Raw genomic sequence first — 56,575 nt, forward strand, 5'->3', positions numbered from 1 at the left:
CGAGCTCGTGCCGATCCGCTACGGCCGGATGCTCGCCAATCCGTTGACGTTCTTCCGCGGCGCCGCCGTGCTCATGGCCGGCGACCTCGCCGGCACCGCGACGTCGGGCTTCCGCGCGCAGACCTGCGGGGACGCGCACCTGTCGAACTTCGGCATGTTCGCGTCCGCGGAGCGCACCCTGGTGTTCGACATCAACGACTTCGACGAGACCCTCCCGGGGCCCTGGGAGTGGGACGTCAAGCGACTCGTGGCGAGCCTCGCCGTGGCCGGCCGGCAGAACGGGTTCACCCGCAAGCAGCGCGACAAGATCGCGATCGGCGCCGGCGCCGCCTACCGCACGGCCATGCGCGAGTTCGCCGCCCGCACCAACCTCGAGGTCTGGTACGCACAGCTCGACGTGCAGTCCGTGCTCGAGCAGTGGCGCGAGATCCTGCCGCCGACGCAGGTGCGGCGCACGGAGGCGGCGCTGCGCAAGGCCAGGACCCGTGACAGCCTGCACGCCCTCGGCAAGCTCTCGGCGGTGGTCGATGGTCACCGCCGCATCATCGCGACGCCGCCGACGGTGGTGCCGGTCGAGGACCTGATGCCGAGCGCCTCGGCGGACGAGCTCTTCCGCTGGATGCAGGAGGTGGTCCGCGGGTACCGCGAGTCGCTCTCACCCGAGCGCCGGCACCTGCTCGCACAGTTCCAGCTGGTGCACATGGCCCGCAAGGTCGTCGGCGTGGGCAGCGTCGGCACCCGCGCCTGGGTGCTGCTGCTGCTGGGCCGCGACGACTCGGACCCGCTCTTCCTGCAGGCCAAGGAGGCCGGGGCCTCGGTGCTGGAGGAGTACGCGGGCGCGAGCGAGTACGCGCACCACGGCGAGCGGGTGGTCGCCGGCCAGCGCCTGATGCAGGCCAGCGGCGACATCTTCCTCGGCACGCACCGGGTTCACGGCGTCGACGGCCAGGTCCGCGACTTCTACATACGCCAGCTGCGCGACTGGAAGGGATCCGCGGTGGTCGAGGAGATGCCGCCGCGCGGGATGGCCACCTACGCGAGCATCTGCGGCCGGACGCTGGCGCGGGCGCACGCGCGGTCGGGGGACCGGATCGCGATAGCGGAGTACCTCGGTTCGAGCGACCGTTTCGAGAACGCCCTCGCCGCGTTCGGCGAGGCGTACGCCGACGTCAACGAGAAGGACTTCGACCTGTTGCAGGCCGCCGTGCGCGACGGGCGGGTGACGGTCAAGACCGGCGTCTGAGGCGCACGGGGCCGGAACCGGCCGGATCACCCCGGCGGGGTGAGGGCAGTCGGCCGGGCCCCGGCGATGCTGCTTGCCAACCGGATCCACGCGCCCCGAGGGGATCATGTCATGACGTTGCCCGCCCGAACCCCCCGTCCGGTCGATGCCGGAGTCCTCTGGGCCGGCGGGGTCGCCGCCGCCTTCGTCGCCGCGCTCATCGTGATCGTCGGCATCCTCTTCTGCCGGGGAATCCTGGACGTGCCCGTCCTCGCGCCCAAGGGCGAGGGGGTCTGGGGCGACGCGGACACGATCACGTACGCCGTCGGCGCGGCCGTCGCGGCGCTGCTGGCCACCGGCGTGATGCACCTGCTGCTGGTGTCGACGCCCAAGTCCGGCATGTTCTTCGCCTGGATCGTCAGCCTGTCGACGCTCGCGGCCATGCTCGCGCCGTTCGCCGTAAAGGCGTCCCAGGAGAGCCGGATCGCCACGGCCGTGCTCAACCTCGTGCTCGGTATCGCCATCGGCAGCCTGGTCTCCGGGTCGGCGCACAGCGCCGTACGGAAGGCCTCGTTCGGTACCAGGCCGCCGCTGCCGGGCCCCCCGTACCCGACCCGATGAGCCCGCAGGTGCAGGTCCCCGCGGAGCCGGCCACGACCGGCGCGCAGGTCTGGCTGGCCCGGGGCGCGTTCGCGCTGGCGTTCGCCGCGGCCGTCGTCCTGGTGGCGTTCGCCGGGGGTAGGAGCCTGATGATGGTGGCGGTCGTCGCCGGCGGCGTGGTCGTCTTCGTCGCCGCCGGGTACTGGGTCCTGGCCGGGCGCGGCGTGATCCGGGCGCTGGCCGCCGTGCTGGCGATCCTCGCGCCCGTCACCGTGCTCGTGCTCCACATCCGGGCGGGCCTGCTGTGGGTCGCCGTGCTGTCGCTCGCGTTGGTCGCGCTCGCGGTCCTCGCCGCGCGCGCCGCGCTGATGGTCGGCGGCGAGCGGATGACCACGTACGCCGTCGAGCCGGCGCGGCGCCCGTTCCTGATCATGAATCCGCGGTCCGGCGGCGGGAAGGTGACGAAGTTCGGGCTCAAGGAGAAGGCGGAGGCCATGGGTGCCGAGGTGGCCCTGCTGGACGGGCCGGGAACCGTCGACGTCGCCGTGCTCGCCCGCGACGCCGTCGCGCGGGGCGCCGACCTGCTCGGCGTCGCGGGCGGCGACGGCACCCAGGCACTTGTCGCCGGGATCGCGGCGGAACACGACCTGCCCTTCCTGGTCGTGAGCGCGGGCACCCGCAACCACTTCGCGCTGGACCTCGGCCTGGACCGGGAGGACCCCGCCGCCTGCCTCAACGGCCTGACCGACGGGGTGGAGCTGCGCGTCGACCTGGGCCGGATCGGTGACCGCACGTTCGTCAACAACGCCTCCTTCGGCGCGTACGCGGAGATCGTGCAGAGCGCGGAGTACCGCGACGACAAGACGCGCACCACGCTGCGGCTGCTCCCGGACGAGCTCGCCGGCCATCGCGGTGCCCGGCTCACGGCGCACATCGCGGATGTCACGATCGACGGCCCGCAGGCGGTGCTCGTCAGCAACGACCCGTACGGCTCGACCGACCTGGCCGGGCTGGGCCGCCGGGCGCGGCTGGACCTGGGCGTGCTGGGCCTGGTGGCGATCACGGTGTCGAACGCCCGGCAGGCCGTCGGCCTGCTGCGGCGCAGCCACCAGCGTGGGTTGATCAGGCTCACCGGCGCCGAGGTGGTCGTCGACGCCGACGCGCCCGAGATCCCCGTCGGCATCGACGGCGAGGCGATTCTGATGCCGACGCCGGTGCGCTGCACCACCGTGCCGCGGGTGCTGCGGGTGCGGGTACCCCGTGACCGGCCCGGCGTGCCACCGGCCAAGCCGGCCGTCGACTGGATCCGGCTGCGCCGGCTGGCCTTCGCCCGGCAGCCGGCGGATCGGTCGCCGACGCGCTGACCCGGCGCCGCGCCGTACGACCGGCCGTCATCCCGTGCGGGTGATGGCCACGTCGGCGTCGCCGTGCAAGGTGGTAGGGGCTTCGCCCGGCCTGATCCGCGGGCGAGGCTGCCGGGCCCGTCCGGCGCTGAGCAGAGAGGTCGGGTCTTTGGCCGACGTGGAGATCAAGAGGAAGGTCCGGCTCACCCGCAAACAGGCGGGGGAGCGGCTCATCACCCTGGGGAACGCGCTCGTCGCGGCGCCGGTGTCGGAGCTTGACTTCGACGGCGATTCGATCCGGTACACGGTCGCCGACGAGCTGGACTGGGAGTTCGAGCTGGAGGTCGACGGCAACGGGGTCGAGCTCGAGCTGGAGCTGAAGTGGTCGGCCGCCGCACCGGCGCACGCCGCCGCTGCGGCCGGGGCGAAGCGGGCCCGGGGCTCCCGTCGCGGCGGCGACGGCTGACTCCTCACGTCGTGTCTGCGATGTCCTCGTCGGTGATCCGGCGAACCTCCAGCAGTTGCAGTCCGAGATCGTGAATGCGGACCAGCAGCCCGAACAGGGCTGACTGGTCCGGCAGCGTGCCGTAGAGGACGGTCTGTGCCGGCTCGACGGTCATGTTGACGCCTTCGAGGTCGCGAACCAGGTCCGCCGGGATGGACCCGGACACCCTGAGCTGGTACAGCGCTCGCGCCGTCGGAACGGCGGGTCGCTCGGCTGGCGGGTTCATCTCACCACTGTCTTCTTGACCGGATCGCTGGGGATCGTCCTGGGCGGATGGTGTGAGAGATTTCCGGCTACGAGGACTCGAACTCCTGCCGGAACTCGAGGACGATGATGCGCGCCGCGGCCTCGATCAACGCCAGGTGGGAGAAGGCCTGTGGGAAGTTGCCGAGGTGGCGGCCGGTGGCCACGTCGAACTCCTCCGCGTACAGCCCCAGGGGTGAGGCGATCCGCAACAGGCGCTCCATCAGATCGCGTGCCCGCTGCTCCTCACGGACGATCGCCAGCGCGGAGACCAGCCAGAAGGAACAGATCAGGAACGAGCCCTCGCGGCCCGACAGGCCGTCGTCGGTCTCGCCCGTGCGGTACCGCAGCACGAAACCGTTCTCGGTCAGCCCGTCGGCGATCGCGTCGACCGTGGCGCGCAGGCGCGGATCGTCGTGCGGCAGGAATCCGAAGATCGCCGCGAGCAGCGTGGAGGCGTCCAGCGAATCGGTCTCGTAGTGCTGGCGGAGAACGCCGCCCTCGGTGACGCCGTTGGTGAGGATGTCCTTCTTGATCTCGTCGGCCGTCGCGCGCCAGCCGGCCGCCAGGCCGGCGTCCGAACGGATCTCGGCGAGCTTGGCGGCCCGGTCGAGCGCCACCCAGCACATCAGCTTGGAGGACACGTAGTGCTGGGGTGCGCCGCGTGCCTCCCAGATGCCCTGGTCCGGCTCCCGCCAGGCCGCCTCGGCGCAGCGCGCCTGCGTCTCGACGAGGGCCCACAGCCGGCGCGGCAGGCGCTGGCTGCGGCGGCTGTGCAGCAGGATCGAGTCCAGGACCGCACCGAAGACGTCGTTCTGCCGCTGGTCGAAGGCGCCGTTCCCGATCCGCACCGGGCGGGCGCCGGCATAGCCGGACAGGTCGTCACGGGTGGACTCGGTCAGGTCCCGGCGGCCGTCGATGCCGTACATGATCTGCAGGGAGCCGTCCTCGTTGGGCTCGAGGTCGGCGACGAACTGCATGAACTCGTCGGCTTCCCAGTCGAGGTTCAGGTAGTGCAGGGCCTGAAGGGTGAAGGTCGAGTCCCGCATCCACGTGTAGCGGTAATCCCAGTTGCGTTCGCCGCCGGGCGTCTCGGGCAGCGACGTGGTCAGCGCCGCGACCGTGGCGCCGGTCGGCATGTAGGTCAGACCCTTGATGACCAGCGCCGACCGCTGGATCGCCTCGCGCAGGCGATGATCGGGCATGCGGGCCCGGTCCAGCCAGGCGCGCCAGTAGCGGGTGGTGGCGGCGAGCCTGCGGCGGGCGTCGTCGACGTCGGGCACGGCGGACCGGTCCGCCGCCCACGACAGCGAGCAGTAGATCTCCTCGCCGACGGTCAGCGTGTGCCGGGCACGGGCCCGGTCGCCCTCCAGCCCGAGCGAGAGGTCGGTCTGCAGCCCGATCGTGCATCCGGCACCGGTGGCGTCGGCGGTGTGCCGGCGGTGGCCCTCGCCCATGGTCCAGTCGGCCGGCACCCGCCCGTAGTCGAACACCGGTTCGCAGACCAGCTCGACCTCGACGCTGCCCTCGAGGCAGCGGACGGTGCGCACGAGCAGGTGGTCGGCGTCGTCGTCGGCCGGCGGGCGGGTGTGCGGCGTCACCTCGTCCTCGTCGTCGTGCGGCCCCATCGTCAGGGCGTCGCGCACCTCGATCCAGCCGGTGGGCGTCTTCCACGTGGTGACGAGGATGTTCGTGCCGGGTTCGTACGTCCGGGCGGTCGGGTGATGGATGCCGAAGGGCCCGACCCGGAAGTAGCCGGCCTGCCGGTCGAGCAGGGTGCCGAACACGCTCGGTGAGTCGAAGCTCGGTACGCAGAGCCAGCCGACCGAGCCGTCCGGCGCGATCAGGGCACCGGTGTGGCAGTCGGAGAGGAACGCATAGTCGGCGATCGGGGTGAACGGCGAGGGTGCCGCCGCACTCTGCTCCCGTGGTCCGGGGGCGCTCACGAGGCCGCCCCGCTGCTTACCACCAGTTCGCGCACAGCGGCTCCATCTGTCGTGACTGACCTAGGATTGGGGATGACAGCCTCGCGGATCACCTGGCGGCGGCGCCTCATCCCGTACGGGTGGTCTCCCCCGAGGGGTCCGCTGAAGATCCGGCCGCGGATGTCCATCGGGATCATCCGGGCGGGGTGAGGGAGCGTGCTGCGCGTTTGGGGATGCTCACGGGGTCCGTGTGGCGGGAGACCGGCGCCGGACGATCCTGGGGAGGAGTGACGATGACGGGAGCGGGACTTCCACGGCTTGCCACGGACAGCCCGGCGGGGAGCACCGCGGGGAGCCTGTGGGCGCTCGACACGGAACCGGGCCTGCCGCCCGAATCCGACGCCTTCGTCCTGCTCGACGACCGCCTGACGCCGGTCTCTGAGGTGGTCGACGCCTATCACGCCGCCGTGGAGGAGCTCCGGGCGCTCAAGCGCGACCGCAGGAGGGTGGCGCGCAAGCTGCGCGCCGAGGCGGAGCTGCGCCCGTGGCAGGTCGAGCTCCTGAAGCTGCAGCGGCACCTCGAGACGCGCCGGATGCGCATGATCGTGCTGTTCGAGGGCCGGGACGCGGCGGGCAAGGGCGGCACCATCCGCCGGGTCACCCGCTACATGAACGAGAAGCACTACCGCGTGGTCGCGCTGGGCCGGCCGAGCGAGGACCAGCGGTCGCAGTGGTACTTTCAGCGTTACGCGGCGCAGCTTCCCGCCGGCGGCGAGATCGTCCTGTTCGACCGGAGCTGGTACAACCGCGCCATGGTGGAGCCGGTCTGCGGCTTCTGCACGCCGGAGGAGTACCAGCACTTCATGGGCGGCGTGACCGGCTTCGAGAAGGACCTGGTCCGGCAGGGCACGATCCTGGTGAAGCTCTACTTCAGCGTCACCAAGGAGGAGCAGCGGCGGCGTTTCGCCCGCCGCCACACCGACCCCCTGCGGCAGTGGAAGTTCAGCGAGATCGACTCGCAGGCCCAGGACCGCTGGGACGAGTACACCTACCGCAAGTACGAGATGATCAAGAGGACCGGCACCGCGAGCGCGCCCTGGGTGATCATCAGATCCGGCGACAAGCAGCGCGCCCGGCTGAACGCGATGAAGGTCATGCTCAACGCGGTCGACTACGAGGGCCGCAGCACCGAACTCGACTTCGAACCCGACCGCGGGGTCGTGCTCTCCGGCGAGCGGGAGATCGCCCTGATGGAGGCCGAGCGCGCCCGCAGCGGCAGCTTCACCAGCTGACCTGGCTAAGGTGAGATCCACTCACCGTCTGCCAGGGAGACCCATGCAGCATCAGATGTTCGTGGACGGCGCCTGGATTCCCGCGCGCTCCGCAGCAACCACCGTCGCGACCAGCCCGGCGACCGGTGAGCCACTCGGGACGGTCCCGGACGGCGACCGTGCGGACGCCCGCGCGGCGATCGCGGCGGCGCGGCGTGCCGCCGACGGGTGGGCGCGGCTGTCCGCGTTCGACCGGGCGGCGATGCTGCACCGGGTCGCCGACGTGATCGAGACCCGCCGGGACGCCCTGGCCCGGACGCTCACCCTCGACCAGGGCAAGCCGCTGCGCGCGGAGGCCTACGACGAGGTGGACGAGCTGGTCACGTACTGGCGGATGGCCGCGGAGGACGGCAAGCGGCTGGGCGGGCTGCTGCCGAACTCGTCGAGCGCCGGGAAGCGGGCTCTGCTGATCCGCCGCCCGCGTGGCGTCGTCGGCGTCATCACGCCGTGGAACTGGCCGTACACGATGCCCGCGGAGCTGATCGCGCCGGCGCTGGCCGGCGGCAACACGGTGGTCTGGACCCCGGCCCCGTCGACGGCGGTCTCCGCCGTCGCGCTGGCCGGCTGCCTCGCGGAGGCCGACCTGCCGCCGGGCGTGGTCAACCTGGTGACCGGCCCCGGTCCGGTGGTGGGTGACGAGATCGCCCGCAACCCCGGCACGGACGCGGTCGCGTTCATCGGCTCGACGGCCACCGGCCGGCTGGTGGCCGCCGCGGCGGCCGGCAAGGCGACGCTGCTGGAGATGGGCGGCAACGGCCCGATCGTGGTGCTGGCCGACGCCGACCTGGACCGGGCGGTCGAGGGTGCCCTGCTGGCCTGCTTCCTGTGCGCCGGCCAGAGCTGCACCGCCGGCGAGCGGCTGCTGGTGCACGAGGCGGTCCGCGAGGACTTCGCCGGCCGGCTGGCCCGGGCCGTGCGGGAACGGGTCCGGCTGGGCGACCCCCTCGACGACGCCACCACCATGGGCCCGCTGAACAACGCCGCGGTCGCGGCCAAGATGGACGATCACGTCGCCGACGCGGTACGCCGCGGCGCGACGGTGCTGACCGGCGGCGCCCGCGCCACCGGCCTCCCCACCGACCTCTACTGGCCGGCGACCGTCCTCGACGGCGTGCCGGCGGACGCCGCGGCCGCCACCGAGGAGACGTTCGGCCCGATCGCGCCGATCGTCGGCATCGGCTCGCTGGACGAGGCGATCCGGCTGACCAACGCCTCCCGGTACGGGCTGCTCGCCGCCGTCTACACCGCCGACCTGGCCGCCGGGCTCGCCTACGCGGACGCCGTCCGGACCGGCTGGGTCAACATCAACGAGTCCACGAACTACTGGGAGAGCCACCTGCCGTTCGGCGGGCGGTCCGGCTCCGACAGCGGGATCGGCCGGGTCGGCGGCGCACACCCGATGGAGGCCTTCACCGAGCTGCAGACGGTGATCATCGGCTGAACCGTTACTGCTCCCAGACGGCGGCGGGCGACTCGGCCTCCTCGAACACCAGCAGCGTGCGCGTGTTCACGACGCCGGGCATGCCCTGGATCACGTTCAGCACCAGGCGGCCGAGATCGGCGTTGTCCCGGGCCCGGACCAGCAGGATCGCGTCGAACTCGCCGCCGACCCAGGCGATGTGCACGACGCCGGGCAGCGCCCGCAGCCGTTCGCCGACCACCCGCCACTCCGCCTGCTGCAGGTTCACCGTGACGTAGGCCGAGGTGCCGAGGCCCGCCGCGACGGGATCGATGTCGGCGCGGAAGCCCCTGATCACGTTCGCGGCGCGGAGGCGCTCCACCCGGGCGTACGCGTTGGCCCGGGAGATGTGCAGGCGCTCGGCCAGGGTGCGCATCGACATCCGCCCGTCGCGGGTGAGCTCCGCGAGGATCTGCCGGTCGATCTCGTCGAGAGGGCTGGCCACTTGTCTCGTCCTCCTCGCTCGTGCGCCGCTCCGACTGGACGTCTGGTCGGCAATCAGGCGGCTCTTGAATACATCTTCTCGGTTTTTCCGCGCCTATGGCATCCGATTGGTCGGACAATCACCATGGCTCCATGACAGGTGATCTGCACCACCTCTTGCCGTCGGAGCCCGTCATGCTCATCGACGCGCACGGGCGGCCGGCCGAAGCCGCCGGGTACGCCCTCCCGGACGGCGCGGACCTGGTCCGCGCCTTCGACGCCCTGGTGACCGCCCGGCGGTTCAACGACCAGGCGTACGCGCTGGTCCGGCAGGGCCGGCTGGCCGTGTACCCCTCGTCGCACGGGCAGGAGGCCTGCCAGGTCGCCGCCGCGCAGGTGCTGGCCGACGGGGACTGGCTCTTCCCGACCTACCGCGACACGGTCGCCGCGATGGGCCGGGGCGTCGACCCGGTCGAGGCGCTGACGCTGCTCAAGGGCGACTGGCACTGCGGGTACGACCCGACCGAGCACCGGGTGGCCCCGCACGCCACGCCGCTGGCCACCCAGCTTCCGCACGCGGTCGGCGTCGCGCACGCCGCGCGGCTCAAGGGCGAGCCGACCGTCGCCATGGCGATGTGCGGCGACGGCGGCACCAGCGAGGGCGACTTCCACGAGGCGCTCAACTTCGCCGCCGTCTTCCGGGCCCCGGTCGTGTTCTTCGTGCAGAACAACGAGTACGCCATCAGCGTCCCGCTCGCCCGCCAGTCCGCCGCGCCGTCGCTGGCGCACAAGGGCGTCGGCTACGGCGTGCCGGGACGGCGCGTCGACGGCAACGACATGGCCGCGCTGCTCGCCGTCCTCGGCGACGCGGTCGCGCGGGCCCGGGCCGGCGAGGGCCCGCAGCTGGTCGAGGCGCACACCTACCGGATGCAGGCGCACACCAACGCCGACGACGCCACGCGCTACCGCAGCGACGCGGACGTCGCGGCCTGGGTCGAGCGCGACCCCATCACCCGCCTCGAACTGCACCTGCGGGAGCGCGGCCTGCTGACCGACGCGCAGCGGGCGGACTTCGCGGCGCGGGCCGAGCGGGTTGCGGAGCACGTTCGCGACGGCCTCAACCGCGACGTCGAGCCCGACCCGTCGATGCTGTTCGCCCACGTGTACGCAGCACCCACCCAGCAGCTGGCGGAGCAGGCCGCCCTGGTCGCCGACGAGCTGGACCGCGAAGGAGCGCCGCGATGACCGCGACCGGCACCGCCCACGAGAAGCTGACGATGGCGCAGGCGCTCAACCGCGCGCTGCGCGACGCGATGACCGAGGACCCGTCGGTCGTGACCTTCGGCGAGGACGTCGGCCCGCTCGGCGGCGTCTTCCGGATCACCGACGGCCTCACCGCCGACTTCGGCGAGGACCGGTGCTTCGACACGCCCCTCGCCGAGTCCGCCATCGTCGGCGTGGCGATCGGCATGGCGATGAACGGCATGCGCCCGGTCGTGGAGATGCAGTTCGACGCGTTCGCCTACCCGGCGTTCGAGCAGATCTTCAGTCACGTGGCGAAGATGCGTAACCGCACCCGCGGGCGGGTCACGCTGCCCATGGTGATCCGGGTGCCGTACGCGGGCGGCATCGGCGGCGTCGAGCACCACTGCGACTCGTCGGAGGCGTACTACGCGCACACGCCCGGGCTGCACGTGGTCGCCCCGGCGACGCCGGCCGACGCGTACGCGCTGCTGCGGGAGGCCATCGCCTCGCCCGACCCCGTGATCTTCCTCGAGCCGAAGAAGCTCTACTGGAGCAAGGAGGAGGTGGAGCTGCCCGTGCGGGCGCCCGGCATCGGCCGGGCCGTCGTGCGCCGCGAGGGCACCGACGCCACGCTCATCGCGTACGGCCCGTCCGTGCCGGTCGCGCTCGAGGCCGCCGAGGTGGCCGCGCAGGAGGGCCGCAGCCTGCAGGTCGTCGACCTGCGCTCGATCGTGCCGTTCGACGACGAGACCGTGTGCGCCGCCGTGCGCTCCACCGGCCGCGCCGTGGTCGTCGCGGAGGCGTCCGGGTTCGCCAGCGTGTCCTCGGAGATCGTCGCCCGGGTCACCGAGCGGTGTTTCCACTCCCTCGCCGCGCCGATCCGGCGCGTGACCGGATTCGACATCCCGTACCCGCCGCCGAAGCTGGAGCACTTCCAGCTGCCCGGCGTGGACCGCGTCCTCGACGCCGTCGACGACCTGCAGTGGGAGGACCGATGACCGAGCAGATCTTCCTGCTGCCCGACCTCGGCGAGGGGCTCACCGAGGCGGAGGTCGTGCGCTGGCTCGTCGCCGAGGGCGACACCGTCGCCGTCGACCAGGCCGTTGTGGAGGTCGAGACCGCGAAGTCGCTGGTCGAGGTGCCGACGCCGTACGCCGGCCGGGTCGCGACCCGGCACGCCGGCGAGGGCGTCACGCTCGAGGTCGGCCGGCCCCTGCTCACGGTGACCGCGCTCGTACCCGAGGCCGAGGCCTACCGCGAGGAGGAGCAGGCCGGCTCCGGCAACGTCCTGATCGGCTACGGAACCTCGGGTGGCGCGGTCACGACGAGGCGCCGCCGCCCGCGGGCGGGTTCCGGCCCGGCCCCGGCGCGGCCCGCGGCCGCGCCGTCGCGAGCGCCGCTGGTGGTCTCGCCGCTGGTGCGCCGGCTCGCCCGCGAGGGCGGGCTCGACCTGCGGACGGTCGAGGCGACCGGGCCCGGCGGCCTCATCGTCCGGGCCGACGTCGAGCGGGCGCTGTCACGCACCGAACCCGCACAGCCCCGCCACGAGGAGGCGGCGGCGCCGGGGGAGCGGCGGGTACCCCTCAGCGGCTTCCGCAGGGCGGTCTCGGCGGCGCTGACGCGCAGCCGTGCCGAGATCCCCGAGGCGACCGTGTGGGTCGACGTCGACGCCACCCGGCTCTGGCAGCTGCGCGAGAGCACCCCCGGACCCGGGCTGCTGGCGTACATCGCCCGCTTCGTGGTCGCGGGCCTGCGGCAGTACCCGATGCTCAACGCCCGCGTGGACACCGAGCGGCAGGAGATCGTCGAGTACGACGGGATCAACCTCGGCGTCGCCGTGCAGGGCGAGCGCGGGCTGGTCGTGCCCGCGGTCATCGGCGCCGAGGCGATGACGACCGCGCGCCTCGACGAGGAGATCCGGCGGGTGACGGCCGCCGCGCGCGAGGGCCGTGCCACGGCGCGGGAGCTGGCGGCGGGTACGTTCACGCTCAACAACTACGGCGGCTTCCGGGTCGACGGCAGCGCCGCGATCATCAACCACCCGCAGGTGGCGATCCTGGGCTTCGGCCGGATCATGGACCGGCCCTGGGTCGTGGACGGCGAGCTGTGCGTCCGGAAGATCACGCAGATGAGCTTCGTCTTCGACCACCGCGTGTGCGACGGCGGCACGGCGGCCGGCTTCATGCGCAGCGTCGCGGACGCGATCGAGGACCCGGCGTCCGCCATCGCCAGACTCTGACGCCCCGGCCCACCCGGCCGCCGTCCTGATGAGTTCTCGCGCCCGTACCCGTCACACCTACGGCGGGACATGACGAGGGCGGAAGGATGACGTGATGGGTGCGGATACGCGGCTGGAGGAGCTGGGCGTGGGAGGTCTGGGCGCAAGCGGGCTGGGCGAGGTCGACGAGCCGGCGTTCTCGGGGCTGGCACGGCGGCACCGGCGGGAGCTGCACGTGCACTGCTACCGGATGCTCGGGTCGTTCGAGGACGCCGAGGACACCGTGCAGGAGACGTTCCTGCGTGCCTGGCGGCGGCGGGAGACCTTCGAGGGCCGGTCGACGTTCCGGGCCTGGCTGTACCGGATCGCCACCAACGCCTGCCTGGACCTGCTCGCCAAGCGCCGCCCGGAGCCCGCGACCGGCGGCGAGGTGCTGTGGCTGCAGCCGTACCCGGACCGGCTGCTCGACGAGCTGCCCGCGGGCGACGCGGACGCGCCGGAGACCGTCGCCGTCGCGCGGGAGACGATCGAGCTGGCGTACCTGGTCGCGGTCCAGCACCTCGCGCCGCGCCCGCGGGCCGTGCTGATCCTGCGGGACGTGCTCGGCTGGCCGGCGAGGGACGTCGCGGAGCTCCTCGGTGACTCCGTCAACTCCGTGAACAGCGCGCTGCAGCGGGCCCGCGCCGGCATGCGGGAGCACCTGCCCGCCGAGCGTCAGGACTGGACCGGCGGGGAGGGGGACGCCGGGACGCGCGAGCTGGTGCGCCGCTTCACCGACGCCTGCGTGGACAAGGACCTCGACGGGCTCGCCGCCCTGCTGCGGGACGACGTCCGCTGCTCGATGCCGCCCACGCCGGGCCTGCACGTCGGCCGCGACGCGGTGGTGCACGACTGGGTCGGGGACGGCTTCGAGGACCTTGGGCGCCTGCGCGCGGTTCCCACCCGCGTGAACCGGCAGCCCGCCGTCGCCTTCTACCTCTGGCGCGAGCAGGAGGGCGCGTACCTGCCGCTGACGATCGACGTCCTGCGCGTCACCGGCGGGGCGATCGCCGAGATCGTCACGTTCCACGACGACCGGTTCCCCCGCCTCGGGCTGCCGGAGCGCCTGCCGGCGGACGGCACGGAGTAACGACATGAACAGCATGAGTGACACCGGTGTCGCCGCGGGCCCGGCATCGGGCCGCACCGGCTACCCTCACCGGCTCCGCGGGCTCGCCGGCTCCGGCCTCGTCGCCACGCTCGCGGCGATGGTGGCCACCACCCTGGCCGCCGCGCTGGCCCGGGCCGCCGGCGTCGACTTCGAGGTTCCCGACGGCGGCGAGACGATCCCGTTGTCCGGGTTCGCCGTGGTGACCGGCTTCTTCTCGATCGTGGGCGTCGTCATCGCCGCCGCTCTGCTTCGCTGGAGCGCCCGCCCCGCCGGGCGATGGGTGTGGACGGCGGTGTCGCTGACCGTGATCTCGCTGGTGCCGCCCCTGCTCGCCGGGGCGGACACCGCCACCACCACTGCCCTCCTGGTGTTACACCTCGTCCCCGCGACGGTAATGATCCCCACCCTGGCGCGGAGCCTGCGCACCCGGACCGAACGCTGATCCGGCTCCCGCGCGGCGGCTTGAGCCGGGATCCGACCCCTCGGGTCGATGTCCGGCTCAAGCCGCGCCAGGACCCGCTCGCAGCCGGGCCCTGACACCTACCGCATCGTCACCCCGGTGACCGGACGGTTCCGGCCCTCTCCCACATCGCGGTGTACGCCTCGGCGCCGTTCATCAGGTCCCGGCGCAGCAGGGGCGCGTCGGATCCCGCCTGCTGGATCATGTCGGTGACCCAGTCGGCGTAGAGGCCGTACTGCGCGACGCCGTCGGTGTTGAGGTCGAAGGTCCGGCCACCCATGACGTGCCTCGCGACGGTGGTGCCGTTGGGCGCGGTGAACGGGTAACGCAGGGGGTTCGCCCCGGCGTCCGGGCGCGGTGCCGCCTGCTGGCCGAGGCCGTTGACGTCGCTGCCGACGCCGTAGCCGTCGATCCGGTCACCGTTGGCGAGCGCCCGGTTGGCCCGCCACTCGCCGACGAAGCCCGGCACCGGGCCCGCGTAGCCGGCGGCGAAACCGCCGAGGCCCAGGATCCGGTTCACGACCGTCTGGTCGGACCAGCTGTGCACCGAGACCACGGCCGGGTACCCGGCCCGTTCGGCGAGGTCCAGGACGTCTGTCGCGGTCCGTATTCCCATGTGGTCGATGTGGATGACCATGCCGAGGTCCATCATCCGGTTGATCAGGTACGTGCCCAGCGGCGTCAGGCCCCGGGTGTTGCAGATCGGCCCGCTCGGGTAGACGGGTGCGATCGTGCCCGCGGGCAGGTTCAGCCCGCCGAGCGACAGCAGTCTCGCGATGTCGTCGCTGACCAGGGGCTGGGTGTTGTCGGCGGGTCCGGTGCAGGAGGTGGCGGTCCACCAGTGTCCGGTGGAGATGAGGTTGCCGATGTTGACGGCCGCGGCGTTGAGCCCGGAGTCGAAGCGGGTGCCGCCGAACGCGTTGTCGAACTTGTGCACCGGGTAGAGCCCGCTCACCCCCACCGCCCGCAGCTCCTCGAGGCCCGCGTCGATGTCGGCGGTGGTGCACTGCGGCACGCCCCGGACCTCCCGGCAGCCGAACAGTTCCGAGCTCTCCACCCCGATGGTGACGGCGAGCTTGCCCTGCGCCGCGATCTGCCGGACCTCGGCCGGTGTGGCGGCCAGCCGGAACCAGCCGCGGCCCGGCCCGCCGCTCTGCGCGTCCACGTAGTCCTGGATGGACCTGAGGTACTCGACCTGGATCCGGATCTGCGCGGTCTCGTCACAGGGCGTGCTGCGCAGCGGATAGAGCCCGCAGATCACCCGGTTCGCCACCAGCAGCGCGTTGAGCACCCGCTCGCCGGAGCGCCAGGCCCGCTCGATGCTGCGGAAGTACGCCTGCTCGTGCAGCAGGGTGTCGCGCTGCGGCCAGCCGCCGAAGCTCGGCCAGCCGTCCGGAGCCGCGTTGAACGGGTCGGTGCCGCCGACGAACGCCTCGAAGAACGCGCCGACGCCGAAGGCGCCGTGCGAGGGGCACCCCCCGAGCGCGACCTCGACACCACCGGGCGCGACGACCTCGCCGCAGCGCAGTTCGCCGCCGAACGCGGCCGCGGAGGTCGGGTGCGCGTGCGCGTCGATCCAGCCGACGAGCCGCCCGTCGGCGTCGACGCCGGGTGCGGCCGTACCGGTGACCGCGGTCTCGATGTCGCGTACCGCCGAGCAGCCGTCGGCGGGGCCGGCGGCGAGGGTCGCCGAGCCGGCGCCGACGCTGCCCAGGAAGGAACCGAGCTGCTGGCCGGTGGCGGTGGAGACCAGCCGGTACCGGCTGTCGGCGGAGCCCACGGTCCAGTCCGCGCGGCCGCCGTACCTGCTGCCGGCCAGGACGAACCCGATGACGCTCTGGTAGGCGAAGGCGCTGGTGGAGTCGCGCACGGTGTACCGGCCTAGCGCGGTGGCGTCGAACCGGAAGGGCTCGGCCGCGGACCGGTTGCCGGTGAAGCCGTAGCCGAGTCCCGCGCGTTTGAGGTAGCCGAGCGAGCTGGAGCCGTGGAAGGCCTGCAGGGTCACGCAGGCGTCGTCGAGTTCGTAGGCCGGGCTCCACGCCGTGGCGGCCGCCGCGGCGGTGGGGGACGCGGTGACGAGCAGGAGGGAGACGCAGGCGGCGGGGAGCGCCCGCCGGATGAGGGATGGCAGTGGCATGTGGCACCTGTCCTCGGATCGATCTTCATTGATCTACCAGGCGGGCACGGCGGCTGATGCGCTCGCATCGAGCCACGTCCGGCCACCGGCGTTCCGGTCTGAGTGGTGTCAGGCGGTGACGACGGTGCTGGTCAGCGCGGGGCTGGGGCTCGTGAAGCAGCTCGTGGGTACGTCGATCGAGGTGAACAGGACCCTGACGTTCGCGGTGAAGGTCAGGCCCGGATCGGTGTAGGAGGTGCCGGCCAGGGTGGAGACGATCGCGCTCCCGGCCGGCGCGGTGGCCGTCACGGCGAGGTGGATCCGAGGAAGCTGGACGGTGGATCCGCCGGCGAGCGGTCCCGGCACGGTGACGGTCACCATCCCCGCGCTCTCGGACGCCGTCGGGACACCCGTACCGAGGTTCGATCCGCCGGTGAGCGTCACGCCGCGGAAGGCGGCACCGGCCGGTACGGGTGTGCTGACCTTCAGGTTCTTGATGTGCCGAACTGTGTACCCGCCGGTCGACGACGGGATCGTCAGGGGTTGGGGCTCGGCCACGATCTCGAAGTCGGATCCGATCGGGACGCTCTCGGGGGCGGAGCCGGTGATGGGCGTGTCCAGGCTCAGCTGTTGCGGACCGCCGATCGGTGGCCGCGCCTGGCAGTCCCAGGTCACAGGTGTCGGCGCGGCGACGGCGGGAGAACCGAGGCTCAGAACCGCGACCATGCCGAGCACGCCGGCGGCGAGAGGGATACGGAGCGCGTGGGTCATGGCGACCTCCTTGTCGAAGGGCTCGGGGGAGCCCTCCCGGGCATCATCAGCAGCCCTCCAGATCGATACAAGTAAATGAACGAAAATTGTTCATGTTTTGCCACCATGTGAACCTACCGGCATCGGTGACGGCGGCCGCCCGGCCATGACGACGGGGCGCCGGTCGCTCTGTGACGCTTGCGGTGGACCCCGCGGTCGAGGTCGCCGAGTCGTTGCGGAGTGGGGCCCGGGAACGGCGGAGTCCGCCCCGCCGGCGAGGGCGGGGCGGACTCGGTGGAGCCGTCGTTCAGTGTGCGATGACGGGCGCGGCGTCCGGGTCGACGGCGAGCGGGCCGGTGCGGAGCAGCAGCCCGGAGACGACGGCGCAGACGACGAAGAGTCCGGCCGACCACCAGAAGACGGTGTGGTAGCTGTCCATCGCGGCCAGCGCCGCCGTCTGCGGGCCGGGGGTCCGGCCGGCCAGGTAGTCGGCGGCGGCGGTGGCGGCGAACGAGCTGAGCAGCGCGGTGCCGACGGAGCCGCCGATCTGCGACGCGGTGTTGATCATCGCCGAGGCGACGCCGGCGTCCTGGTGCCGCACGCCGGAGGTGGCCGTGTTCTGGGTGGGCGCGAAGATCAGGCCCATGCCCAGGCCCATGAGGATCAGGCCGGGCAGCACGCCGGTGGCGTAGCTGGAGTCCAGGCCGAGGCGGGTCAGGTAGAGCATGGCGGCGGCCGCGGCGAGCGCGCCGATCGGCACCAGCGGGCGCGGGCCGATGCGCGGGGTGAGCGTGGACCCGACGGTGGTCGCCGTCAGCATGACGCCGCCGAGCATGGGCAGGAAGGCGAGCCCGGTCTGCACCGGGGTGAAGCCGAGGGTGTTGGTCAGGTAGAAGGTGAGGAACAGCATCACGCCGAACATGGCGGCGCCGGCGACGGCGAGCGCGGCGTAGGCGCCGCCGCGGTTGCGGTCGAGCACGACCCGCAGCGGCAGCAGCGGGTTGGCGACGCGGCGTTCGATCACGACGAACGCGATGAGCAGGGCGACGCCGGCGCAGATGAAGCCGTAGGTCGCCGGGTCGCTCCAGCCGTCGGTCTCGGCGTTGCCGAGTCCGTAGACCAGCGCGACCAGGCCGCCGACGGAGGTGAGGACGCCGGGCAGGTCGAGGCGGGCGCGGGCCCGGACGGGCTCGTCGTGCAGCTTCAGCGTCGCGCCGACCACCGCCGCCGCGGCGATGATCAGGTTGACGTACAGGCACCAGCGCCAGGAGGCGTACTCGGTGAGTACGCCGCCGAGCAGCAGGCCGACGGCGCCGCCGGCGCCGGAGATGGCGCCGAAGATGCCGAAGGCCTTGCCGCGTTCGGCCGGATCGGTGAACGTCGTCGACAGCAGGGACAGCGCCGCCGGCGCGAGCGCGGCACCGAACGCGCCCTGCAGGACCCGGGCGGCGATCAGCAGTTCGATGCCCTGCGCGGCGCCGCCCAGCGCCGACGCGACGGCGAAGCCGACGAGGCCGATGACGAACATCTTCTTGCGGCCGAGCGAGTCCGACAGGCGTCCGCCGAGCAGCAGCAGGCTGCCGAAGGCCAGCGCGTAGCCGGTGACCACCCACTGCCGGCCGGAGTCGGAGAAGCCGAGGTCGCGCTGGGCGGTGGGCAGGGCGATGTTCACGATCGTGGCGTCGAGGACCACCATCAGCTGCGCCATGGCCAGCACCACGAGCGCCCACCAGCGACCCGCGTGCCGGTCCGGCGTCGCGGGCGCGACGGCCGGCTTGGCGGTGGGCCTGGGCCGTCGGGTCTTGGCGGTGGAGGCGGGTCGTTTGGACTTGCCGCCGGACCTGGGTCGTTTGGCCTTGCCGGCGGACCTCGGTCGTTCGGTGGTCGTCGTCATCCTGGCCCTTCGCGGCGGCGGTCAAGTTGAGGTGCCTGCTCCGTATCGGGCCGGCGGCAACGAAGCTGAGGAGTTGTCTCCATTTGTTACGCTTGGTCACATGGCCGTTACGGAAGGTCAGGTCACGCCCGGCGCGCCCCGGCCGCTGCGCCGCGATGCGGAGCTCAACCGCACGCGCATCATCGAGGCGGCCCGCGAGGTGTTCGCGCTCCGCGGCCTCGCCGCGACGCTCGACGACGTGGCCCACCGCGCCGGCGTCGGCATCGGCACCGTGTACCGCCGCTTCCCGACGAAGGAGGCGCTTGTCGAGGTGGCGCTCGAGGACCGGCTCGAGGAGCTGGCCGGGCTCGCCGAGACGGCCCTGCTGGCGCCGACGGCGTGGGAGGGCCTGACCATGCTCCTGTGCCGCATCACCGACCTGCACGCCGCCGACCGCGGGCTGCGCGACGTCGCGCTCGGACCCCCGCGCCGGGCCCGCGTCAGTGAGCGGATGGCGCCGCCGGTCCGGCGGCTCGTCGAGCGCGCGCAGGCCGAGGGGACGCTGCGCGCCGACTTCGACGTGCACGACATCCCGCTGCTCCTGATGATGATCAGCGAGGTCGCGCATCACAGCGAACAGTTCCGGCCGGACACCTATGTCCGCTACCGGCAGCTGCTGCTCGACGGACTGCGCGCCGCACCCTCGACCGGCGACCTCGGCGCGCCGTTGACCCTGGAGGACGTGCACGCCATCGTCGCCCGGTGGCTGCCGAACCACGAGCCACGCCACGTCGACCAGGGCGGATAGACCTCAGAGGACCGCCGCGACCCCGTCGGCACGCGGGTCGCTGCCCGCGGCGAGCGCGCCGCCCCGCAGCCGGGCCAGCTGGACGTGACCGGCCCCGTCGTGCGGCGCCGCGGTGGTGGCGACCGCCAGTCCGAGCGAGGCCGCGACGGCGGCGAGGCCGTCGGCGCCGGGCACGCCCGGCTCCAGTACCAGGACCGGCCGCTCGTAGCCGTCGATGATCCAGCGCGGCCGGCCCACGACGGCGGCCGGGTCCGCCGCGGCCAGCGCGTCCGCGGCGACCTGGGCCAGGATCCACGGCTGGGAACGGCCGCCCTGGCAGCCGAGCGCGAGCACGGTGTCGCCGGTGACGGCCACCGTGGGGCACAGGGTGTGCGGTGGCCGCGCGCCGGCCGCGAGGCGGCCGGGGTGCGCCGGGTCGAGGCTGAACATCGAGCCGCGGCTGTGCAGCACGACGCCGGTGTCCGGCTCGAGCAGCCCGGCGCCGAAGCTCTGGAACACGCTCTGGATCAGCGAAACCGCGGTGCCGTCCGCGCCGACGGCGGTGACCGCCACCGTGTCGCCGGTGGGGCGCGGCCCGGAGCCGGCCGGGTACACCGGCCGGTCGCCGCGCAGCAGCAGTCCGGGGAGATCGACCGGGCCGGTACGCGGGTCACCGAGCAGCGCGTCGCGGGCCAGCCGGGCGCGCTGCGCGTCGGCCAGCGGCCGCTCGGATCCGACGACGGCCAGGAACGTCGCGCCCTGGCTGGGCGGGGGAGGCGCGGACCAGTCGGCGCCGTGCGCGTGCGCGGTCAACGGCGCGGTGGTCTCGGCGCGGTGCGCGGCGAGGTCCGCCACGGACAGCGGGCTGCCGAGCCGCCGCAGGCCGGCCGCCAGGCGGTGCCCCAGCGGACCCCGGTAGAAGGTCTGCCAGTCGCCGGCCAGCGCCCGCAACGAGGCGGCCAGCGCCGGCTGCCTCAGCAGGTCGCCCTCCCGCGCGGCGCCGAGCACGGCCGAGAGACCCGGATCGGCGCGGATGGCGGCGCGGCAGCCCCGGATCGCCCGCGCCAGCCCGGCGCTGACCGGCGCGCCGTCGCGGGCGAGCGCGATGGCCGGGCCGAGCCGGTCGGCCCAGCCGAGCCGGGCCCCGAGCGCGGCCACCGCGGCCCAGCCCGCCACCACGCCTGGCACGGTCACCGTCAGCGGGCCGCTCGCCGGCATCCGGGTGCGCCCGCCCGCGCGCAGGGCGTCCACGTCGGTCGCGGCGGCCGCCGCGCCGAGCGACAGCACCGCCCGGGGCCGGCCGCCGGCAGGCCGGACGACGGCGGTGAGGTCGCCGCCGATCGAGCACTGATGCGGGTAGACGACGGTCAGGGCGGCGGCCGCGGCCAGCGCGGCATCGAGCGCGTTGCCACCGGCGGCCGCCGCCGCCCGGCCGGCCTCGACGGCCGCCGGATGCGGTGCGGCCAGCGCGATGTCGTACACACCGCGACCGTACCGGGCGGGAGCTGAACGGTCAGCTGTGCGTGACCTGGCCGGGCTGCCAGGATGACCGTCATCGCGGTGCACCTCGGTCGAAGGGGAGCGGATGACACTCGAACGCCAGGCGCTGGTCGTACGTGGAGGCTGGGACGGCCATGAGCCGGTCGAGGCCACCGAGCTGTTCATTCCGTACCTGCGCGAGCGGGGTTTCGCCGTGCGGGTGGCGGACTCGCCAGCGCCGTACGCCGATCCCGGTCTCATGGGCGGCGTCGACCTGGTCGTGCAGTGCGTGACCATGTCGACGATCGCGCCGGCGGAGATCGCCGGCCTGACGGCCGCGGTCGAGGCCGGGACCGGCCTGGCCGGCTGGCATGGCGGGATCGTCGACTCCTACCGCGCCAGCGCGGACTACCTGCGGCTCGTCGGCGGGCAGTTCGTCGCGCACGCCGCGCGCCGCGGGCCCGGCGAACGGACGGACGAACAGTCCGACAACTACGTCGCGCACCGGATCACGATGACGCTGGCGGCCGCGGAGCATCCGATCACCGCGGGGATCGCCGACTTCGACCTCGAGACCGAGCAGTACTGGGTACTCACGGACGACTACGTCGACGTCCTGGCCACCACGACCACCGCCGTGCGCCCGTGGGCGGCCTGGAACCGGCCGGTCACCGCGCCGGCGATCTGGACCCGCCGGTGGGGCCGGGGCCGGGTCTTCGTCGCGACGCCCGGCCACAAGGTCGAGGTACTGCGCGACCCGAACGTCCGGACGATCGTCGAGAGGGGCCTGCTGTGGGCGGCGCGTTGAGGGTCGGCGTCGTGGGCGCCGGCAAGATCAGCGGTCAGTACGGCGCGACGATCTCCCGGCTTCCCGAGCTGGCGGTGACCGCGGTGGCGGACCTGGACCCGCAGCGGGCGCACGGGCTGGCCGGTCAGCACCCCGGCGCCCGGGTGATGGACCTGCCGGAGCTGCTCGCGGCCGAGGACGTCGACGTCGTCCTGAACCTGACCACACCGGCCGGGCACGCGGCCGTGGCGCTCGCGGCGATCTCGGCCGGCAAGCACGTGTACGGAGAGAAGCCGCTGGCCGCGGAGAGCACCGACGGAAGGGCCATCGCCGACGCGGCGGCCGCCGCCGGGGTGCGTGCCGCGTGCGCACCCGACACCGTGCTGGGCACCGGCGTGCAGACGGCGCGGGCGGCCCTGGAATCCGGCGCGATCGGTGCCGCCCTCGCCGCGACGGCCTTCATGACCGTGCCGGGCCACGAGCGGTGGCACCCGGACCCGGAGTTCTACTACCAGCGGGGCGGCGGGCCGCTGCTGGACATGGGCCCCTACTACCTGACCACGCTGGTGCACCTGCTCGGGCCCGTCCGCCGCGTCGCGGGCATGTCGTCGCGGCCGCGCAACGAACGGACCATCGCCGACGGCCCGCGCGCCGGCACGTCGTTCCCGGTCGACGTCGACAGCCACGTGACCGGACTGCTGGAGCACGAGGGCGGCGCCCTGACCACGATGATCATGAGTTTCGACATCTGGGCGACCCGCCTGCCGTTCATCGAGGTCTACGGCTCGGCGGGCTCACTGTCCGTGCCGGATCCCAACCGCTTCGCCGGCGACGTGCGGCTGCACCCCGCCGCCGCGGAGAGCTGGACCACCCTGGAACCCAGCGCGGGCTACGCCGGCGCGGGCCGCGGCGTCGGGCTCCTCGACCTGCACGACGCCCTGGCGGAGGACCGCTCGCACCGCACCGGCGTCGACGTCGCGCTGCACGTCCTCGACGTCATGGAGTCGATGCAGGCGAGCGCGCGCAGCGGCAGCTCGGTCGCGGTGACCACGACCTGCCGCCGGCCGGAACGCATCGACGGCGTCATCGAGCTGGCCTGAGCTCCACCGGCGTCATCGCGTCGAGCAGGGCGTCGACGCCGGTGGTGGCGAAGCCGACCCGGGCGTCGCCGGCGCCGTACGGCAGCCAGAGCAGGCCGGCGTGGATCAGCGCGCCGCAGGAGTACATGACGTTGGGCACGTAGCCCTCGCGCTCGTTGCCGCCGGGCGCGAGCAGCGGGTCGGCGAGCTCGGCGATGACGCGCTCGGGGTGGTGCAGGTCGAGCAGGATCGCGCTGATCACGTAGCGGCGCATCGTGCCGACGCCGTGGGTGAGCACCAGCCAGCCGGCATCGGTCTCGATGGGCGAGCCGCAGTTGCCGGTCTGGGTCAGCTCCCAGCCGCGGCGCGGACCGTGCAGCGGCACGGGCGCCCGCCAGCGGGCGTCCGAATCGAGGACGGTCAGGCCGATGGTCTCGCCGTCGGTGCGGCACAGGGCGAGCCGCCGGCCGGCGACCATGCGGGGGAACAGGGCGACGCCCTTGTTGCGCGCGCCGGGGCCGCGCATGGGCGCGATCTGGAAGTGCCGCAGGTCCGCGGTGCAGAGCGTCCTGGTGGCGATGGCCCGCCCGTCGTACGCGGTGTAGGTGGCCTGGTAGACCGGCACGCCGTCCTCGCCGACGAACCGTACGAAGCGGGCGTCCTCCATGCCGCGGCTCTCCATCGCGTTGGCCGGCCAGAGCACCCGCTGGTGCAGCAGGGTGTCCGCGGGGAAGGCGGCAGCGTAGCTGCCGGCATTCATGCGGCGCAGCTGTTCCAGGGTCTCCATGGCGTTCTCGCGGCTGTGCAGGTCGCTCGGCAGCTCGCCGATGACGTCCTCGAAGGTGACGTCGTCGAAGTGCTCGGGCAGCGAGCTGAGCAGGGCCGCCGACACCTCGTTGTCCCAGCCCGCGTCGACCATGCCCGCCGCGAGCAGGTCCCGCCGGTGGCGGGCCTCCGCCCGGTCGCCGGCGAACAGCGGCCCGGTCCGCTCGGCGACCGCCAGCTCGGTGCCCGGGCCCAGTACGGCGGTGACGAAGCCGATCGACGACAGGTGCCCCTCGCCGATCTGCCGGACGCTGACGGCGGCGCGCAGCTGCCCGGCGCCGAGGCCGGACTGGTCGGGGTGCGCGACGATGGACGGGTTGCACAGGGCGGCGGCCTCGACGGCGTACTCGTGGGTGAAGTAGGCGCCGACCAGCAGCCGGTGGTTCGGCGACAGGTCGTCGGCCCGGTCCGCACGGTGCCGGACCAGCTCGAAGTGGTGCAGGAAGGTGCCCGCCAGGTCGCGGTGGCGCCCCGCGAACTCCGCGACGGTCTCGTCGAGCAACCGTTCGACCTCGTCGCCGGGCAGGTCGGCGATGCGGTCGATGAGGGCGTGCGCGCGGGTGCGTACCACGGCGGCGTCCTCGCCGGGTACGAACAGCTTGACGATGACCCGGCCCGGATCGGGGGTCAGCGTCAGGCTCTGCCGTTCCGCGAGCGGGGCAGCCGGACGCTGAGAACCGGGACTGGGCACCATGGCCGGCCTTCCAATGGTCGATCGTGGTACATGGACCGGCCCGGTGTTGCTGCGGCAGGCGTGTCCACCGTACCCAGCGGCCCCGCCGTCCGACGGCGCTTTCAGACGTCCGCGCGCGGCGACGGCCGCGTCGTGGGGCGGGCCGCCGCGCGGCACCGGGCGCCGAGCTCGCGCAGCCGCGCGCTGTCGCGCGCGGACTCCTCCAGGGCCGCCTGCGCTACGGCGGCGGCCTCGCGGGCCGCGGCGTCGGAGGCCTCCCGCGCCGCCTCGTGCGCGGCATGGGCCTGGTCGGCCTCCGCGACGAGCCGCAGGTCGGCGGGGTCGGCGCGGCGCGCCTCGCGCAGGGCCGACCACCGGTCCCAGGCTAGGCGCTCGGCGTCGTGTGCGGCGCGCTGTGCGCAGAGGGCGGCCTTCGTCGACGCCGCCCTGGCCGCGGCCCAGATCTCGATCGCGGCGCTGAGCGCGCGGTGCGTGGCCCGCAACTGCTGTGCCTCGGCCCGCAGCGCCGCGACGTCGGATCCGCTGCGCCTCGTTGACTCGGCCATGATCGTTCGCCTCTGTCGACGTTGTCCGGTGACGACCACCGGAATCCTACCGGCACCCGGCCGCGAAGTGCCTGTGCTCCGCGTTCCGGCACGGTCGAGGGCCCCGGCGCCAGCGCCGGGGCCCGGGATCATCGGGTCTGAAACACCATTTACCGACAGTCGCGTCGGGTTGTCGTATCCGCACCGGCCGCCTGTGACGGCAGCGGATGCGGGGATCGCTCATGCGTGACCGGAGACCACCTCTCGTTCGATGGATACTGCGGTGTCCGCCCGACCTCAGACGAGTCGATGGCGGGCGATCCAACGGTGTACGGCCCTCCCTTTCCTCGGTTCATCTTCTCCGGGATGTTCCCCCTTGCGCCGGTGACGGAGCCCTCCACCGCTTTCCTGGCCCCATCACGTGCGGCTGGTGCGCGGAGCCGGGCGGAACCCTCGGGGGCGTGGGCCCCTGCTCGACTCCAGTTGGTGCCCGTCGTGACCGCACGGCCGGGCACCGCGTCCGCGTCTCGATCTTCCTTGTTCGATAGGAGAAACGCTAACTTCCCTAGGTAAGAAAATCCAGGAACCGCCACATAGATTTTCTACCGGCGGCGGGTCATTCCCGCGTACGGGTGACGGCCCGGCGTTCCCGCGGAACCCGGCACGGTGCGCCGCCCGGATAGGCTCGGGCGGTGGTGACCTCGCCGGCGCGGATCGGGTCGTACCGCATCGAACGACTGCTCGGTGTCGGTTCCTTCGCGACGGTCTGGCTGGGGCACGACGCGGCCCTCGGCGCACACGTCGCGATCAAGGTGCTGGCCGAGAACTGGAGCCACGACCTGCGGGTCCGGGAGCGGTTCCTGGACGAGGCCCGGCTGCTCTGGCGGCTGAACGACGACCGCGTCGTGCGGGTGCACGCGCTCGGCGAGCTGCCCGACGGCCGGCCGTACCTGGTGATGGCCTGGGCCGAGGGCGGTAGCCTGCACGAACGGCTCGCCGGCGACCCGCTGCCGGCCCGGCCGGCCGTCGCGCTGCTGCGGGAGATCTGCGCGGGCGTCGCCGTCCTGCACGAGCACGGCATCGTCCACCGCGACCTCACGCCGGGCAACGTGCTGTTCGCGGCGCGGCCCGGCACGCACGCGCACCCGCACCCGGCCGCCGCCGACCGGGTCGTCATCGCCGATCTCGGGCTGGCCAAGGCGCTCGCCGCGGCGTCCGGCCTGACCGCGCGCGCCGGCACGCCCGGCTACATGGCGCCGGAACAGGACGACCCGCTCGCGATCGTCGACCGGCGCGCCGACGTCTACGGGCTCGGCCGGCTCGGGATGCGGCTCCTGGCGGTGCCGGGCGGTCACCGGCCCGGCGAGGCGGTCCGGCTGCGCGACGGCGTACCGCCGAAGGTCGCCGAGGTGCTGCGCACGGCGACGGCGCGCCGGCCCGCGAACCGCTACCCGGACGCGGCCGAGCTCGGCGCGGCGCTGGACCGCGCCACCGCGGGCCGGTCCCGGGCCGGCCCGCTCGCCATGGCCGCCGGCCGCACGGCGATGGGGCTGGCGACCGTGTGCGTCATCGCGGCCGCGGCGTCGGACTCGATCGGTGCCCGGCTCCCGCCGCGCCCGGGCGCGGTCGTCGATGCCGCGGGCCAGCTCTCCCTGCGGATACCCGCGGGGTGGGCCGCGAGATCGGGACACTGGACGCGGCCGGGACCGGCGCTTGTCGTCTCGCCGGATCCCGCGCGCTGGACCCGCGACACCGCGGTGCCCGGTGCGTTCGCCTGGCTGTCGCGCGACGGTGCCGCCGAGACCACCCCGGAGCGGTTCGTCGCCGGGCGCCCGAACGCGGGCTGCGCCACCATGCCGGTGCGGACCAGCCGGCAGGCCGGACTGGACTGGTTCATCGCCGGGTTCCGTGCCTGCCCGGACGGGCGCGCTGAGGTGGTGGAGGCGGTCGGCACCCGCCCCGGCGACACCGTGCTGGTGTACGTCCAGGTGGCGCCGCCGCGGGGCAGCGCGCCGGCCTTCGTGGACACTCTGCTCGCCGGCGTGCGGGTGCGCTGAGGTCTCAGTCGACCACCACGACCGTGATCGTGTACGTCCGCTCGTCCTGCGGGATGGTCACGGTGACCGTGCCGGCCCGCAGGAAGCGCAGGTCCTGCACCCCGGCCTCGTATCTCGGGTCCACCAGGTCCTCCGGTGTCGCGGTCACCAGCCCGGGTCCGATGCTCTGCAGCCGGAGCGTTCCGCCGGTGTGGAAGCACATCGACCTGATCATCTCGATCTCGGTGCTCTGCAGGTCGATCCGGTAGCGCACGGCGCCGAGGCAGTTCTCGGAGGGGTCCTCCGGCTCCGGTTCTGCGGTTCTGCTCCTGGTCCGCGCCGGCCTGGTCGTGGCGGCCCCGGTCGTCCTGGGCGGGGATCCCGCGGTCGCCGAGGCCTCGGTGCTCGGCGCCGGCACCCCGGCCGCCGACGCGGAGGGCGGCGGGGCGGCGGCCTGGCCCGGCAACGGTGACAGCGCCTCGCCACCGCAGCCGGCGAGGTGTGCCACGACCGTCAGGGCGAGTGCGCCGATCGCCGCGCGGCGATGAACTCCGGTGGTACGCATGTCGGGTCCCCTTCGTTGACGTGCCGGCTCCTCGGGGGATTGGTCCCGCCGGCCGTCCCGTTTGTTCGCCGCTCCGCCAAGGTCATCTTTCCCCCTCGTCCAGCCGCCGCCGCACCTGGCGCCGGGCCTGGTGGATGCGCGACTTGACGGTGCCGTCCGGCACCTCGAGCAGCGCGGCGATCTCGCCGTAGCCCAGGTCGAGGACGTCGCGCAGCACGAGCGCCTCGGCGTACTCCGGTGCCAGGGCCTCCAGGGCGTCCAGCAGGTCGAGCCGGGTGCCGGCGACGACGCTGGTGCGCCGGGGATCCGGCCGCTCCGGCAGCGGCACCCCGGCCGCCTCGGCGACGAACCGGCGCCGCAGGCTCTGGTAGGTCGACCGGGACCGGTTGGCGGCGATCCGGTAGAACCAGGTGCGGAACGACGAGCGCCCGTCGAACCGGCCGATGCCGCGGGCCACCGCCAGCAGGGTGTCCTGGCACGCCTCCTCGGCGTCCTCGCGATGCGGCAGGAAGCGCGCGCACAGCCGCAGCGCCTCCGGGCGCAGCATCGTCAGCAGGTCGTTCAGCGCGCGGCCGTCGCCCGCGGACGCGGACCGGACCAGCGCGTCCAGGTCCGCCGCGACGGTCATCCTGCTCGGGGTCTCCATGCGCAGATCATGCGGCCACCCGCCGTCACGCGGGGGTACCGGCGCATGCCAAGTTCGATAGGGTCTGCGGCGATGCGAACCAAGCGGCAGCTCAGCGACGACATCCGGGGCGCGCGGCGCGCGGTGCTGGTGGTCAACGCACACGCCCGCCGCGGGCGCAGGCTCTACGACACCGCCGAGGCCGCGCTCGTCGCGGCCGGCTTCACCCTGCTGGGGGCGTACCCGGTCGACCGGCCCGGCGAGCTGGAGCAGACCCTGGCGACGGCGGCCGGCCTGGGCGCGGACCTCGTCGTCGTCGGCGGGGGAGACGGCACGATCAGCACGGCCGCGCGGGTGCTCGCGCACCGCGACATCGCGATGGGGCTGCTGCCGCTGGGCACCACCAACAACTTCGCGCGCACGGTCGGCGTCCCGCTCGACCTCGGCGCCGCCGTCGCGACGCTGGTGGACGGCAAGGTGGTCGACGTCGACCTGGGGATCGCCGGCGACCTGCACTTCACCAACCACGTCGGCGTCGGCCTGTCCGCCGAGGTGATGCGCAAGGCGCCGCCGCCGCTGAAGCGGATCACCGGCCGGCTGGCGTACCCGATCACCGCGCTGGCGCTGCTGGCCCGGCACCGCCCGCTGCGCGCCGTCGTCCGCGCCGCCGGGCGCGAGCACGAGTTCGTGACCCATCAGCTGTACGTCGCCAACGGCGGCTTCCACGCCGGCCGCCCGATCACGGCGGACGCGCACGCGGACGACCAGCTGCTGGTCGCGTACCCGGTGGGCGGCCCGGCCCGGCGCACCCTGCTCCGGGAGACCGCCCGCAACGCGTCGAGCGGCGACCGTCGCACCCTGTGCGACGAGCCGTTCCTCGCGGTCGGCGAGCTGTGGCTGGAGACCGACCGCCCGGCCCAGGTCGAGATCGACGGCGAGCCGCGCGGCTCGACACCCCTGCGGATCGGCCTCGACGCCAACGCGCTGCGGGTGATGGCGCCGGCCGGCACCCCGGATCGCTGAGCGCGCGGCCTCTCCGGGGCACCCCGGCGTGGACGTTCCGCGAGATATCGACTATGGTCCCTGCAACGCCGTTGCGAGTTCTTCCCCCGTGGAATTCGCAGCGGCGCCTTACTTTCCGGCCGCCCGCCGAAACGGGCAACACGGTTGACAACTGGCCGAAACAGATAGACCTTCATCTATAGCTCCCGCGCCGGGGGCGGTGGACGGAGGTGTCCGATGCGGACGAGCCGGATCGTCGTTTCCCTGCTGCTCGCCGTGGCGGCCGCCGGCGCCGTGCCCGCGCTGCAGGCACCCGCCGCCGCCCTCGACAACGGGCTCGCCCGGACGCCGCCGATGGGCTTCAACAACTGGAACTCGACGCACTGCCGTGCCGAGTTCAACGAGGCGATGATCAAGGGCATCGCCGACATCTTCGTCGACCGGGGCCTGAAGGCGGCCGGCTACCAGTACGTGAACCTGGACGACTGCTGGGCGCAGCGCCAGCGGGACGCACAGGGCAACCTCGTGCCGGACTACACCCGGTTCCCGAACGGCATCAAGGCCCTCGCCGACTACGTGCACGGCAAGGGGCTCAAGTTCGGCATCTACACCAGCGCCGGGACCGCGACGTGCGACGCGATCGGGTTCCCCGGCGGGCTCGACCACGAGGAGCAGGACGCCCGGCTGTTCGCCTCCTGGGGTGTCGACTACCTCAAGTACGACAACTGCAACAACCAGGGCCGCGACGCCGTGCAGCGCTACACCCGGATGCGGGACGCGCTCGCGGCCACCGGGCGGCCCATCGTGTTCGCCATCTGCGAGTGGGGCTCGAACCAGCCGTGGCGGTGGGCCGGGCCGGTCGGCAACCTGTGGCGCACCACCGGCGACATCGAGGACAACTGGGGCTCGGTACTGAACATCATCCGGCAGAACAGCGTGCTGGCCGCGTACCCGGGGCCGGGTGCCTGGAACGACCCCGACATGCTCGAGGTCGGCAACGGCGGGATGACCGACACCGAGTACCGCACCCACTTCTCGCTGTGGTCGATGATGTCTGCCCCGCTGCTGATCGGTTCCGACCTGCGCAGCGCCTCCCCGGCGACCCTGAGCATCCTGACCAACAGCGCCGTCATCGCCGTCGACCAGGACCCGCTGGGCCGGCAGGCCTACGTGGTGCGCAACGGCGGCGGCCAGTGGGTGTTCAGCAAGGTGCTCGCGGGCGGCGACCGCGCGGTGGCGCTGTTCAACGAGAACGCCACCGCGGCGACCATCACCACCAGCGCCGCCCAGATCGGCATGAACGCCGCGGGCTCCTACGCCCTGAGGGACCTGTGGAGCGGGGCCGCCACCACCACGACGGGCACGATCGGCGCCACCGTCCCCGCGCACGGCACGGTCGTCTACCGCGTCTCGGGCGGCGTGGCCTACGCCGGCCACACGCTTGTCGGCCAGGGTTCCGGCCGCTGCCTGGACGTGCACGACAACCTGGTCGTCAACGACGCCGCCGTGGAGATCTTCGACTGCAACGGCGGCGCCAACCAGCGCTGGAACCTCACCACCGCGGGCGAGTTGCGGGTCTACGACGGCACCCGCTGCCTGGACGTCTCCGGCGGTGGCACCACGGCCGGCAGCCGGGTGATCCAGTGGGAGTGCCACGGCGGCGCCAACCAGCAGTTCCGGGCGAACGCCGACGGCACCGTCACCGCGGTGCAGTCGGGCCAGTGCCTGGACGTCTCGGGCGCGTCGACCGCGCCCGGCGCCGCGGTCATCATCTGGCCCTGCCACCACGCCGCCAACCAGCTCTGGACCCGGGGCTGACGCGCCGCACCGCTCAGGGTTTTCTCGGGGGATGACCTGATAGCCCCGGCCCGGCCGGCCGACGAGGCTGAACGGGTGATCGCAGACCTGATGAACGCCGCGACGTCACTCGTAGACTGGCTGGGCACGCTCGACGAGCGGTCGGTCCTGCTGGTCACGTTCCTGTCCGTCGTCGTCGAGATGACCTTCCTGCTCGGGCTGCTGGTGCCCGGCGAGTCGGTGGTCATGCTGGCCGGCTCGCTGCCCGCCGGCCCGGCCGGCTTCGCCCTGGCGGTGACGGTGGGCACGGCCGGCGCCCTGACCGGCCAGATTCTCGGGTACGCCGTCGGCCGCGTCTTCGGCACCCGGCTGCGCACCACCGCGCTGGGCCGCCGGATCGGCGCCGAGCGCTTCGACCGCGCCGAGGCGTACCTGGGCAGGCACGGAGCCCCGGCGCTGGTGGCCGTCCGGTTCGTCGCGGTCATCCACGCCGTGGTGCCGATCGTCGCGGGCGTCGCCCGGATGCCGTTCGGCCGCTTCCTGGGCTGGTCGGCGCTGGGCACGGTGCTGTGGGTCGGCGCCTTCGCCGGCGCCGGCGCGGTGACCGCCGGCACCGACCCCAGCGGCGGCGGCGCGGTGGTCCTCACCGCGATCGGCGCGACCTGCCTCGGCACGATACCCCTGTGCGCCCGCCTGGTCCGCCAGCGCCTCGGCCGCCTAGCAGCGGTACCCGGCTGAGCCGCCGGTAACCTCGATGCGACCGCTGCCGGGCCCGACAGCGAAGGCCGGGAACGCATGCGAAGGGTGGGCATGGCATGAGCGCTGTGGTCGAGGTCAGCGTCGGTCGGCTCGTCGACGCGGCCCGGGAGCTGGCCGCCGACGGGCGGCGGCGCATCCTCGGCATCACCGGTGCGCCCGGCGCCGGCAAGTCGACGCTCGCGCGGGAGATCGCCGACGCGCTGGGCGAGCGGGCCGCGCTGGTCGGCCTCGACGGCTTCCATCTGTCCAACGCGGAGCTGCACCGCCTCGGCCGGCACGCCCGCAAGGGCGCGGCCGACACCTTCGACGCCGCCGGATACACCAACCTGCTGCACCGGCTGCGGCCGCAGCACGACGACATCGTGTACGCGGCCGAGTTCGATCGCGGCCTCGAGGAGTCCATCGCCTGCGCGGTGGCGGTGCACCGCGCCGTCCCGTTGATCATCACCGAGGGCAACTACCTGCTCGTCGACGACGACCGTTGGGGCGGCGTCGCCGGGCTGCTCGACCAGTCCTGGTACGTCGAGCCGGGGGAGGGCGTCCGGCTGGAGCGGCTGGTCGAGCGCCACATCCGGTTCGGCCGCAGCCCCGAGGAGGCGGCCGAGCGCTCGTACGGCTCCGACCAGCGCAACGCGGGGCTGATCGAGGGCACCCGGCACCGGGCAGGCCTCGTCGTGCGCGTCACCGCAGCCGGAACAGGACCTCGCCCGCCTGCGGCACCGTGAAGGTCTCCGGGTCCGCCGCGTAGGCGTCGAGGTCCACCGCGCGGGGATCCAGGTAGTCGAGGTTCGCGCCGCGGACGACCTTCTCCGGGATGCCGGTGGCGAGGGTGACGGTGACGCGGCCCCGTTCGCCGTCGCCGGGGTCCCAGGTGCCCGCCCCGCGCAGATGCGTCGAGTGTGCGAGCACGCCCCAGTGGAACCCGGCGAACCGGTCCCACTGCTTCAGGAAGTAGTCCCGGCAGTGGTAGCCGATCCGCTCGATCTCGGGGTGCATGGCCGAGATCCGGGTGATGTGCGGGGCGTACAGGATGACCTGGCCGCCGTCGGCGACGATGGGTTCCACCTTGTAGAAGCCCTTCGCGCCGGTCCACATGTCGTCGTACCTGGCCGGGATGATCGACAGCACCCGGCGGACCGGGGCGTCCAGGTAGCGCACGTGCGCCCGCGCGGACACGCCGGCGCAGGCGGCCCAGGCCGTCTCGGGCGGGCCGAACGCCGCCGCGTGCAGCGCGCCGGTGCCGGACTCGACGACCAGGCACAGCGCGAGCCGGCGGCCGGGGATCATCGCCGCGGCCTGGTCGATCAGCGCGCGTACCGGGGTCGTGCCAGTGGTGCCGATGATGTCCGCGCTGGTGATGAGCGCGCCGAGCCAGTGCGAGAAGTCGATGATCTCCTGGCCCGCCACGCCCGGGAAGAAGTACTTGTTGCCGCCCGAGAAGCCGACCACCTCGTGCGGGAAGACCGGCCCGATGACCAGGCAGACGTCGTGCTCGACCACCGCGCGGTTCAGCACGACCTCGATCGGGGTGCGCAGCCGCCCCTCGGACAGCTCGGCGACCCGGCCGGCGGGGATCTCGCCGAGCGAGACGAGCGCCCCCGGCTCCCACCACTCGTGGTTGCGTACGGTGAAGCCGGGGTAGGTGCCACCCAGGTGGGCCCGCAGGTGCTCGTCGCTCATCGCCGCGTGGGTGCCGAGCGCGACCAGCACCGTGACCCCGCCGGCGCGGCCGTCGAGCGCCTCGTGCACCGCGGAGAGCAGCAGCGGCAGGGGGCAGCTGCGGGTGCCGTCCGGCACGATCACGCAGACGCTGCGCCCGTCCAGGTCCGCTCGGTTCAGCGAGTCCACGACGAACGCCCGCACGACGGCGTCGTCGAGCACGCCCTCGGCGCCGCCGATGACCTCCACCATCCCTGTACCCTGCGCCCGCCCTCGCCGTTCGGCAAGCCCGGGGCGTCCGGTGGATGTCGCACATGACACCACCGTTCGGGTAGGAGTTCGTTGTCTATCGGGTGGCTGATAGTGACGGAGATGTGTCGATACTGGTCTGGTTGACGCATGGACACCGCCGCGGTGCGGCGACCCGACCACGATCTGGCCGGGTACACCGAGGACGTGTCCTGGTCGTCGACGAGAGCAGCCCCGTCCCGGCCCCGCCCGTCCGGAATTCGAGTCCCGCGCCGGAATGAGCCTGCGCGCCGACTCCGCACGCAGCTTCCCCGGCACCCATGGTCCACAAGGGAGTTGCGTGCCCGAACAAGGTTTCATGTCAACGCACCACGAGTGCCTGCGGAGGACGTATGCACGCTTCCCTGACGATCGTGCTGGTGCTGGTGCTGGCCGGCCCGCCGGTCCCGGCACCGGCTCAGGTGCCGGCCCTGGAGCTGCCGGCGTTCGTCGTCGGCGCCACCACCTCCGAGAACGACGTCATCGGCAACGGCAACACCTGCGCCGGCTTCATCGAGGAACGTGCCAACCTCGGTGAGCAACTGGGCATCCGCCGGGTGTTCGCCAACAAGGGGCAGCTGCCGCCCCCCGACGCGATCGACTGCCAGCACGAGTACGGCGCCCGGCTCTGGTACTCGTTCAAGACGTCCTGCACACCCGTCGCGGTTGCCGCGGGGTACTGCGACGGGGAGATCCTGTCCGTCGCCGCGGCGATGCCGGAGGACGGCATCCTGACGTACTTCCACGAGCCCGAGGACGACATGACCGGGGTGCGGTTCGTGCGCGCGTTCAAGCGGGTCTATCACCTGGCCAAGGCGATCAATCCGGCGATCGACGTGGTGCCGGTGTACATGGGCTTCCAGTGGCGGCCGGAGTCGAGGCTGGTCACCAGGAACGGCACCGGCGGCGACCGCGAGGTCCGGGACTGGGTCGTGCCCAGCGCCTTCGCCGACGGGTACGGGCTCGGCCTCTACTGGCAGGCGAGCGCCCGGGGCACCGAGCCCGACGACCCGGTCAGCATCGGCCGGGACCCGCGGATGCTGCGGTGGTACAACGCGTTCGGCGCGCTCACCCGGCCGCTGGCGCTCGCCGAATGGGGCATCGACGACGACCTCGGCGTCCGGGCGTCGCGGGGGCCCGCCATCCGCGCCTCCCGGGACTGGCTGGTGTCGCACGGCTTCCAGATCATCTGCTACTGGCAGCACGGCAACTGGTACCTCGGCACGTCGGTCACCCCGCCGGGCGGGTACCCGGATCCGGACGGCGTCGCCGCGTACCGGGAACTGGTCGCGGCGGCGACCTCCTGAGCGCGCCGGGTGCTCAGCCGCCGCCGGGCCCGGGCCGCGTCACCCGGATGCCGGCCGGGAGCGAGAACCAGAAGCGGCTGCCGCCGCCCGGGTTCGCGGCGCAGCCGACCTCGCCGCCGTGGCGTTCGATGACGCGGTGCACGATCGCCAGGCCGAGACCGGTGCCCTGGTAGCGCTCGCTGCCACGGGCCCGGGTGAACGCGTCGAAGATGGTGTCGAGCTGGTCGCAGGGAACGCCGATGCCGCGGTCGGCCACCTCGATGTGCCATCCGCCGCCGTCCACCGGGCGGCCGGTGATCTCGATGCTCGGGTCCTCGCCCGCCGGCGTGTACTTCAGGGCGTTGCCGATCAGGTTGTCGACGACCTGCCGCAGCATGGTGGCGTCGGCCTCGACGCTCGGCAGCGGCCACACGACGATCTTCGGCTGCTGGATGCCCTGGCCGTTCACCCGCTCGCGGACCACGTCGGCCACCACCCGGTTGAGGTCGACCTCGGTGGTGACCAGGGCCCGGTTGTCGGCCATGGCGTAGTCCAGCAGGTCGTCGATCAGGGACTGCATGTCCTGCGCGCCGGCGTAGAGGCGTTCGAGGTAGTCGCGGTGCACCGGATCCAGCCCGGGCCCGGCCTCGTCGCGGAGCAGGTCGGCGTACCCGGTGATCCGCGAGAGCGGGCTGCGCAGGTCGTGTGCGACGACGCCCGCGAAACCGACCAGTTCGGTCTCGCGCTGGCGCAGCTGCGACTCGACCGCCTCGCGGCGCTCGATGTCGTCGCGCAACGCGGCGGTCGCGGCGTCCACCCTGCGCAGCGCACGGTTGCGCGACGTGATGACCGTGCCGGTCAGGGTGGCGAGCAGCAGGGTGATGATCCCGCCGACCGCCCAGGCGATGAGGTCGAGATGCAGGTCGGTCCCGGCCAGCAGCCGTTCGGTGGGCGCCACCGTGAGCGACCACTCTCCCTGCGGCACCGCGACCGTGACGGTGCGGGCGGCCCGGTCGCGGTCGATCGGGGCGGCCGGCTGCCAGCGCCCGAACGGCGTCGAACGTCCGGCGGTGTTGTCGGAGAGGGTGACGGCGACCGTGTCCCCGGCGGTCCGGCCGATCGCATCCGTCACGAAGTTCTCGCCACGTAGTCCCATCATCATCCAGCCGCGGAACCGCCCGAAGTCCGCAGCGGAGGGCGAGGTGGAGAACACGGGCGCGACCAGCACGAATGACAGCTGCTGCTGAGCCGGGGGCAGCTTGGCGTCCCGCAGGAGCCGGTAGGCGGAGCTGATCGCGACCGCACGCGTCTCCCGGGCCTTCCACAAGGCCGCCGTGCCCTGGGGGGAAGCCGCCATGTCCTGGCCGGCGGCGTCGCCGACGCCGTCGATCGGATGGGCCATGACGACGAAGAGATGCTCGGTGGCGGCCGGTGCCGGCCGCAGCCGCAGGCCGGGATTGCCGGCGGCCCGCCAGAAGCGCTCCACGTCGGCGACCTGCGCGTCGGTGGCGGGCACGACGAACGCGACGCCGGTGGCCCCGGGCAGCCGCTGCCGGTTGGTGGTGGCGGTGATCGCGTTGAACTCGGCCGACTCGAGGCGGCTCTGCGCGCCGACGGCGCCGGCGAGATCCTGCAGGGAGGTGCTGTAGCGGCGCATCTCGGCCGAGAGCGTCTGCTCGACCACGGCGGTCTGCTGGCTCAGCGCCCGGTCGAGCCGGTCCTCCTCGGCGCGGCCCAGGGCGAAGGCGGCCAGAGCGGTGCCGGCCAGCCCCAGCGCGATGATCGGAACGAGAATCCGCAGCGCCCGCCAGCCGAGTCGTCGAGGCTCGCCACCGGGTGAGATATCCACCGCCGGAGCCGGTCTCACCCGTTGAGGCTACGCCGCGGCAACTGCGCGGAGCGCCCATTCGGCGATCCCTGCCCGACTCCGGGCAACCTGTTCCGGCAGGTTTCCCGCCGCGGGCGGGCTGCTCCCGGCCGGTGCTCCCTTTTTCGCCCGGCCCGCCCCGATGTCCGGATCGCGGCGGTATCACCGCGTATCCAGTCACGCTCTGTCGCGTTGATGGCTAGGGCGTCGTCACCAGGAAGGCCCGCCATGGCATCAGCAGCGGCCGCGCGCCGCCAGGGCCTGCGCAGGTGGGCCGTCAGCCTCGCCGCCACCGCGGTGTCGGCCTACGCCCTGGACGCGGGCGCCACCGTGGCGGGCGTGTGCCTGGCGGCCTCCGGGCTGCTCGGCGGCCTGAGCCCCCGGTGGGCGGTGGCGTTCCTCGTGGCCAGCTACGCGGTCTGGGGTATCGGGCTGCGCGCCGGCATCCGGGCCAACGGCGCGCTCCTGGCGGCGACCGGGACCAGCACCAACGTGCTGTCCAAGGCGGCGTACGACCTGACCAGGCGCCGCACGACCAGCCTCCGGGCGGCGCGGCTGGCCGCGGCGGCCGGGTACGCGGGCATGGAGCTGGTCAAGGAGGTGCCCTACTACGGCGGCGCCTTCGGCGCGGCGCTGATCAGCGACTCGGTCACCTCGAACAACGCCCTGGTCTTCCTGGGCGGCGCCAACCTCGGGGCCGCGGCGTACGAGTTCGGCCTCGCGCGGCTCACCGGCCTCGTGCTCCGCCGTCGCCGGGCACTTCCGCCCGGACGGCGCGAGGGCGAGGTCAGGGCTGGGTGCGTCCGTGGCGGGTGACCGTCGGATCGCGCCGCAGCACCACCGGGTAGACGCTCGAGTACGTCTGCCAGGACGGCTGGTCGCGCTTCTCCTTCACGGCCAGCAGGCGGCCGAGGGCCCGCAGCGTGTCCGTCAGCGCCAGGTGCAGCCGCGGATCGTCCACGATGCCCTGCGCGTCCACCGCGTCCGGGCTGACCGGGGTGCGGATGCAGGCGGCACGCAGGATCCGGGCGCTGCCGTGGGTGAGGACCGTCTCCAGCGTCGCGCGGGCGCCGTCGTCCTCGCCGGGTGGCGCCACCGAGAGCCAGGCCGCGGCCTTGCCGACGAGGTCGCCGCCGGCCACCAGCCAGTCGAGCAGGTTCTTCAGCGTGCCCGGCAGCGAACCCGCGTACGCCGGGGTGCTGAACAGCACGGCGTCCGCCTCCTCGACGGCGCGCCGCAGGTCGGCCACGGAGCCGGGCAGGGCCGGATCCCCGGGAACGAACGCGGGCAGCCCGCGCAGCCCCTCGTACAGGATGGTGGTCATGTCCTCCGGCGCGAGCCGGGCCGCCGTGCGCAGGGCGGAGGTGTGCAGGGAGCCCTCGCGGGTGCTGCCGGAGATCAGCAGGATGCGCGTCATGGCGCCGACCATACGGCGTGGCCGTCGCCGGCGGCGGCGCGACGCGGCCGGCGCGGTCATTCGAAGAACTTGAGGCCGAAACCGGTGTCGGTGTTGGCACCGGGCACGTTGGCGCGCCGGTACGTGGTGTTCGCCCACCACAGGAACATCCCGGTGTACCAGTAGCGGTTCGCCCACGTGTACGGCGTGCCCTTGGCGACGGCGTGGTACATCAGCGGGAACCTGGCGCCGGCCGGCGGGCTGGTGTTGATGTCGCCGTTGAGCAGCACGAAGCTGTGGTGCCCGGGCCCGTTGACGTAGAGGGTCGGGTCCCAGCCGGCCATCATGGTGGCGCGGTTGGAGCCGAAGAGGCAGCCGTTGGACTTGTACCAGTCCCACACGTAGGTCGGGTCGCCGCCGGCCCGCAGCCGGAGGTCGGCGAGGCAGTACTGCTCACTCCAGCTGCCGTTGGCGGAGTAGAAGACGTGCAGCTGCCCGTTGGGGTCCCTGATCGGTTCGGGGCCCTCGTTGATGAACGGGTTGCCGACCACCCGCTCCCAGGCCTCCCGGGGCTGGGAGATGATGTACCGGCCGCCGGTGGTCGCGCTGGGGCTGCTCATCCGGGCGATGTACAGGTTCTGTTCGATGTTGGTGTCGCCGGCCCAGCCGGACCAGACGAAGTAGCGCTGTCCGTTGTGGGTGAACATGCTGCCGTCGATCGCCCACCGGTCGTCCGGCAGTACCAGGCGCGTCTCGGCCGTGTACCCGGAGTCGGCCGCCGGCGAGCTGATCACGTACATGCGGTGCGCGGAGCCGCGTCCCGCGGAGAAGTGGATGTGGTAGCGGCCGCCGTCGAAGGTGATCTCCGGGGCCCACACCTCACCCAGGTTGCGGGCGTCGGCCCACACCTGGCGGGCCGGCGCGGCGGCCAGGGTGTCCGGCGACGAGGCCTGCCGGACGGCGATACCGCCGTTCAGGGACTGCACCGAGACGTACCGGGTGCCGATGCGGATCACGCTGGGGTCCGCGGCGCGGATGCCGGTCTGTGCCAGCGCCGCCGGGGGTGCGGGCTGCCGCGCCACGGCGGGGGTCGCGGCCGGGCCGAGCGCGAACGCCCCCGCGAGCGCCAGGAGGGTGAGTGCGGTGGGACGGCGGGAGTTCATCATCGTCACATTCCACGGGTCGGCCTCCGCTTCGATGCCGTGCCGTGGGGATGCGGCCGGGGATGGCATCCCGGCAGGGAATGTGGGTGGAGGCGGATCCTCGGGGTGCAGCCCTGCCGTTGCGTTGAGAGCGCTCTCTGAGCATCGGATCCGGAAACAGGGATGTCAATATGTTGACGAATGTCGATCGCTGTCGGGCTACCTGTCGAGGGCGTCGTCGAACGGGATCACGCAGTCCGCGCCGGACAGCGTCGTGGCCTCGATGACCACCCTGTCGTCGACCCAGATCGTGCAGGTGATCGCGCCGCCCGCCGGCGAGAGGGCGCGCAGCCACAGGTCGCCGGAGTCGTCGGTGAGGTCGGCCGACTTCGACCAGGGCGTGGCGGCGGCGTTGCCCACGTCCTTGCCCAGCTGCTTCTCGCCCGCGCCATAGGTGATCGAGGAGACCTTCTCGCCGCTCGAGGCGATCTCGAACGTGACCTTGTGCGGGTCGCCGCCCGCCATCAGCACGTAGACGACCGCTGCCACTGCCAGAACCACGGCGACGGCCGTGGCGATCCACACGGCCGTACGGGGCCGGCGGGCTGACTCGATCTCGCTCACCGGCGGAGCGTAGCGGCGGTACGGGCCGCTCCGGATCATCCTCTCGGTCGGCATCAGGCCGGTCCGGAACGCCCCGCGAGCCGCTTTGCGAAGTTTGCCGGGCCGGTCCGCACCGCGCCCGCCCCTCGTGCCCGTGCGGGGGTTGGGTATAACCAGCGCATGGATGCTGACGAACTCGCGCAGGTGATCGGCGAGGTGCCCGGCCTCGAGGTGTCGGCCGAGGGCGGTCTCGTGGTCGCGCGGGTGCCGGCGATCGGTGACGCCGTGCGGCTCCTGGCCGCCGACGTGCTGGACTACGAGTACCTCATCGCGCCGACCGGGGTGCCCGGCGTCGAGCTCGAGGTCCGGCGCGGGCACGAGAAGCTGCCGCTGATCATCACCGTCGACGACGTCGTGTTCATGCCGTCCTACGCGGCGGACATGGTCGCCGGGGACGGGCCGTTGCGGGTGCCGTCGACGCCGAACCTGGTCGCGTACTCGGAGATGCACCGCGACGTGCGGGCGCTCGGCCGGGCGATCGACGATCCCGAGCTGGAGCTGGACCCGGAGACCCTCGCGGCGACCCTGCTGGCGCACCGCTGCTTCCTCGCCGGCGCCGTGCGCGTTGGGCTGTGGCCGGTGCGGGTGGCGGCGTGGTGGGAGTACATGTGGGCCCGGGTCGGCAAGGGCCTGCAGGCCGGGCCGTTCCGCGCCGACCCGGTCTGGGACCGGCTGATGGCCGACGTGACCGAGGCCCGCCGCCTCGCCGCCCCCGCCGAGCCGCAGGCGCACCCGGCGACCTGACCGCGGGGCCCGTCCCACCGGGCCGGCCTTCCCGCTATCGTTCGCGGGTGCTCGACGCCGCCCCCGCCGTTCGCGCCCGGCCCGAACCGGCCCCGGGCGCCGCGGCCGAGCGGATGGCCTGGCTGGACGCACTGCGGGCCGTCGCCGTGCTCCTGGTCGTCTACGCGCACCTGAGCCGCTACCTGTTCCGCGGCGTGCGCGGCTTCACCGGCGAGTGGCTGCACGCCGGCACCGCCGGGGTCATGCTGTTCTTCCTGGTCAGCGGGTACATCATCCCGGCGTCGCTGGAGCGCCACGGCAGCCTGCGGTCGTTCTGGGTGAGCCGGCTCGCCCGGCTGCTGCCGCTGTATGTCGTGGTCACCGTGCTGGTGCTGTGCCTCGGCGCGAACGGGCTGGTGCCGATGGATCCGTACCTGGCCGCGCACCCCGTGACCGCGGCGGTGGCACACGCCACGATGCTCCCGCATCTGCTCGGCGTTCCCCTGGTCACCCCGGTGTTCTGGACGCTGACCTTCGAGATGGTGTTCTACCTGCTGGTCAGCGCGCTCTTCGCGCTGCGGCTGCACCGAACCGGGGGAGCGGTGGCCGTCCTGCTGTCCGCGATCGCGGTCCTGACCGTCCCGCTGGCGCCGGGCCTGCTCTCCGCGACGCCCGCGGGCGTGCGCGCGGTGACCGTCGCCGTGGCCCTCGGCCTGGCGGCGGGCCTGCCGGCGGTGGCGAGCGGCCGCCGCCGGATCGTCGTGTGCGGCGCCCTGCTGCTCGCCGCGATCGCCGGCACCCTGCTGGCGGCCGGCCAGGACCCCGCGCACGTCTGGGACGGGCTGCTCATCGTCGCGGTCATGTTCGTCGGCACCGCGATCCACCGCGCGCAGCACCGGCAGACCGGGTGGTGGCAGGCGGGAGCGGTCGCGGCGGCGGTCTCCGCCGCCCTGCTCTTCGCCTGGTACGCCGAACTGGACGCGCTCGGGGCGCCGACCGCGACCTACCGGGCCCGCTCGGTCATCACCCTGCTGGTCTTCGGTGGTGTCTTCGCGCTCGGCCTGCTCACCCGGTGGGCGTGGCGCCCGCTCGCCTGGCTGGGCCGGGTCAGCTACTCCGTCTACCTCGTGCACTTCGTGCTGATCCAGTTGCTGCGCCCGGTGCTCACCCCGCTGGGCGACCGGTTGCCGGGCGCCGGGGAGGTGCCGGTGGCGCTCGCCTATCTCGGCCTGCTGCTGGGCGTCTCGTGGCTGACGCACCGTTTCGTGGAGGTGCCCGGTCAGCGGCTCGGCCGCCGCGGCGCCCGCTGGATGACCGCCCGCTGGGGTTCCGACGCCCGCACCGGCGCCGCGCCGGCGCGCTGAGCCGCGGCAGGCGACGCGCCGTCGCCTGCCGCGGACTCCGGTGTGCTCAGACGGTGCCCGAGATGGACCACTGTCCCGTCGTCGCGGTCAGCGGGATGTCCGGGCCGGTCGGCCCCTGGCCCCAGAAGTGGTCGCCGATGTTCGTGGTGCCGTCGGCGCGGACCAGGCCGGTCGAGCGGTACTTCACCCCGGACGGCTCACGGTCGATCGCCATCGCGGCCCAGGCGCTCTGCACCCGGTACGCGGGCCGGAGCTCCCACCACAGGAACTTCTTCGGGAACAGGTAGCCGGCGAACGTCGCACCCGTGCCACCCGAGACGCAGTACGCGTTCGTGTCGAAGCCGTTGAGGATGTGCAGCCCGGCGAACGCCTGGCGCCAGCGGCCGAAGTAGTCGTGGTGGCCGTTGGTGTCGCGCAGCACCTGGCAGGACTCGAGCTGCAGCCACTCCAGGTCCCGGTTGCCCCAGCGGGCGTCCGCCGGCGTGATCTGGGTGTCGGAGTTGTTGCCCTTGAAGGTGAAGCCGCCCGGCCAGCCGTGGCCGGTGTACCAGGTCGCGTCCACGTCGTCGACGTACGAGCTGTCCAGCCCGCCCAGCGACGGCTCCTTGAAGTCCTTCTCCCAGGCGTTGGCCCCGCGCCAGTCGAACTGGGTGCCGACGCCGTGCGAGGCCATCACGCTGCGGAAGCCGTTGCCGCTGTCCTGTGCGCACTGCCACTCGTCGATGGTCTGCTCGATGCCGACGTCCGTCGGCCCGATGGCGAGCGCGCCGAATCCGCCGCCGCCCGGCTCGAGCCGCGCCGCCGCGTCCCCGTCGCCCGGCAGGTCGACGTGCGCGGTGGCGGCGAGGCCGTCGGCGTCGGTGACCTCGACGCTGAGCCGCTCGGCGCCGTCGTCCTCGCGGCCGCGCGGGGTACGCCGGTAGCTGATCTCCGGCTTGTCGCCGCCGTCGCTGGGCAGCACGGTGGTCGACGACGACCAGCGGTAGGTGTACGGCGCGGTGCCACCCTCGACGGACACCGAGGCGGTCACGGTGTCGCCGTCGCGGGAGGCGCCGAGCTTGCCGCCCGGTGCGGCGCCCTCCACCGCCGGGACCAGCCGGTGCGCCTGCGCGCTCCGGCCGCCGACCGGGTTGCAGGTGTACTGCGGCTGGATCGTGGTGACCCGGCCCTTGCCGCCGGCGTCGGTGGCGGTCAGCTCCGGGAACTGGTAGCCCAGCGTCGGGGTGTCCTGCTGTACGTCCGCGCCGTACAGCCCGGCGCACGCCTCGAGCGCGGCCTTCTCGCCGATCACCTTGACCTCGCCGCGGCGCTCGACCGCGCGCAGCGCGTGTGCGAGCTGGGTGACGGTGCCGTCGGGGCCGACCGTCAGGCGCAGCTTGGCGCCCTGCCCGCTGACCGGGAGCCCGGCCAGGTCCAGCTGGTAGCTGACCACGGTGTCGAGGGGGTGCACCTGCGGCTTGCGGTTCTCCGCGTCGGTCAGGGTCAGCTCGGTGTGCGTCAGCCGCGGGCGGGCGGTCAGGTCGGGGCTCAGCTTGGCCAGCTCGATCAGCTGCTCGCCGCGGCGCAGGGCCTCCTCGTCGGCGACCGGCCTGATCTTTTCCAGCGCGGCGCGGTCGATCGACTGTGCCTGCACCGCGCGGCCCGACTCGTCCTTTGTGGCCCGGCCCGCGGCGGTGAGCGGTACCTGCCCGAACGCGGCCGCATCGACGTAGCCGAAGTAGCCGGTCGCCTGCAACGCGTTCGGGACGCCGAAGGCCTTCGCCAGCTCGGCGCCCTGCTCGGCGGTGAGGCCCTCCTGCACCACGGCGTACACGGGCACGGTCTGCGGTTCCTCGGCGGCGGCCGCCGGGCCGCCGAGGGCCGGCGCGGCGAGCAGGCCGGCGGCCCCCACCGCGATGATCCGGCGTCGGGCCGGTTTGTCGACGAACATCTGGGTCCCCCTGTCGGTGTCCGGGAACGGCGTCAGCGCGCGTCCCGCACCAACCTCAGAGGGGCACCACCGGGTTCGAATACGTAATCCGGCGAAGGTTTCCGCTAACCCGCGCCGATGCAGTGGAAGGCCGCCGCGGTCGCGTGGGCGAGGGCGTCGCCGCCGGCGGTGAGGTGCTGCTGGGCGGCGGCGAGCGCCGCGGCCGGCCCGGTGCCGCCGCGCAGCCTCGCGTGCAGGTCGAGCATCAGATCCGCGGTGCGGTCCGCGGGCACCGGCAGCACGCTGGCGATCAGCGTACGGGTGCCCGCGCCGAGCAGGACCGCGCCGAGGCCGAGCAGTTCGTCGCCGGGCTGCACCGCCGAACGCCCGGAGTCGCAGGCGGAGAGCACCACGACGCCCGGCGGGCGGCGCAGCCGTTCGAGCTCATACGCGGTAAGCGGGCCGTCCGCGAGCTCCAGGGTGGACAGCAGCGGCGCGTCGGCCCGGAAGACACCGTGCGCGGCGATGTGCGCGAGGCGCGCCGATTCCATCGCCGCCGCGACCGCGGCCGCGCCCGCCGCCGCGGCCGTCAGCACCACCGCCTGCGGATCGGCGGCGGCCAGCGCGGCCACCTCCTTCTCGCCCGCCGGCAGCCGCGGGCCGGAGACGAGCACGGCCGGTCCGCACGCCGTGCTCTCGCTGGTCGCGGCGCGCAGCCAGGCGGCGGCCGACGGCACCACCGTCACGGCCCGGCCGGCGCAGGACGGCAGCGCCGCCCAGGCGAGCGCGTGCAGATCGCCGATCGGCGCCACCACCAGCGGCCGGTCGCCGATCCGGGCATGCAGCGGGGCGAGCAGCTGCGCGTCGAGCGCGCCGGCGGCGTGCCGCGCCGCGGTCCACGCGGCGGCGGGATCGTCCAGGGTGATCAGCCTGCGCAGCGCGAACCGGTGCTGCCGCGAGCGCCGCCGGGCTGCGTCGAGGTCGCCGAGGTGGTGCAGGCTCGCGCGGCCGTCGCGGACCGCGACCGCGAGGATCCCGCCGCGGTACGCGACCAGCTCCACCAGGACCGCGTCGCCGAGCGCGGCGGCCAGCGCCGTCACCCGCGGCGGCCGGGTCAGCGCACCGGCGCCGTCCGCGCTGCGGGTCAGCTCCCGTACCCGGTGCTCCAGCTGACCCTGGCGGCGCTGGTCCGCAGTGGCCGGACGCCCGGCGAGGGCGGCCGCCTCCACGGCGGCGCACACGCCCCGCAGCTCGGTCAGCACGGCGGACAGCTCCGGGTCGGCGGGCGGCGCGACCGGGGTCATCCGCAGCGTCGTGGCCCGCCACAGCTCGGCCCAGGCGAGGATGTGCGCGGGGCGGCCGGCGCCGACCGCGATGTCGAGCCCCTCCACGGCGAGTTCCCGGCCGTGCTCCCCGCTGCTGGCGCGCAGCTCGGTGGCGCCGTACCAGCTGCGGTGCGTCTCCTGCACGGCCAGGCCGTTGCGCAGCGCGCTCAGGGCCTGCCGGTCCGCGCCGCCGAGGCGATGCCGCAGGGCCGCGGCGAACCAGCCCTGGGTACGCCGGGCCGCGGTGCCGCCGCGGCGGGCCCGGGCGGCGACGGTGAGCAGTTCGCGGGCCTGCCCGGTACGCCCGAGGGCCGCGGCGACCCGGGCGGCGTCGATCCGGGTCGCCAGCGCCGTGCCGGGCCAGCCGGTCGCATCGAGCTGTTCGGCGTTGCGCACCATGGCCGTCAGCGACCGGGCGGTACGCGTGCCGGACAGGAAGCCCGCCCGGAGCGCGACGCTGCGGGCCAGCGCCGCCCAGGCCGGGCGGCCCTGCCGGCGGAACGCCTCGCCGGCGCGGCCGGCGGCGGCGGTCGCGGCGGGCAGCTCGCCGGCGAGCAGCGCGGTGCGCGCCTGCCCGAGCAGCGCCTCGGCCTGGTCCGAAGCCATGCCGCGCTCGCCGAGCTCCCGCACGGCGGCGGCGGCCACCTCGGTCGCCTCGGCCGGCAGCGGCACCGACAGCAGCAGCTCCAACCGGTCGAGTTGCAGGGCCGGGCGGGGCACGTCGAGCTCCCGGTAGCGCCGGTCCACCTCGGCGAAGACGCGCAGGGCCACCGCCACCTCGCCCCGACGGGCCGCGGCGGTGCCGAGATTCCACCGCGTGTCGGCGGCCGCGAGGTCCAGGCCGAGCGCGGTGAAGATCTCCTCCGCGCGGCGCAGGTCGTCGCCGCCCCGCGCCATGCCGCGCCGGGTCTGCACGAGCCCGCGGTTGTTGCGGGCCCGCGCCTCGAGGAGTGCGTCACCCTCCTGCCGGGCGATCTCCACGGCCGCGGTGTAGTCGCGGGCCGCCTCCTCGTACCGGCCGGCGTAGTGCAGCACCACCCCGCGCTGCATCCGCGCGCGCCCGGCATCGCACCCGGAAAGGTCCTTCAGTGCGGCCGTGACTTCCCGCAGGGCGGCGACGTTGCGGCCGCTGTTGGCCAGCGCGTAGCCCAGGCTCATCCGGGCCAGGGCGGTCAGCTCGGCCGAGCCGCTGCGCTGCGCCAGCCGTATCGCCCGGCGTAAATGCGCCACCGCTTGGCTCAACTCGTTAAGCTCCCGGTGTGCCAGCCCCACCGCCCTTGCGGCGACCGCGCGAGCCCGCGGGTTGTCGGACTTTTCCAGGATGGTCTGTCCGATCCCGATCGCGTGGCGGGGGTCGCGTTGTACCGCGCCCAAAGCGTTCTCCGCCTCGGTTTCCCAGGACTGTCCGCTACCCGCCACACTCGCATCCTGTCCGCTTTTTGCTAGTACCGGTACCCGGAATACGGCTAGATTTCTCCCGATTCGCCCGGCGGCCCGCCAACGGTGGGACCAGCCTCGCACCCCTTGGTCGCTGCGGAGGACACTGTGTCAACTGACCCATTCAAGCCGGGATCGTCGCGCGCCGGGCTCGGCCCGCTCGCCGGACCGCTGAGCCGTCGCGGACTGCTGCGCTGGTCCGCCGTCGCGGCCGCGGCGGCCGTCCTGCCCGCCTGGGCGGCGCCGGCCGCGGCCGGCGGGCAGGGCGAGGACGGCGCATACGCGGCCGCCTTCCTGGCGGCGGTCGCCGAGGACAAGCAGATCCGCGCCCACCTCGAACCGGGCCGCGAGTTCTGGTACAGGCCGGGCCAGCTGCTCGCCGCCCGGGCCGACGTCCGCAGGGTCGCGGCCTGGCTGCGCGAGGCCGGCGTGCCGTTCCGCACCGGCAAGCCCTTCGGCACCGTCGGCCGCTTCCTGCTCGCCGACGACGCCGACATCCCGGCGCTGGTCGCCAAGCTGCGCGAGCCTTCGCAGTGGAAGGGCGGCGTCCCGCCGGAGGTGCAGCCGCATCACGTGCTCGTCGGCTACGACAACATCATGGGCAACCCCGGCACCGCCCCGGTCGCCGTGGCCGCGCCGATCCCGCCCGTACACGGCGGCGAGGGCAAGGGGGTGATGGTCGGGGTCTGCGACACCGGCATCTGGCGCGACGCGCCGAAGTACCACCCCGACTGGCTCGGCGCCGCCTACGCGCCGGAGGCGGACGACGAGGACTCCCTCTACCGGCACGACGACGTGCTGGAGCTGCAGGGCGGGCACGGCACCTTCGTCGCCGGCGTGCTGCGCCGGGCGGCGCCGGACGTCTCCTTCGACCCCGAGGTCGCCCTGTCCGGCCTGGGCATCGGCGACGAGGAGATGCTCGTCGGTGCCATCGACCGCCTCGACCGTCGCGTGTCGATCATCAACCTGTCGCTGGGCTGCCGGACGCAGGACGACGTGGCGCCGCTGCCCATCGCCGACCGGCTGGCCGCGCTCGACCGCGACGTCGTGGTGGTGGCCGCGGCGGGCAACGCCGGCGGTTCCCGCCCGGCCTGGCCGGCCGCGCTGCCGCGGGTGCTGGCCGTGGCGGCGGTGCGGTACACCGCCGAGGGCCCGGCACGCGCCGAGTACAGCAACTTCGGCCCGTGGGTCGACGCATGCGCCGACGGCACACGCACCAGCACGTACGTCACCGGTGTGCTCGAGGTGAGCGGCGCGAACCCGGAGCGGTTCGACTGCTTCGCACAGTGGACCGGCACGTCGTTCGCGGCTCCGTACGTCGCCGGGCAGATCGCGGCGCTGATGAGCGCGAAGGGCCTGTCCGCGGCGGACGCGGCCGACCACCTGCTGAACCAGCAGCGGTGGCATCCCGATTTCGGAGTGCTGGTGCCATGAGCGAGTTCTCGGGCGAATCCACCCTCTGTCTGGTGCGTGCCGCCTCCGGCGGCGACGAGCGGGCCTGGGGCGCGCTGATCGACCGGTATGGCCCGCTGGTCATGGCGGTGATCCGGCGCTTCACGCTCAGCCGCGCCGACGCCGCCGACGTCAACCAGACCGTCTGGCTGCGGCTCGTCGAGCACCTGGACCGGATCCGCGAACCGGAGGCGCTGCCGAAGTGGATCGTGCAGACCACCCGGCACGAGTGCCTGCGGCTGCTGCGCGCCGGCACCCGAACCTGGCTGTACGACCCGCTGGACGGCGCCGCCGAGACCCTGGTGAGCACGGCCGCCCTGGCGCCCGGCGACCTCGACGAACGGCTGCTCGCCGAGGAGCGGCGGCAGGCGCTGCGCGACGCCTACGCCGAGCTTCCCCCGCGCTGCCGCGAGCTGGTCGGGCTGCTGCTGGTCGATCCGCCGCTGAGCTACGAGCAGATCGGCGAGCGCCTCGGCGTGCCGATCGGCAGCATCGGCCCGACCCGCGGCCGATGCGTGCACAAACTGCGCACCTGCCCAGCCCTGGTGGCGTTCATCGGCGCCGCGGGCCAATCTGACAGCCACGTTCGCAAGGAGGCCCGCCGTGACGCAGCTGCCGTGGGATGACGATCCCTCGCTCGTCGCCGACCTGCGCGAGGCGCTGGCCCCGCGGGAGGCCCTGCCGCCGGACTTCGCCGCGGCGGCCCGGGCGGCGTTCGCCTGGCGGACCGTCGACGAGGACCTGTTCCTCGCCGAGTTGTCATTCGACAGCTCCGCGCCGCAGGGCGCCCTGGCGACCCGCGCCGGCAGCGCCGCCGGCGCCCGGCTGCTGGTCTTCGACGGCGGCGGCTACCGCATCGACGCGGAGATCGACGACGACGGTGACGCGATCGGGCAGGTGAGCCCGGCCAAGGGCGGCACGGTGTGCTGCCAGACCCCGGACGGCACCTTCGCCGAGGCGCCGATCGACGAGGCGGGCTGCTTCAGCGTGCGGACCCCGGCGGCGGGCGCGGTCCGGCTGCGGGTGCGCGCCGGCGGCCGCCCGGTGTCCACCGACTGGATCAACCTCGGCCGCCGGCGCTGAGCGGCCGCCGCACCGGCCGGACCGGCCGAACTGGACACACCGCGCCGGGAACGCCCGGACGCACCGCGCGACGGCCGGCCGCGCCCGCCGGTGACGATGCCGCCGTCCGCGGCGCTCCGCGGTGGACGTACGCTGCCGGGACCGTGATCGGACGCGTCCCGCTCGGACCCGAGGTCAAACCCTCCGCGACGCCGGGTTGGTCTATGGTAAATCGGTATATCTACGGCGGCCGATGGGCGTGAATTCGGCGGCCCGCGGGCGCCGGGGGCGACATCGGAGGCGAAGATGACCGGCACCGAGCCGTTCGACGACGTGGCCCTGCTGGTCAGCAAGGCGGCCGGCGGCGACCAGGCGGCGTGGAACGAGATCGTCGGGCGGTTCGGCCGCCGGGTCTGGGCCACCTGCCGCGCCTACCGGCTCAGCCAGGCCGATGCCGCGGACGTCTTCCAGCAGACCTGGCTGCGGGTACTGGAGAATCTCGACTCCCTGCGCGACCCGGCCCGGCTGGGCGCGTGGATCGGCACCACCTGCCGCAACGAGGCGCTGGTCGCGCTGCGGCGGGCCAAGCGGGCCATGCCGGTCGGTCAGCCGTGGCTGCTGGACCGGCCCACCGACCCCGACGACGACCCCGAGCGGCCGTTCCTGATCGCCGACCGCGACGCCGAACTGTGGGCCGCGTTCCGCCGGCTGAGCCCCCGCTGTCAGCAGGTGCTGCGGGTCCTGGTGGTGGAGGCCGAGGACGGGCGGCCGTCCTACGAGAACGCGGCGGCGGCGCTCGACATGCCGATCGGCAGCCTCGGCCCCACGCGGGGCCGGTGCCTGACCCACCTGCGCCAATTCCTGACAGAAGGTATCAGCGGCGCCGAAGCCGGCTCGTGAGTGTGATGAACGCGCCACGCAACGCAATTCCCAATCGGTGTGAGGAGACACGGTGAACGATCCGACGACACCGGACGACGGTCGCCTGCTCGCCCGGCTGGGCGCCATTCTCAACGACGCAGAGGAGCCGCCGGCGGACGTGATGGAGCTGGCGCGGCAGAGCTTCACGCTGCGCCGCCTGGACGCCGAACTGGCCTCGCTCGTGGAGGACTCCGACGGCCCGGCCGCCTCCGTGCGCTCCGTCGCCGTACGGGGATCGGCGCGGGAGCCGCGGCAGCTCACCTTCCAGATCGTCGACGAGCAAGGCCGGGACGAACTGATCATCGCGGTGCAGGTCGAGTCGGTGGGCCGGCGACGCCGGCTCACCGGGCACCTCGCGCCGCAGGGCCCCGCCTACATCGAGGTACGGCAGCCGACGGTCCCGAAGGCACGCGGCGTCGACGCGGACCGCCGTGGCCTGTTCGTCATCGACGACGTGCTTCCGGGACCGATGAGCCTCACCTGCCGCCGGGCCGGCGGGCCGGCCGTGGCGACCCAGTGGACCCTACTGTGACCGGGCCGGCCTGATCAGGCGGGCGTGCCCGGCAGCAGGTGCACCACCGCGCCGAGATCGTCAAGCGTCGGCCGGCCCGCGATGAGCTGGTCGAAGGCGGCCGACGGTGGCAGCGCGCCGTCGTCGCCGCAGAGCGCCGCCACCGCACCGGCGATCTGCGGCGCGGTGAACGAGGTGCCGCTCCACGTCGCCCAGGAGTTCGCCGGGAAGTCGACGTCCGTGCCGATGCCGTCCTCGGGCGGCAGCCGGCCCTCGACGAACGTGGACACCACGCCGACGCCGACCGTCGAGCACTGCACCCAGTCCCCGCGGTTGGAGAAGGCCGCCGGGCTCAGGTCGCTGTTCAGCGCGCCGACCGCCTTGACGCCCGGGAAGGCCGCCGGGTACAGCGGCCGCTCGCTGCCGTCGTTGCCGGCGCTCGCGACGATCAACGTCTTCGGGTACGTCTCGGAGATGTAGCGCACCGCCTCGCGCATCGCCAGCGGCGGGACGCCGTCGACGGCGGGCGCGCCGAACGAGGCGTTGATGATCAGCCGGCCGCCCGCCGCCTCGTCGGCGGCCTGGATCATCATGTCCGCGGCCGCCTCGTCGGTGCCGAGCCCGTCGGTGCTGGTGAAGCGGTAGACGACCACCTCGCAGTCCGGCGCGATCTGCCGGACGATGCCGGCCGCGAACGTGCCGTGGCCCGCGAACCAGTCGATCCGGTCGAGCGGCGCCAGCACGTTCACCGGGTCCGTGCCGTTGCGCACCACGCCGGTGTCCCAGGCGTCGGTGCGGGGCGCGGCGGTCAGTCCGGTGTCGACGATCGCCACGCGTACCGGCGCGCCGCCGCCGTTGCTCGCGAAGGCGCCCGGCGCCACCGTGGGTCCCGGGTAGGAGTTGCCCTTGACGATGTAGCCGAGCGGCACGATCGCGTTGACACCCGCCATGATGCCGTGATCGTCCCGCAGCCGCTTGGCGTCGCGGCGCAGCGCGTCGAGCGACCTGTTGCCCTGGCCGCGGAAGACCCGGGTGCGGCGGCGCGGGCTGCGTCCCGCGCGGTCGGCCGCCGCGTAGCCGGCGAGCAGCCCGCCGAGCCGGCCGGCCTGTGCGGCGTCGGCGTCGACGACCAGCCGGTTCTCGGCGCACAGCACCGGCCCGGACCCGTCGGCCGGTGTGTAGGTGACGAACCGGGTGGCCTGATCGTCCGAGGCCGCCAGCTGGCGCCTGCGGATCCGTTCCACGACGGCGTCGGAGTCCCGCCGCGCGGCGGCGTCGCCGTTCGGCGAGACGAGATTGGAGACCTGCGCCCGTACGGCCGCGGAGTCCCGTTCGAGCTGTTCGGCGCTGCGATGGTCCGATATCGGCCAGTTCTGGGTCATGGCTTACTGTCCCTCTCCGTCGGTAGGCTGGCGTCGTTTTCCACCCGGGAATCGGGGCGGTGCAAATTGGACATTCAGGTGAGCCTCCTGGACGAGGCAGACGCCGCGTACAGAAGAGTCGTGCTAGATCCGGCCAGATACGCCCCGCAGGCAGAAGAAGTCGTCCGGGCGGCGCGGGCCGCCGGCGCGACCGAGGCGCTCGTCGTGGGTCTGCGCGCCCAGGCGTGGGCGCGGCACGTCGCGCTCGACAACGACGGCGCCAGAAAAATACTCGATCAGGCCGTGCGGCTGGCCGACGGCCTCGGCCTGCCGGGCCGCCTCGGCGATCTGCTGGTCACCCGGTCCGTCGCCCTGCACGAGCTCGGCCGCTACGGTGCGGCGGCCCGCGACCTGCGCCGGGCCGAGCCGCTGATCGCCGCCGAGGAGCGCCCGGACCTGCGGCTGCAACTGGCGGTCCTCGACCACAACCGGGGCCGGGTGCGCGCCGCCGAGCGGGCCTACCGCGAGCTGCTCGACGACCCGGACTGCCCGCCGGTCGTCTGGGTCAAGGCGGCCAACAACCTGGCCAACGCGCAGACCCAGCTGGGCCGCCCGCACGAGGCGCTCGACCACCTCGACCACGCCGCCGAGCTCTGCCGGGAGCTGAGCCCGCGGCTGCTCGCGGTGATCGCCAACAGCCGGGCGTGGTCGACGTTCCACGCCGGACACCTCGCGGAGAGCGTCCGGCGCTTCGAGGAGGCCGGCCGCCTGCACGCCGCGGCGAACCTGCCGCTGGGCGAGCACCAACTCGAGTACGCCGACGTCCTGAGCGACCTTCGCCTGCTCGACGAGGCCATGGCCGCGGCCCGCTCCGCCGAGGTGGAGTTCGAGCGCCACGGCGCGCGGCTGATGGCGCCCGAGGCCCGCCTGCGCTGCGCCCGCCTCGCCCTGGAGCTGGGCGACGCCGGCACCGCCCTGGCCGACGCCGCCGCGGCGGCCGACGACTTCCGCCGGCAGCGCCGCCCCGCCTGGGCGGCCCGGGCGGCGGTCACCGAGGCGCAGGCACAGGCCGCCTGCCACGGGTACTCGCCCGAGGTGCTGCGCCGGCTCGGCGGGGCCGCGGCCACCCTGCAGCGCATCGGCCTGCGCACCGAGGCCGTGTACGGGCACCTGGCGGCGGGCCGGGCCGCGCTCGCCCTGCGGCAGGGTCCCGCCGCGCGCCGGGCGCTGACCCTGGCCGGCGACCTCGCCCGCGACCAGTCGCTGCTCGTACGGTTGCGGGGCAACCTCGCGCGGGCGCTGCTCGCCGAGTCGGAACGGGCCGGCGGTGTCGTCGCCGAGTGCTCGCGCGGCCTGCGTGACCTCGCGCGCCACCGCGCCGCGCTGCCGTCGCTTGAGCTGCGGGTCCTCGCCGCCGGGCACGGCGCCGAGCTGGGCGCGCTCGGGCTGCGTCGGCTGCTGCCGACCGCCTCGGCGGGCCGGATCCTCGAATGGCTGGAACGCACCCGGACGGCGGCGCTGCTGCGCGTGCAGCCGCCGGCGACGGGCGTCGACGAGGACGTCATCGCGCTGCGCGGCGTCGAGCAGGAGCTCCGGACGGCACGCCTCGAACGCGGCAAGGAGCCGTCGTCCCTGCTGACCCGGCAGAGCGCGCTCGAGGCGCGGATCAGGCGCCGCTCCTGGGCGGGCGAGGACGTCGGCGGAGAGGCGGCCGCGCTCGCGACCGCGGCGGACCTGCGGCGTGCCCTGGACGGCCGGTGGCTGGTCGAGTACGCCGTGGTGGACGACCAGATCCTGGCCGTCGTCGTGGAGCCCCGGCGCACCCGGATGATCGAGCTCGGGCCCGCCGGCCCGGTGCTGCAGGAGGCGGACGCGGCGGCGTTCGGCCTGCGCCGGCTGCTGCACGGCACCCGGTTCGCGGCCGCGGCCAGGACGGCGGCGCAGGACGCGTTCGACGCGCTGTCCCGGCAGCTGATCGTGCCGCTCGGCGTGCCGGCCGACGTCCCGCTCGTGGTGGTGCCGTCGGCCCTGCTCCTCGGCGTGCTCTGGTCGCCGCTGCACCCGGCGCCGGTGTCGGTGACGCCGTCCGGCGGCCTGTGGGCACGGGCGAAGCGGACGCTGGGTGCCGGGGGACCGGCCCGGGTCGCCGTGGTCGCGGGCCCCGGCCTGCCCGGCGCGGTCGAGGAGGCGCGGGTGGTGGCCGCCGAGCACGAGGAGATCGTCACGCTGCTGCCGCCGGAGAGCACCGTCGACGCGACCCTCGAGCTGATCGGCAAGGCGGACGTCGCCCACCTCGCCTGCCACGGCCTGTTCCGGTCGGACAGCCCGCTGTTCTCGGCGCTCGAGCTCAGCGACGGCTCGCTGACGCTCTACGAGATGCTGGCCCGCGGCGTCGCGCCGCGCCGGGTGGTGCTGGCCTCCTGCGACTCGGGCACCCAGCAGCCGTACGGCGGCAACGAGATGCTGGGCTTCGTCAGCGCCCTGATGTCCAACGGCAGCGCCGGCATCGTGGCGGCCGAGGTGCCGATCCCGGACGGGGTCTGCGCGGTGCCGATGACGGCGCTGCACCGGCGGATCAGCCGCGGCGACACGCTGGCGTCCGCCGTGTGGCACGCCCGCGCGGCGCTCGCGGAGGGCGGGCCGGAGGAGTACGTGGCCTGGAGCGGCCTGACGGCGTACGGGCCGGGTTAGGTGTGCTGCCAGGACTGGTTGCCGCCGCCGTTGCAGGTCCACAGGATCACCGCGGCGCCGTCCGCGGTCCCGCCGCCCGAGACGTCCAGGCACCGGCCGGACTGGTCACCGGTGATGGTGCCGTTGGCGTTGAGCTGCCATCTCTGGTTCGCGCCGCCGTTGCAGGTGTAGATGGCGGCCCTGGTCCCGTCCGCCGTGCCCTGCTGGTACGCCTCCAGGCAGCGGTCGCCGTAGACCCGCAGCTCGCCCGCGGCCGTGTGGGTCCAGGCCTGGTTGGCGCCGCCGTTGCAGGCCCACACGTCCACCGCGGTGCCGTTCGTGGTGCTCGCGCCGGGCACGTCGAGGCACTTGCCCGAGGCGGCGCCGATCAGGGTGGTGTTCAGCGAGGTGCCGCCGCTACCGGACTGGTTCAGCACGTACGTGGTGATGCTCCTCGCCGGCAGCGAGGCGCTCAGGGTGCCCGCCGAGACAGCCGGCGCGGCGACCGGCGCGAGACTCTCCGTGGCGCTGGTACGCACGCCCGCGCCGAAGGACACGTTGTTCTTCGCGTTGAGGTGCAGCGACAGCGGCGTCGCGCTCGCGTTCTGGTTGGTGACCACCACCGTCCACTGCCCGCCGCGGTCGAACGCCGACACCTGCACGCCGGCGGGCGCACCGGTCACGTTGTGCCGCACCGCGCCCGGCCGGACGAAGCGGCTGAACTGGCCCAGCGCGTAGTACCGCTTGGTCAGGTACAGCGTCTGGTTGCCGTTGGCGGCGTACGCCGGGTCGTAGTAGATGAGCCCGTCGTTCCAGCCGGAGGAGTTCGCGGTCGTCGCGCAGCCGCCGGAGGCCGGCGCGCAGCCGAACTCCGACGACAGGGCGGTCCACCAGTGGAACGCGGTGTCGTAGGTGACCGAGAGGTCGCGGTGGACGATGCCCGCGAGGCCGAGCGCGCCGCCGATCGTCGGGTCATAGCCCTGGCTCCAGCCGCCGGTCGCGCCGAAGCAGCAGATCTCACTCGCCCAGGTCCGCTTGCCCGCGGCGCGGCCGACGTTGCGCGCGGCGGTCCGCGCCGCGTCGCCGGGGAAGTCGTACGTGTGATGTGCGAGGTTTGCGACGTACTGCGCGGTGCCGGCCTGACTGATCCACTGTGGCACCTCGGAGTTGAAGGCGCTGACCGAGGTGGACTCGTCGGCGCTGATCCTGGTGGCCAGGCCGCGGGAGGAGAGCGTCGCGCCGAGCGTGCGGACGACGTCGTCGCGCTGCGCAGTCGGCACGAGCATGCCCTCCTGGCCGCAGGTGCCGAAGCTGTTGGTCGGCTCGTTCATCGGGCTCAGGTAGTCCAGGTGCACGCCCTGGCCGTCGAAGTGCTGGGTGATGTCCGCGAGGTACGTCGCGAAGGTCTGGTTGTCGGCGCTGTCGAGCGTGCCGCCGCAGCTCTTCGCGTTGCTGGTCCACACCGCCGGCGCGCTGTTGACGAAGCCGATCAGGTCGGGCACGCCGTACTGTGCGGCGTACCGGAGAAAGGTCTGTCCGCCCGGATCGCGGTTCCAGTCGTAGCCGCCGGCGGCGGTGCGGAAGGTCTGGGCGGCCCGGGCCGGCGTGGTGACGCCGGTGCCGCCACCGCCGATGTTGTAGCGGTACGCCGACAGCGCGAGCCCGTCGGCGCCGAACAGCAGGCCGGCGACGCGCTGCTGCACGGCGGGCGCGAAGT

At 73.8% G+C, this 56,575-nt stretch carries 49 protein-coding genes (2 of these 49 cut by a window edge); 29 read left to right on the forward strand and 20 right to left on the reverse strand.

The features are described from left to right. From AB0B58_RS27265 to AB0B58_RS27280, 4 genes are all read left to right on the forward strand, one after another. On the forward strand, window positions 1-1,243 hold the 3' portion of the coding sequence (locus AB0B58_RS27265; RefSeq protein ID WP_360229272.1) for a DUF2252 domain-containing protein. Its footprint begins 146 nt before the window's first position; 1,243 of the gene's 1,389 nt are visible here — the last part of the coding sequence; its start codon lies off the left edge, out of view; it ends in the stop codon at window positions 1,241-1,243. Between the two features lie 111 nt (window positions 1,244-1,354). Then, window positions 1,355-1,843, forward strand: a complete 489-nt coding sequence (locus AB0B58_RS27270) for a DUF6069 family protein (protein WP_360229274.1) — start codon at window positions 1,355-1,357, stop codon at window positions 1,841-1,843. An 8-nt stretch (window positions 1,844-1,851) separates the two neighbouring features. Then, window positions 1,852-3,186 (forward strand): diacylglycerol kinase family protein, encoded by a 1,335-nt coding sequence (locus AB0B58_RS27275; RefSeq protein ID WP_360229276.1) that lies wholly within the window; start codon window positions 1,852-1,854, stop codon window positions 3,184-3,186. A gap of 157 nt (window positions 3,187-3,343) precedes the next feature. Then, complete coding sequence (locus AB0B58_RS27280; protein WP_360229393.1) at window positions 3,344-3,631, forward strand: amphi-Trp domain-containing protein; 288 nt, start codon at window positions 3,344-3,346, stop codon at window positions 3,629-3,631. 4 nt (window positions 3,632-3,635) lie between these two features. Here the strand turns inward: AB0B58_RS27280 and AB0B58_RS27285 are convergent, their stop codons facing one another. Next, window positions 3,636-3,896, reverse strand: coding sequence for a hypothetical protein (locus AB0B58_RS27285; protein ID WP_184995105.1), 261 nt, complete (start codon window positions 3,894-3,896; stop codon window positions 3,636-3,638). A 67-nt stretch (window positions 3,897-3,963) separates the two neighbouring features. Continuing rightward, the gene (locus tag AB0B58_RS27290) at window positions 3,964-5,859 is read right to left on the reverse strand and encodes a glycoside hydrolase family 15 protein (protein WP_360229278.1); all 1,896 of its coding nucleotides are present in this window, start codon (window positions 5,857-5,859) and stop codon (window positions 3,964-3,966) included. 272 nt (window positions 5,860-6,131) lie between these two features. Between AB0B58_RS27290 and ppk2 the strand changes: the two genes are divergently transcribed. Both ppk2 and AB0B58_RS27300 read left to right on the forward strand, forming a co-directional pair. Continuing rightward, complete coding sequence (gene ppk2, locus AB0B58_RS27295) at window positions 6,132-7,130, forward strand: polyphosphate kinase 2 (RefSeq protein WP_360229280.1); 999 nt, start codon at window positions 6,132-6,134, stop codon at window positions 7,128-7,130. A 43-nt stretch (window positions 7,131-7,173) separates the two neighbouring features. Next, window positions 7,174-8,610, forward strand: a complete 1,437-nt coding sequence (locus tag AB0B58_RS27300) for an aldehyde dehydrogenase family protein (protein WP_360229282.1) — start codon at window positions 7,174-7,176, stop codon at window positions 8,608-8,610. A 4-nt stretch (window positions 8,611-8,614) separates the two neighbouring features. Here the strand turns inward: AB0B58_RS27300 and AB0B58_RS27305 are convergent, their stop codons facing one another. Then, window positions 8,615-9,073 carry an Lrp/AsnC family transcriptional regulator gene (locus AB0B58_RS27305; RefSeq protein WP_360229284.1) on the reverse strand — a complete coding sequence of 153 codons (459 nt, stop codon included), beginning with the start codon at window positions 9,071-9,073 and terminating at the stop codon, window positions 8,615-8,617. Between the two features lie 131 nt (window positions 9,074-9,204). On the opposite strand from AB0B58_RS27305, the gene AB0B58_RS27310 reads away from it, so the two are divergent. The 5 genes from AB0B58_RS27310 to AB0B58_RS27330 all read left to right on the forward strand — a co-directional run bounded on the left by AB0B58_RS27310 (window position 9,205) and on the right by AB0B58_RS27330 (window position 14,106). Continuing rightward, window positions 9,205-10,296, forward strand: coding sequence for a thiamine pyrophosphate-dependent dehydrogenase E1 component subunit alpha (locus AB0B58_RS27310; RefSeq protein WP_360229286.1), 1,092 nt, complete (start codon window positions 9,205-9,207; stop codon window positions 10,294-10,296). A 26-nt stretch (window positions 10,297-10,322) separates the two neighbouring features. Then, window positions 10,323-11,294: an alpha-ketoacid dehydrogenase subunit beta gene (locus AB0B58_RS27315; RefSeq protein ID WP_360229395.1), complete on the forward strand. Its 972-nt coding sequence runs from the start codon at window positions 10,323-10,325 to the stop codon at window positions 11,292-11,294. Next, window positions 11,291-12,535 carry a dihydrolipoamide acetyltransferase family protein gene (locus tag AB0B58_RS27320; protein WP_360229288.1) on the forward strand — a complete coding sequence of 415 codons (1,245 nt, stop codon included), beginning with the start codon at window positions 11,291-11,293 and terminating at the stop codon, window positions 12,533-12,535. Before AB0B58_RS27315 ends, AB0B58_RS27320 begins: the two co-directional genes overlap by 4 nt. A gap of 94 nt (window positions 12,536-12,629) precedes the next feature. Beyond that, window positions 12,630-13,643: an RNA polymerase subunit sigma-70 gene (locus AB0B58_RS27325; protein ID WP_360229290.1), complete on the forward strand. Its 1,014-nt coding sequence runs from the start codon at window positions 12,630-12,632 to the stop codon at window positions 13,641-13,643. A 4-nt stretch (window positions 13,644-13,647) separates the two neighbouring features. Then, window positions 13,648-14,106 carry a DUF6069 family protein gene (locus AB0B58_RS27330; RefSeq protein ID WP_360229292.1) on the forward strand — a complete coding sequence of 153 codons (459 nt, stop codon included), beginning with the start codon at window positions 13,648-13,650 and terminating at the stop codon, window positions 14,104-14,106. A gap of 109 nt (window positions 14,107-14,215) precedes the next feature. Here AB0B58_RS27330 and AB0B58_RS27335 read toward each other — a convergent pair whose 3' ends face one another. From AB0B58_RS27335 to AB0B58_RS27345, 3 genes are all read right to left on the reverse strand, one after another. Then, on the reverse strand, window positions 14,216-16,261 hold the full coding sequence (locus AB0B58_RS27335; protein WP_360229294.1) for a hypothetical protein: 2,046 nt from the start codon (window positions 16,259-16,261) through the stop codon (window positions 14,216-14,218). 108 nt (window positions 16,262-16,369) lie between these two features. Next, on the reverse strand, window positions 16,370-17,011 hold the full coding sequence (locus tag AB0B58_RS27340) for a cyclodehydratase (RefSeq protein ID WP_360229296.1): 642 nt from the start codon (window positions 17,009-17,011) through the stop codon (window positions 16,370-16,372). 286 nt (window positions 17,012-17,297) lie between these two features. Continuing rightward, window positions 17,298-18,884, reverse strand: coding sequence for an MFS transporter (locus AB0B58_RS27345; protein WP_360229298.1), 1,587 nt, complete (start codon window positions 18,882-18,884; stop codon window positions 17,298-17,300). A 100-nt stretch (window positions 18,885-18,984) separates the two neighbouring features. Here AB0B58_RS27345 and AB0B58_RS27350 point away from each other — a divergent pair, with 100 nt between their 5' ends. Continuing rightward, window positions 18,985-19,671, forward strand: a complete 687-nt coding sequence (locus AB0B58_RS27350; protein WP_360229300.1) for a helix-turn-helix domain-containing protein — start codon at window positions 18,985-18,987, stop codon at window positions 19,669-19,671. A 3-nt stretch (window positions 19,672-19,674) separates the two neighbouring features. Here the strand turns inward: AB0B58_RS27350 and AB0B58_RS27355 are convergent, their stop codons facing one another. Continuing rightward, window positions 19,675-21,132: a gamma-glutamyltransferase gene (locus tag AB0B58_RS27355; protein WP_360229302.1), complete on the reverse strand. Its 1,458-nt coding sequence runs from the start codon at window positions 21,130-21,132 to the stop codon at window positions 19,675-19,677. Between the two features lie 103 nt (window positions 21,133-21,235). Between AB0B58_RS27355 and AB0B58_RS27360 the strand changes: the two genes are divergently transcribed. After that, window positions 21,236-21,937, forward strand: a complete 702-nt coding sequence (locus AB0B58_RS27360; RefSeq protein WP_360229304.1) for a ThuA domain-containing protein — start codon at window positions 21,236-21,238, stop codon at window positions 21,935-21,937. Continuing rightward, complete coding sequence (locus AB0B58_RS27365; RefSeq protein ID WP_360229306.1) at window positions 21,922-23,016, forward strand: Gfo/Idh/MocA family oxidoreductase; 1,095 nt, start codon at window positions 21,922-21,924, stop codon at window positions 23,014-23,016. The genes AB0B58_RS27360 and AB0B58_RS27365 overlap by 16 nt, the downstream gene beginning before the upstream one ends. On the opposite strand, the gene AB0B58_RS27370 is transcribed toward AB0B58_RS27365, so the two are convergent. Next, entirely contained in the window at window positions 23,000-24,514 is a 1,515-nt protein-coding gene (locus AB0B58_RS27370; RefSeq protein ID WP_360229308.1) for a glycosylase, read from the reverse strand. The genes AB0B58_RS27365 and AB0B58_RS27370 overlap by 17 nt on opposite strands. A 101-nt stretch (window positions 24,515-24,615) precedes the next feature. Continuing rightward, window positions 24,616-25,059: a hypothetical protein gene (locus tag AB0B58_RS27375; protein ID WP_360229310.1), complete on the reverse strand. Its 444-nt coding sequence runs from the start codon at window positions 25,057-25,059 to the stop codon at window positions 24,616-24,618. A 671-nt stretch (window positions 25,060-25,730) separates the two neighbouring features. Here AB0B58_RS27375 and AB0B58_RS27380 point away from each other — a divergent pair. Next, window positions 25,731-27,095, forward strand: a complete 1,365-nt coding sequence (locus tag AB0B58_RS27380; RefSeq protein WP_360229312.1) for a serine/threonine-protein kinase — start codon at window positions 25,731-25,733, stop codon at window positions 27,093-27,095. 4 nt (window positions 27,096-27,099) lie between these two features. On the opposite strand, the gene AB0B58_RS27385 is transcribed toward AB0B58_RS27380, so the two are convergent. Both AB0B58_RS27385 and AB0B58_RS27390 read right to left on the reverse strand, forming a co-directional pair. Beyond that, window positions 27,100-27,639 (reverse strand): hypothetical protein, encoded by a 540-nt coding sequence (locus AB0B58_RS27385; protein WP_360229314.1) that lies wholly within the window; start codon window positions 27,637-27,639, stop codon window positions 27,100-27,102. A gap of 82 nt (window positions 27,640-27,721) precedes the next feature. Continuing rightward, a complete protein-coding gene (locus AB0B58_RS27390; protein WP_360229316.1) occupies window positions 27,722-28,285 on the reverse strand; it encodes an RNA polymerase sigma factor in 564 nt (187 codons plus the stop codon). A gap of 72 nt (window positions 28,286-28,357) precedes the next feature. Here AB0B58_RS27390 and AB0B58_RS27395 point away from each other — a divergent pair, with 72 nt between their 5' ends. The 4 genes from AB0B58_RS27395 (at window position 28,358) to AB0B58_RS27410 (ending at window position 32,547) form a co-directional block, all read left to right on the forward strand. Continuing rightward, complete coding sequence (locus AB0B58_RS27395) at window positions 28,358-29,287, forward strand: diacylglycerol kinase family protein (RefSeq protein ID WP_360229318.1); 930 nt, start codon at window positions 28,358-28,360, stop codon at window positions 29,285-29,287. Between the two features lie 216 nt (window positions 29,288-29,503). Then, window positions 29,504-31,084 carry a lectin gene (locus AB0B58_RS27400; RefSeq protein WP_360229320.1) on the forward strand — a complete coding sequence of 527 codons (1,581 nt, stop codon included), beginning with the start codon at window positions 29,504-29,506 and terminating at the stop codon, window positions 31,082-31,084. Window positions 31,085-31,159: 75 nt separating this feature from the next. Next, window positions 31,160-31,801, forward strand: a complete 642-nt coding sequence (locus tag AB0B58_RS27405; protein ID WP_360229322.1) for a DedA family protein — start codon at window positions 31,160-31,162, stop codon at window positions 31,799-31,801. Window positions 31,802-31,878: 77 nt separating this feature from the next. Continuing rightward, complete coding sequence (locus tag AB0B58_RS27410) at window positions 31,879-32,547, forward strand: nucleoside/nucleotide kinase family protein (RefSeq protein ID WP_360229324.1); 669 nt, start codon at window positions 31,879-31,881, stop codon at window positions 32,545-32,547. On the opposite strand, the gene AB0B58_RS27415 is transcribed toward AB0B58_RS27410, so the two are convergent. Then, a complete protein-coding gene (locus AB0B58_RS27415; protein WP_360229326.1) occupies window positions 32,504-33,733 on the reverse strand; it encodes a lactate racemase domain-containing protein in 1,230 nt (409 codons plus the stop codon). The genes AB0B58_RS27410 and AB0B58_RS27415 overlap by 44 nt on opposite strands. Window positions 33,734-34,122: 389 nt before the next feature. On the opposite strand from AB0B58_RS27415, the gene AB0B58_RS27420 reads away from it, so the two are divergent. After that, the gene (locus tag AB0B58_RS27420) at window positions 34,123-35,076 is read left to right on the forward strand and encodes a hypothetical protein (protein ID WP_360229328.1); all 954 of its coding nucleotides are present in this window, start codon (window positions 34,123-34,125) and stop codon (window positions 35,074-35,076) included. Between the two features lie 13 nt (window positions 35,077-35,089). Here AB0B58_RS27420 and AB0B58_RS27425 read toward each other — a convergent pair whose 3' ends face one another. Next, complete coding sequence (locus AB0B58_RS27425; protein WP_360229331.1) at window positions 35,090-36,922, reverse strand: ATP-binding protein; 1,833 nt, start codon at window positions 36,920-36,922, stop codon at window positions 35,090-35,092. A gap of 228 nt (window positions 36,923-37,150) precedes the next feature. Here AB0B58_RS27425 and AB0B58_RS27430 point away from each other — a divergent pair, with 228 nt between their 5' ends. Beyond that, window positions 37,151-37,738 (forward strand): hypothetical protein, encoded by a 588-nt coding sequence (locus AB0B58_RS27430; RefSeq protein WP_360229333.1) that lies wholly within the window; start codon window positions 37,151-37,153, stop codon window positions 37,736-37,738. On the opposite strand, the gene AB0B58_RS27435 is transcribed toward AB0B58_RS27430, so the two are convergent. The 3 genes from AB0B58_RS27435 to AB0B58_RS27445 all read right to left on the reverse strand — a co-directional run bounded on the left by AB0B58_RS27435 (window position 37,710) and on the right by AB0B58_RS27445 (window position 40,084). Next, on the reverse strand, window positions 37,710-38,339 hold the full coding sequence (locus AB0B58_RS27435; protein WP_360229335.1) for an NADPH-dependent FMN reductase: 630 nt from the start codon (window positions 38,337-38,339) through the stop codon (window positions 37,710-37,712). The two genes, AB0B58_RS27430 and AB0B58_RS27435, sit on opposite strands and share 29 nt — an antisense overlap. Before the next feature lie 56 nt (window positions 38,340-38,395). Next, entirely contained in the window at window positions 38,396-39,484 is a 1,089-nt protein-coding gene (locus tag AB0B58_RS27440; protein WP_360229337.1) for a glycoside hydrolase family 43 protein, read from the reverse strand. Between the two features lie 195 nt (window positions 39,485-39,679). Beyond that, entirely contained in the window at window positions 39,680-40,084 is a 405-nt protein-coding gene (locus tag AB0B58_RS27445) for a hypothetical protein (RefSeq protein WP_360229339.1), read from the reverse strand. 159 nt (window positions 40,085-40,243) lie between these two features. Between AB0B58_RS27445 and AB0B58_RS27450 the strand changes: the two genes are divergently transcribed. Then, the gene (locus tag AB0B58_RS27450) at window positions 40,244-40,867 is read left to right on the forward strand and encodes a hypothetical protein (RefSeq protein ID WP_360229341.1); all 624 of its coding nucleotides are present in this window, start codon (window positions 40,244-40,246) and stop codon (window positions 40,865-40,867) included. Window positions 40,868-40,914: 47 nt separating this feature from the next. Further along, the gene (locus tag AB0B58_RS27455; protein ID WP_360229343.1) at window positions 40,915-42,210 is read left to right on the forward strand and encodes an acyltransferase; all 1,296 of its coding nucleotides are present in this window, start codon (window positions 40,915-40,917) and stop codon (window positions 42,208-42,210) included. A 46-nt stretch (window positions 42,211-42,256) separates the two neighbouring features. Here the strand turns inward: AB0B58_RS27455 and AB0B58_RS27460 are convergent, their stop codons facing one another. After that, a complete protein-coding gene (locus AB0B58_RS27460; RefSeq protein WP_360229345.1) occupies window positions 42,257-44,140 on the reverse strand; it encodes a DUF6345 domain-containing protein in 1,884 nt (627 codons plus the stop codon). A 104-nt stretch (window positions 44,141-44,244) separates the two neighbouring features. Continuing rightward, window positions 44,245-46,686, reverse strand: coding sequence for a CHAT domain-containing protein (locus AB0B58_RS27465; protein WP_360229347.1), 2,442 nt, complete (start codon window positions 46,684-46,686; stop codon window positions 44,245-44,247). Between the two features lie 303 nt (window positions 46,687-46,989). Here AB0B58_RS27465 and AB0B58_RS27470 point away from each other — a divergent pair, with 303 nt between their 5' ends. From AB0B58_RS27470 to AB0B58_RS27490, 5 genes are all read left to right on the forward strand, one after another. Beyond that, the gene (locus AB0B58_RS27470; RefSeq protein WP_360229349.1) at window positions 46,990-48,315 is read left to right on the forward strand and encodes a S8/S53 family peptidase; all 1,326 of its coding nucleotides are present in this window, start codon (window positions 46,990-46,992) and stop codon (window positions 48,313-48,315) included. After that, a complete protein-coding gene (locus AB0B58_RS27475; protein WP_360229351.1) occupies window positions 48,312-48,959 on the forward strand; it encodes a sigma-70 family RNA polymerase sigma factor in 648 nt (215 codons plus the stop codon). Before AB0B58_RS27470 ends, AB0B58_RS27475 begins: the two co-directional genes overlap by 4 nt. Then, window positions 48,937-49,416 carry a hypothetical protein gene (locus AB0B58_RS27480; RefSeq protein ID WP_360229353.1) on the forward strand — a complete coding sequence of 160 codons (480 nt, stop codon included), beginning with the start codon at window positions 48,937-48,939 and terminating at the stop codon, window positions 49,414-49,416. The genes AB0B58_RS27475 and AB0B58_RS27480 overlap by 23 nt, the downstream gene beginning before the upstream one ends. Before the next feature lie 285 nt (window positions 49,417-49,701). Beyond that, window positions 49,702-50,295 (forward strand): sigma-70 family RNA polymerase sigma factor, encoded by a 594-nt coding sequence (locus tag AB0B58_RS27485; protein WP_360229355.1) that lies wholly within the window; start codon window positions 49,702-49,704, stop codon window positions 50,293-50,295. A gap of 52 nt (window positions 50,296-50,347) precedes the next feature. Beyond that, complete coding sequence (locus AB0B58_RS27490; protein ID WP_360229357.1) at window positions 50,348-50,848, forward strand: hypothetical protein; 501 nt, start codon at window positions 50,348-50,350, stop codon at window positions 50,846-50,848. A gap of 14 nt (window positions 50,849-50,862) precedes the next feature. Here AB0B58_RS27490 and AB0B58_RS27495 read toward each other — a convergent pair whose 3' ends face one another. After that, complete coding sequence (locus AB0B58_RS27495) at window positions 50,863-52,209, reverse strand: S8/S53 family peptidase (protein ID WP_360229359.1); 1,347 nt, start codon at window positions 52,207-52,209, stop codon at window positions 50,863-50,865. Window positions 52,210-52,287: 78 nt separating this feature from the next. Here AB0B58_RS27495 and AB0B58_RS27500 point away from each other — a divergent pair, with 78 nt between their 5' ends. Continuing rightward, window positions 52,288-54,879 carry a CHAT domain-containing tetratricopeptide repeat protein gene (locus AB0B58_RS27500; protein ID WP_360229361.1) on the forward strand — a complete coding sequence of 864 codons (2,592 nt, stop codon included), beginning with the start codon at window positions 52,288-52,290 and terminating at the stop codon, window positions 54,877-54,879. Here AB0B58_RS27500 and AB0B58_RS27505 read toward each other — a convergent pair. Next, window positions 54,876-56,575, reverse strand: the 3' portion of a protein-coding gene (locus AB0B58_RS27505; protein ID WP_360229363.1) for a lectin. Its footprint extends 169 nt past the window's final position; 1,700 of the gene's 1,869 nt are visible here — the last part of the coding sequence; its start codon lies off the right edge, out of view; it ends in the stop codon at window positions 54,876-54,878. The genes AB0B58_RS27500 and AB0B58_RS27505 overlap by 4 nt on opposite strands.

This window comes from Actinoplanes sp. NPDC049118 (assembly GCF_040648555.1).
Taxonomy (GTDB): Bacteria; Actinomycetota; Actinomycetes; order Mycobacteriales; family Micromonosporaceae; genus Actinoplanes.

Bases quoted from the DNA above. Each gene is read 5' to 3' on its own strand.
- AB0B58_RS27330 (WP_360229292.1), top strand. From the start codon at position 13,648: ATGAACAGCATGAGTGACACCGGTGTCGCCGCGGGCCCGGCATCGGGC.
- AB0B58_RS27475 (WP_360229351.1), top strand. From the start codon at position 48,312: ATGAGCGAGTTCTCGGGCGAATCCACCCTCTGTCTGGTGCGTGCCGCC.
- AB0B58_RS27450 (WP_360229341.1), top strand. From the start codon at position 40,244: ATGGATGCTGACGAACTCGCGCAGGTGATCGGCGAGGTGCCCGGCCTC.
- AB0B58_RS27360 (WP_360229304.1), top strand. From the start codon at position 21,236: ATGACACTCGAACGCCAGGCGCTGGTCGTACGTGGAGGCTGGGACGGC.
- AB0B58_RS27400 (WP_360229320.1), top strand. From the start codon at position 29,504: ATGCGGACGAGCCGGATCGTCGTTTCCCTGCTGCTCGCCGTGGCGGCC.
- AB0B58_RS27435 (WP_360229335.1), bottom strand. From the start codon at position 38,339: ATGACGCGCATCCTGCTGATCTCCGGCAGCACCCGCGAGGGCTCCCTG.
- AB0B58_RS27320 (WP_360229288.1), top strand. From the start codon at position 11,291: ATGACCGAGCAGATCTTCCTGCTGCCCGACCTCGGCGAGGGGCTCACC.
- AB0B58_RS27460 (WP_360229345.1), bottom strand. From the start codon at position 44,140: ATGTTCGTCGACAAACCGGCCCGACGCCGGATCATCGCGGTGGGGGCC.
- AB0B58_RS27270 (WP_360229274.1), top strand. From the start codon at position 1,355: ATGACGTTGCCCGCCCGAACCCCCCGTCCGGTCGATGCCGGAGTCCTC.
- AB0B58_RS27310 (WP_360229286.1), top strand. From the start codon at position 9,205: ATGACAGGTGATCTGCACCACCTCTTGCCGTCGGAGCCCGTCATGCTC.
- AB0B58_RS27385 (WP_360229314.1), bottom strand. From the start codon at position 27,639: ATGCGTACCACCGGAGTTCATCGCCGCGCGGCGATCGGCGCACTCGCC.
- AB0B58_RS27415 (WP_360229326.1), bottom strand. From the start codon at position 33,733: ATGGTGGAGGTCATCGGCGGCGCCGAGGGCGTGCTCGACGACGCCGTC.
- AB0B58_RS27440 (WP_360229337.1), bottom strand. From the start codon at position 39,484: ATGATGAACTCCCGCCGTCCCACCGCACTCACCCTCCTGGCGCTCGCG.
- AB0B58_RS27495 (WP_360229359.1), bottom strand. From the start codon at position 52,209: ATGACCCAGAACTGGCCGATATCGGACCATCGCAGCGCCGAACAGCTC.
- AB0B58_RS27300 (WP_360229282.1), top strand. From the start codon at position 7,174: ATGCAGCATCAGATGTTCGTGGACGGCGCCTGGATTCCCGCGCGCTCC.
- ppk2 (WP_360229280.1), top strand. From the start codon at position 6,132: ATGACGGGAGCGGGACTTCCACGGCTTGCCACGGACAGCCCGGCGGGG.
- AB0B58_RS27485 (WP_360229355.1), top strand. From the start codon at position 49,702: ATGACCGGCACCGAGCCGTTCGACGACGTGGCCCTGCTGGTCAGCAAG.
- AB0B58_RS27325 (WP_360229290.1), top strand. From the start codon at position 12,630: ATGGGTGCGGATACGCGGCTGGAGGAGCTGGGCGTGGGAGGTCTGGGC.
- AB0B58_RS27285 (WP_184995105.1), bottom strand. From the start codon at position 3,896: ATGAACCCGCCAGCCGAGCGACCCGCCGTTCCGACGGCGCGAGCGCTG.
- AB0B58_RS27335 (WP_360229294.1), bottom strand. From the start codon at position 16,261: ATGCCACTGCCATCCCTCATCCGGCGGGCGCTCCCCGCCGCCTGCGTC.
- AB0B58_RS27350 (WP_360229300.1), top strand. From the start codon at position 18,985: ATGGCCGTTACGGAAGGTCAGGTCACGCCCGGCGCGCCCCGGCCGCTG.
- AB0B58_RS27395 (WP_360229318.1), top strand. From the start codon at position 28,358: ATGCGAACCAAGCGGCAGCTCAGCGACGACATCCGGGGCGCGCGGCGC.
- AB0B58_RS27420 (WP_360229328.1), top strand. From the start codon at position 34,123: ATGCACGCTTCCCTGACGATCGTGCTGGTGCTGGTGCTGGCCGGCCCG.
- AB0B58_RS27410 (WP_360229324.1), top strand. From the start codon at position 31,879: ATGAGCGCTGTGGTCGAGGTCAGCGTCGGTCGGCTCGTCGACGCGGCC.
- AB0B58_RS27370 (WP_360229308.1), bottom strand. From the start codon at position 24,514: ATGGTGCCCAGTCCCGGTTCTCAGCGTCCGGCTGCCCCGCTCGCGGAA.
- AB0B58_RS27430 (WP_360229333.1), top strand. From the start codon at position 37,151: ATGGCATCAGCAGCGGCCGCGCGCCGCCAGGGCCTGCGCAGGTGGGCC.
- AB0B58_RS27340 (WP_360229296.1), bottom strand. From the start codon at position 17,011: ATGACCCACGCGCTCCGTATCCCTCTCGCCGCCGGCGTGCTCGGCATG.
- AB0B58_RS27345 (WP_360229298.1), bottom strand. From the start codon at position 18,884: ATGACGACGACCACCGAACGACCGAGGTCCGCCGGCAAGGCCAAACGA.
- AB0B58_RS27375 (WP_360229310.1), bottom strand. From the start codon at position 25,059: ATGGCCGAGTCAACGAGGCGCAGCGGATCCGACGTCGCGGCGCTGCGG.
- AB0B58_RS27390 (WP_360229316.1), bottom strand. From the start codon at position 28,285: ATGGAGACCCCGAGCAGGATGACCGTCGCGGCGGACCTGGACGCGCTG.